The following is a 56,977-nucleotide window of genomic DNA, read 5'->3' on the forward strand; positions in this document are numbered from 1 at the left end:
ATCCGCCAGTGATTTGGGGGGCCGCCGCCACGCGCCATCCATGGCGCGGGGCGGCTAAACCGGCATCCCTGCCGGTTTACCCCCCAAATCCCTGTCGAATTCCGGCCAGCGTGGTTTGACGGGGCGCCTGAGATCCAGATCAAAAGCAGATCAAGATCAAGAGCGGCTCGCTTCGCATCGTGGTTACTGTCGATCGTGGACTACCCCTGCCGCTCCTGCTCCAACGCCTCTGCCAACTCAACGGCCTTTTGCCCCTTGGTCTTCAACTCGCTCACAATCACCGCCACCACAATCAACACCGCGCCCAGCATCGCAATCGGTGGGAACCGCTCCCCGGCGATTCGCCCAACAACGCCTGCCCACACGGGCTCACCGGCATAAATCAACGTTGCCCGGGTTGGCGACACACTTTGCTGGGCCCAGTTCATCGCCACTTGGATCACCGCACTGGTCAAGCCCAGGCCCACGGCACTGAACAGCAGCAGCCAGGAAAAGCCCGGCAACGCCTCGCCCATGGGCACCACCATCATGAATGACAGCACCGAAGCGGTGGCCAGTTGCACCACGGTCACCCGGCGAATATCCACCTGGCCGGCAAATGCGCTGATCAAGATGATCTCGGCCGCTATTGCCACTGCACCGACCAGCGTGGCGATTTCACCTGGGCTGAAGTTCAACGAAGCCCCCGCCGGGCCGGTCAACAGCATCAACCCGGCAAACGCCAGCATGATGCCGATGCTGGGCATCAACCCGGGGCGACGGCCCAATACCAACCACTGCAACAGCGGCACGAAGGGTACATACAAGGCGGTGATAAACGCCGACTGGCTGCTCAAGATGGTTTGCAGGCCGATGGTCTGCAAGCCATAGCCGAACATGATTGCCACACCGATAAACACCCCGGCCTTTAGTTCGAACAGGGTCAGGTCGCGCAGGGTGCGCAAGGAAAAGAGCCCCACCACAATCGTCGCCGCCGCGAAGCGCAGGCCGACAAAGAACATTGGCCCGCTGACGGCCATGGCGTGCTGCACCAGCAAAAAGGTGCCGCCCCAGATCATGGTGATCACCACCAGGATGCATTCGGCTTTACTGAAACGGTTGAAACGCGACGGGGAGTTGGGGGCGGTCATGGCGGCTCGGTCTTGCAAGGGGAAAGCACGGACCGCACAATGCGCCGCACGCTGGGCAGTATACTGCGCACACCCACCTATTGAGCAATATAGTGCACAAAGAAAATCCGCAACGGGCCTCGGTCCTGCAGCACGTCAGCCAGAACGTTCGTCGCCTGCGCCATGCCGCCGACCTGAGCCAGACCGCGCTCTCGGAAAAGTCCGGTGTCAGCCGGCGCATGCTGGTGGCGATTGAGGCAGGGGAGAAGAACGTCAGCTTGTCGACCCTGGACCGTGTCGCCGAAGCGTTGGATGTGGCATTCAGTGACCTGATCCAGGCGCCGGATGTGCGCGATCATAGCCGTATCAACGAGTTGGCCTGGGCGGGCGAAATTGCCGGTAGTAAGGCGGTGTTGCTGGCCAAGGCCACGGCACGGCGTGAGGTCGAATTATGGGAGTGGCGGCTTGAGCCCGGTGATCGCTATTGCCCGGACCCTGACTTGGAAGGGTGGAGCGAACAGCTGTTTGTGTTCGAGGGCAGACTGACGCTGGTGATAGGTGATCAGGAAAATGTGATCGAAGCTGGAGAGTTCTTTATGTTCGCCAGCCACCAGCCCCATGCTTATCGCAATGATGGGGACGCGGCTGTGCGATTTGTTCGAAATGTGGTGATTTGAACAACACTCAGGGGTGAGCCAGCATGAGTCAATCAACCCGCAATGCTGATGTACTGATCATCGGCGGCGGCCTGAGCGGTACGATGCTGGCCGTGCAACTGCTGCGCCTACCGGGCACGCGGCGCATCCTGATAGTCGAACCTCGCGCTGAACTGGGGCGTGGTGAAGCCTACAGCGCAGTCGAATTGGGCCATACGCTGAACGGCAATGCCGCCCGCATGAGCGTTGACCCGGACAATACCGACGACCTCACTCAGTGGCTCACCGACTACATCAGCGCCGGGGGATGGCCCGAGTCGTATCAACAGCATGTGCCCATCAGCGAACTGTTCCCGCCGCGGGGGATTTTTGGACTGTATGCCCAGCAGCGCTTGGCTGAAGCCAAGGCGCGGTCCACCTCGACCGTCGAGCACATCCGTGCCGAAACGGTGGACCTGCAAGTCGATGCAACCTCGGCGCTGTTGACGCTCGATAATGGCGAGCAACTGCGGGGCGCCTTTGCGGTAGTGGCCACCGGCATGTTCCCGGCGGCGCGTACCCCGCAAACCGAATCCACAGGTTTGAACGCCGCTGCGCTGGATCCTTGGGATGTACGCGCAATGACCCAATTGGACCCCCAATCGACGGTACTGGTCATCGGCTCCGGCCTGACCATGGTCGATGCCGTGGTCTCCCTGGAACAGGCCGGGCATCGCGGGCCTATCGAGGTTTTTTCGCGCCACGGCTTGTTGCCCCATGTACGCCGGCAACCGCCGAGCTGGAACGACTTCCTCGCCGCCGACCACAGCCTGAGCAGCCCCCGACAGTTGCTGCGTGAGGTGCGACGCCAATGCCAGCTCGCCTTGGGGCAAGGCACAGACTGGCAGGCGCCGTTGGACACGGTGCGCGGGCATATCGCGCGGCTGTGGAGCCAGGCCAGTGAGGCTCAGAAACGCCAGTTCGTGCGGCATGTGCGGCCTTGGTGGGAAAGCCATCATCACCGTTCGCCGCCAATGAGTGCGCAACTGGTGGAGCGCTTGCAGGGGGAAGGGCGGTTGCGGATCCGTGCGGCGTCGTTCAAGGGTTTGATGCCGTCGCAAGAGGGGGTCGCCATTGCGGTGCGCTACCGTGGCGAGGATGTGATCACCCAGGTGTGGGGCGCTGCGCTGATCAATTCCAGCGGCATCGAATACGACTGGCGCCGGGTGGCCCGGCCTTTGCCGCAGCAATTGCTCAAGCGCGGGTTGGTCCAGCCTGGGCCATTGGCGCTGGGGATTGCGGCGGATGCGTGCGGCGCAGTGCTGGATGCTCGCGGCCAGGTCAGCCCGCGACTGTTCGCCATGGGGCCGCCGTTGCGGGGCATGTGGTGGGAGAGCACGGCGGTGACCGATGTGGCCCTGCAGGCCAAGGCACTGGCCGCCAGGCTGGCACAGGCTTGAATGTGGGAGCTGGCTTGCCTGCGAAAGCGGTAGTGCAGTAACGGATGCAATGGCTGACACACCGCCTTCGCGAGCAAGCCCGCTCCCATCTTGATCTCCTTTTATCGTGAGATTTTCACAAACCCGGATTTCAGCCCAAACACCTCAACCCCCTGGGGCGTCGATTGCCCAGTGGTCACTTTTACCCGCTGCACCGGCTGATCCATCGCCGCCCGATACGCCACGGTCATGTCCGCCTGGATCGCCTGGCTGGGAATCACGATCGCCTGGTCATTGTTATAAGTGACGATGGTCAACCGCGCACTCATGCCCAGGCGCACCCGCTGCAACTGTTGGGGCGTCAGCTTGGGGATCGACAAGGTCACCGGAAACTGCGCGCTGCCCTGGCTGTCGCTGGCGATGGCCAAGCCGCTGACCACGCTGACCGAACCCGTCAGCCGTTCGCCGTCAAAGCCATCGCCCATCACTTCCACGGCCTGGCCCTGACGCAACTGGTTAATATCCAGCTCTGAGACCTTGGCGACGATTTTCAACTGTTCGATATTGGCCAGGCCGAACAGCACCTGGCCCTGGCTGACCTTGCTGCCGGCCTGCACCGGCGCGCTGTTATTGCCGCCAGCTTGAGCCGTGTTGTTGCTGCCGGGGGCCGGTACCACGATGCCGGAGAAGGGCGCCTTGACCTCCTTGCCTTCGAGCAGTGTTTGCAAGGCTTCGTACTTCACCGTGGCATTGGTCAGCTCCATCTCGGCGATCTGCCGGTATTCGCCCTGGCCTTGATTCAGGGCTTGTTGCAGCTCACTGCGCGCCGCCGCCAGGTCCAGTTGCTGCTGCTGAGTCTGCTGCTTGAGGTCATCCAGTTCGTTGCGCGGGATGATGCCGCGCTTGAACAGGTTTTCGCTCTCGGTGAGTTTGCGCTGGGTGTTGCCCGCGGTCATTTCCGCGGTGCGTAAACTGCGACGGGCACGGCTGACGGTGGGGCTGCTGCCCCAGTCCTGCATTTCCTGCACGGTGCGCCGGGCCTTGAGTTGCGCGGAGAGGGCGTCGCGCAGTTGCACTTCCAGCGTCGCCGGGTCCATGCGCAACAGGACCTGGCCGGCCTCGACGCGTTGGCCTTGTTCGACCAGGTTAGCCAGCACATTGCCGTCGAACGGTGCCGTCAGGGTGACGGTGGTCTGCGGCTCGATCTTGCCCACCAGGCCGATTTGGTGCACCAGTGGGTCGGGCTTTACGGCCAGCCACTGTTCGCCTGTACCCGCCTGCTCAGCCCCGCTGCGTTGACTGAGCAGGCCGGCGGCCGCGCCGGCCAACAGCAGGATCAAGGCAACGGCCAGCAGCGATTTTTTATTAATAGTCATTGAGGGCAATTTCCCAACTTTCCAGCGTCATGCCCAGGGTCAGATCGAGCTGGGTCTGGGCGTTCAAATAAGCGATCAGCGCATTGAGCTGGGCATTTTCGGCGTTGCGCAGGTCGGTTTCAAAGCTCAGCACCTGGAAGTTGGTGGAGCGCCCGGCACTGAGTTTTTCCCGCTCGATCTCGATCTTGCGCCGCGACAACTCCACGGCGCGCTTGGAGATTTCATATTGGCGCCAGCGGGTGCCGAGGTCACGCACCACATTGTTGACGTTGCGCTCCAGTTCCTGGCGAGCGTCGGTAATGCGGATTTCCTGGTCTTCTACATTCACCCGCGCACGCACTTCGGCCTGGCGCGTGCTGATATCGCCAATAGGGATCTGCACTTGCACCCCGGCGTAACTGTCCCAGGTGCGGTTATTGTTATGGCCGTCGTCGTTATCGGTGGCGGCGCGTATCTGGTTGGCGCCGGCCACCAGGTCCACCTGCCAGCGCCCGGAATCCTTGGCAATGACCAGGTTAAGATCGGCCTGCTGGCTGCCGAGCAGGGCGGCGAGGTATTCCGGTTGCTGGTTTTGCGCGAGGTTGAAGGCCTGGCGTTTGTCGATCTCCATGGGGCTGGCTTCCAGGGCCTCGGTGGCGCGCACCGGTGTCGACAGGTCCAGGGCCAGCAGGCGCAGCAAGGCCAGGCGGCTGGTGTCGAGTTGGTTGCGGGCTTCTTCCACGCCTAGTTGTTGGGTGGCGATATCGGCCTCGGTCTGCACGATCTCGAATTCGGCCATGCGCCCGGCGCTGATCAGCGCCTTGTTCACCTCCAGCAAGGTCGTGGAGCGCTTGAGGGCTTCCTGCACGATCACCAGTTGTTCCTGGGCGCGCAGCAACTCGCGGTAGGTGGCGATGATCTGGCTGATGGTCTGCGCCACGGTGGCCTTGAGGTTCAGGCGGTTGGCCTGCTCGGCCAGGCGCGACAGGCGCAGCGGTGCGGTGGTGGCATCCCAGCCGGCGCCACGCATCAGCGGTTGGATGAGCGCCAGGTCCAGGCCGTCGCTGCGGTAGCGACCGGCGCGGTTGGCGTTGTTCAACTGCTGGGTCCAGGCCATGCTCAAGCGCGTGCCGTATTCACCCAACAGGCTGCTGGTGGGCGCGACGTTGGCGTTGCGCGCGTTGTCCTGGGAGCCGCGGGTGCTGCGGTAATAGCTGTTGAGGGTGAGTTTGGGGTTGAACACGTCTTCGGCCACGCGCAGGTCGAACTTCTGCGCCACCCGTTGCAGGTAAGCGCTGCGGATCGCCGGGTTATTGCGCAGGCCCAGGTACACCGCGTCGCCCAGTGTCATGGTGGTTGCCTGGGCATTGAGCGAGACGCTGCGCTCGTAGCCGCTGCGGGTGGTGCTCGGTGCCTGGGGGTTGATGACCACGTCGGCGGCCATGCCCGGCAGGCTGATCAGCATCAGCACTAGCAGGTACTTATTCATCGCGCAGGGCCTCGACCGGCTGCAAGCGTGAGGCCGACACCGCCGGGTAAATGCCAAAGAACAAACCCACCAGCAACGTGCTGCCCACGCCCAGGGGCAGGGCGGCCACTGCCAAGGCAAAGGCCCAGCCCGACAGCCACGCATACAGCCAGGCAGCGGTCATGCCCAGCACCGCGCCGCACAGCGCACCCACGGCGGTGAGGGTGACCGCTTCGAGCAAAAACAGATTACGGATGTCTCGCTGGCGCGCGCCCAGGGCCATACGGATGCCGATCTCGCGGCGGCGTTCCGAGACGTTCATCAGCATCACGTTCATCACCCCCACACCGCCGCCCACCAGGGAGATCGCGCCGAGGGCCAGCAGCAGGTAGGCGAAGGTGCGGCTTTGGCGGGTCATGCCATCGATCATTTGCTGGGGCACCGTGATGTCGACGTCATGATCAGTGAGCTGGGGTTGCAGCGCGGCGGCAGTGTCCCTGGCGATACGTTCCATGTCTTGCCCCGGCGCCGCGCGGATGATCAGGTTGTTGATCTGTGGGGTAGCGTAGATGCGGCGCATGCCCTCGGCGGGGATAAACAACGATTCGTTGGCCTGCACCGGCATCAGCATGGCCCGGGGCTGGTTGTGCAGGATGCCCACCACCAGAAACAGGTAGTCGTTGATACGTACATGGTCGCCCAGTTGCAGCGGGTCACCCGGCGCGCCGAGGGCCTGGGCGAGTTGGTCGCCGATCACCCCGTAGGTTTCGTTGGCATCGAAGGGTGACAGGAAGCGCCCCTCACGCAGCGCCAGGCGCATGGCGTCCTGGATACCGGCAGTACTGCCGACAAAGCTGGCATTGGTGGTACGGCCATGAAACACGATGGGGCCGCTGAACAGGCTGAGCGCGCCAATATGGGCAATGCCTGGCACTGCCTGGCGCACCGCGTCGAGGTCCAGCTGTGTGCGCATCGGCACGTTGCTGCTGCCCTTGGGCGGGAACTGGGCGATGAGGGTGTCGGTGCCCATGTCCTTGAAAATCATCGCCGCATCTACCGCCGCGTTGTGGCCGATATTGATCAACGCCACCACGGAGGAGCTGCCGATGACGATCCCCAGGAGCGCCAGGATCGAACGCTTGCCCAGGGTACGCAGGCTGATAAAGGCTTCGTGCAGCAACTGGCTGAGGCTCTGCTCGACCCGCAGGCTCATGGGCGCCCGGCCTCATGCACCACACCATTGCGCACCAGGATCTTGCGCTCCAGGCGCTCGGCAATGTGGGGGTCGTGGGTGACGATGATCAGCGTCACCTGTTGTTCACGGTTGAGGTTCAACAGCAGGTCCATGATCTCTTGGGCGGTGGTGCTGTCGAGGTTGCCGGTGGGTTCGTCGGCCAGAATCACCGAGGGGTTGCCAACCAGGGCGCGGGCAATGGCCACGCGCTGGCGCTGGCCGCCGGAGAGGTCAGCAGGGCGGTGGTGGGCGCGCTCGGCGAGGCCGACCTGTGCGAGCATGCGCTGGGCATGTTCCACCGATTCATGCCGCGACACGCCGCGATAACTCAAGGGCAGCGCGACGTTGTCCAGGGCACTCAGGCGGGGCAGCAGGTTGAAGCTCTGGAACACGAAACCGATCTGCTGGTTGCGGATCACCGCCAGCTCATCGGGGGTGGCGTTGAAAATATCGTGGCCGGCAAAGTGGTATTGGCCGCAGTTGGGCAGGTCCAGCAGGCCGAGGATGTTGAGCAGGGTGCTTTTGCCGGATCCAGAGGCACCGAGAATGCCGCAGCTGTCACCGCTGGCGATGGACAGGCACACGTCATTGAGAATGCTCAATTCTTGCCCGGCGAGCTGATAGCGCTTGCCGATGCCTTGCAGGGAAATCAAGCCGGATTGCGCGGGGGTCTGTGTCATCATGACTACGCCTGCAGTCTCGACGGTGCCGCCTTGCTCCCGGAAATCCCTTGTAACAAGTTCGGAAGCTGCCTGTACGCGCCACGGACTGGTTTTATTTCTTGTTTTTAAAATATTGTTTGAATAGTAACTGCCTTCCTGACGCTTCGCCAGCCATGGAGGTAGAGCGGTTTTACCGGTTGAAACGATTTTCTCGCTGGGTGTGAGAGGCAGTTAAAAAACCTTCGATTTGCCTCAAAAGCCCGAATATACGGGCTTTGCAAGATATGGCGGAGTGTCACTACTTGCTTTCGACGGGCCGCCCCGGTATAAAAAATCAAATTATTTTTTAAAACAATATTTCCGCCGTGGAACCCATATGGTCGCGAAGAAACTCAGCGCTCCAAACGTTACCAAGACTCGACTGCTGGATGCGACAGAGGCTCTCTTCATCAAGTACGGCTATGACGCCGTGTTGTTACGGCAGATCACCGAACGTGCCCAGGTCAACCTGGCGGCGGTGAACTACCACTTCGGGGACAAGGACTCCCTGATGAAAACCCTGCTGATGCAACGCCTGGAGCCGCTCAACGAGCAGCGCCTGGAACTGCTGGCCCGCTGTGAAGCCGAATCCGACGGCCCGCTGGATTGCGACACGCTCCTGGGCGTGCTGTTTGCCCCGGCCATGGGCCTGGAGCGCAGCGACCCCGCCAGCGGGGAAGGGCGCTCGTTCATTCGATTCCTTGGCCGGGTCTACAGCGACACCTCGCCGTTCATCCAGGAATACCTCAAGGTGCATTACCAGCCGGTGTTCCAGCGTTTCTTCGAAGCCTTCGCCCTGGCCCTGCCGGATTTGCCGCGCAATGAACTGGGGGTGCGCCTGCAGTTTGCCCTCAAGGCCATTTCCGGGGTCATGGCCGGCACCGAACTGCGCCTGCTGATGAACTCCATGAGCCTGGGCCGCCCGGCCACGGATGCCGAGGTAATGGCCAAGCTGATCACGCTGGTGTCGGCAGCGATTCGCGTGCCGCAGCAGAGTGCCGAGGCTGAAACGGCGCTGGCCAAGGTGCTGGAAACCCAGCGCGCCATTCGCGAACAGGCCACACGCTGAAACCCATCCCCAACCCCCTGTAGGAGCGAGCTTGCTCGCGAAAAACGCAATGACACCGCGGTTAACCAGAATGCCCGCGTTATCGTTGACGTTCTTCGCGAGCAAGCTCGCTCCTACAGGGGGAGGCCGTTTCTTGACCAAAACCCCAGGCAAAAAAAAGCCCGCTGGGGCGGCGGGCTTGATATGCAACGTTTGTAACGGATGAGGCTTCACACTACGTCTCGGCTTGTGAATAAAACGTGAAAAATATGTAAGAAAAGGTGTGAATGTGCGGGCATTGTATTAACGGCACTTTCACTCGACCCACTATACCATTTGTCGCCACTGTCAATTCTCACAGCTAGACGCGGCTTCCCTCACCACTGTTTGATCTTCCTGGCCCCCACGCATAATTTCCTGTGCGTGTCCTTCAGCCAGGAGAACACTTCATGTCTGGTTACCCTCTTGATTCCGATAGTGATCGCGCGCCCTCTGCCTCTGACGACACTTCGTTGCCCATCGCCTGCCTGCCTCTCCAGAGGGAGTCTATTGCCGCCGGCCCACAGCGCGTGGAAGACCTGGACCATCCTTATTCCGCCTATCCGGATATACCTCTTCGGCATGTGCCCGGTGAGGTTGCGGTCTATGGCTTGGGCATCCGGCATGTGCGCCCTTACGCGCTCTATTCCTTTGAGAAGTGGGCCACTTTTAGTGCCAATGACTACTTCGCCATCTACTTTGACGATTTGGTTTACGCGGCCGCTGACGATCTCGTTGAGGATACCACCCTGGTGCGCCAGAACCTGGCCATTCCCGAGGAGCGTATGCCCGAGGGTGAGGTGGTGACCTATGGTCGAGTACGGCGGGCAGGCAGCGGCAACGAAAGCACATCCCCCCGCAGATTATTCTGATCAAGACTACCCGGCCGGGTGGCAACGATACCGACCCTGGCAGCACATGGCATACCGGGCTGGAGATGGACGTCGAAGGGTTCCCCGAAGGCGCTACCCTGCAGTGGAAAGATGTCGGGCTAGGCCTCGATTGCCTGATTTACCCGTACGAACACATCCGCAAGAACGATGTGATCGAATTGTCCTGGGATGGCATTGTTGTTGAGCATACCGTGACTCCCGATGAAGCGGCCGGAGCAGGGCCGATCCGCGTGTTTGTGGATAAATCGATCATCGCGCAGGGCGGGCAACGGGGCACATTGACCCTGCGTTTTCGTGTGCGGGATGTGGTGGAGAATTTTTCCGGCGAAAAATATCAGTACTCCAAACCCTATTTCCTCAAAGCCGAACTGGACCCCAACCTGTTGGAAGCGCCGATTTTTATCGTGGATGACGAAGAGCTTGATCCCATCACGAAACAGATCGACTTCGACACCCAGAGCGGCTCGACCTTCGAACTCCTCGTCTTGACCTATCGGCAGTTCCCGGCGCCTAACCCCAAGTATGAGATCACCGTTACCTTGCTCTGCACCCGCGACGACGGCACCAGTCAGACCATCACGTTAGGGCCTGTGCCAGATTCCAATTGGGGGTTTACCTATATTCCCATCGAGAAAGACATCATTGAGCTAGTCGTCGGTGGCTCACTTCGGGCGTCATTTACCTGGAAAACCGATGCGCCGCAACCGCGCGAGTCCGGTAGCATCACGATTACCGTGGTCGGCACCAAGGTTTCAATGCCCGTGCCCAGCGTCAGCCCTATCGAGTTGGGTTTGATTCCCGTAGGTGAGGACATCACGGTCACCATCCCGACTTACGAGCCGCATAACCGCGACTGGCTGGAAACGTTGTACATCACCCATGTACCGCCGGGAGGGGGTAATGCGCTTATTGTTAGTCAACAACAATTTGCAGGTTCGCAAGGTGGTACCTACACGGTCAAGGCCGCTGAGTTGGAGCAATTCAACGGGCGGGGTCCAATCCAGATCTATTACACCACCAATGACGGCGTTGCCCATACCCTGGGAGGCGGCGCGCTGGCGATTCGTCCATCGGCGGTGCTCGGGGCGCAAGTCGGTGAGCGCACCGCCGACATGCCGGCGCCACGCTTGCAAGGCGCTATGGGTAACAACGTGGACCCGGCTGACGTGCCTGGCAAAGATGTGCTGGTGACCTTCACCTACTTGGGAACACAAAACGGCGACACGCTTCACTGGTCGTGCATTGGCTCGAGTCTTGACGGTTCGGCCGATGGCACTATCGAGATCAATAACGCAACCGCCGGCAAAGAGCTGCCCTATCCGGTCAGCCGCGACATTCTTGATAAAAACCTTAACGGTAGCCTGCGCATTTCCTACAGCCTGGAGCGCGCTGGCCCGCCGAAAGTCGTGCTGCGGTCAGAAGTACTGATGCTCACCGTGGGCAAAGGTGTGGAGTTGGACCGGCCGATCATCGAGGGCGCCTCCACCTCTCCCGATGAACTCAACCCGTTGGCGGCAATAAGCGGCACACGGGTAATCGTGAAATTCCGGCCGATGTTGGCCAGTGACTTTATTACCGTGGACTGGATCACTGCCGATCATCACGGTAGCTTCGCAGATAATGTCGCGGGCGACCCAAGTACTCATGAAGTCAGCGTGTGGATCGACGCTCGCACCATTGCCCGCGGGATCCGTGAGGGCGGCAACACCATCAATGTGCAATATCACTTCCATCGCGGCACGTTACCGTACGAGTCCGTGATCGTGCCCCTGCGGCTGCAGCCGCTGACAGGGTTGCCGACGCCGACTATCGAAGGTATCAGCGGGCCAATTCTGGACTTTTCACAACTGAGCCCCACCGCGCGGACCTACATCCCAGTGTGGAGCTTCATCCATGCCGAGCAATTGATGTGGATGACGTACGAAAGCAAAGGCGTTGTATTTGAAGACACCTACACCGCCAACGAGGTCACGGAGGACGGCGTGTTAAAGGGTATCAACCCGCCCACCCCCGTGGATAAGATCAAGCTGCTGGAGGACGGTGCGGATTTGACGATCAAGTTCTGGGTCAACCTGGCAGAACGCCCTAACAAGAACACCGCCGTGCTATTCGGTGTGCGCCATTACACCATTCAGGCCTTGCCGGGAGTATTGCCTCATCCGTTTATCAATGGCATCACCGATACCGGACCAAGTGTGACGGTGGACCCGCTGCTGATTGAACACAATACGACGGTGACCGTCCGCTACACCGGTATGAGTGGTCAAGACCGCATCACGCTGGAATGGATTTTTGCCGACGGAACTAACCATACGGCGGTCGAGAATGGATTGGATGGAGGCACGGTGGCATTCAACCTGACTGAGAGTAAAGTCTTGCATCGCAGTGTGAACAGTACGGTGTGCTTGAAGTATTCGGTGGCGCGGCCGGGTGTGGCGGATCCGATTCCGTCGAATGTGCAGACGGTGACGGTCACTACCATTCCTGCTGCCAGTTTGCCGCAGCCGCGGATCAATGATGTTCCACCCGGTGGCACGCTGAACCTGAACAGCTTCGCAGGCAATGCCCTGGCATCAGTCATCAAATGGCCTTTTAGTTCAGAGTGGAATCGTGTGTGGCTCACCTGCAGCAGTTCGGGAGTGGCGCCCTTTCATGTACTCACGGCTAACGGGGCGTTGATCACCTCAACAGAGGCTGCCAATGGCCTTGTGAACAAAGCGGTACTACGGAGTTGGCTGGAGGCATTACCCAACAACAGGCAGATAACGATAACCTGTGAAGTGGAGTATGGCGGTAATACGGATAAAGCACGTGCCGTCGTATTTCCTACTACGTCATACACCGCTGCCTATCCAGCCTTGTATATCAATACAGCCACGATGACGTTAAGTGGAACCGCCTATATCGTAGCCGGCTGGCCAAAGAGAGCAGAATACCCCGGCAATACGCAAACCCGAGCGGCAACAGGTGGTCGGCCTCCTTATACCTACACCTCCCAAAACCCGTCCGTGGCGACGGTCACATCTACAGGGTTTGTGTCAGGGATGCGTAATGGCAGTACGAACATTGTTGTCACTGACAGGGCATATAACCAAGTGTTCTATACCGTCAGCGTCAGTAATGTATGGCAGGTACGTGAAGACCGTCGCGGAATGGATTGGGGCGCGGCAGTCAATTGGAGAAAGTCCCTGCCAGGCGCTATCGGCCATTACGGCGAGGCTATTCGCTTCATGGGCAACGCTTATGGTTGGCCACTCCCGGTGCCTTACGACTCTTGGTACTGGGTATGCACAGAGCCTGAGTGTGACGCCCTTACCGGAGTACTTTGGGACTCCATCGATCCAGAAGTAACCTGGTGTAATCGAAAGTGGGCGGTTGGATGGGCTTGGTGCTTGCAACCCTGAATACCGAAGTTCTGTAGAAAAAGGTGACGCAGGTTCATCGGGTTGTTGGACCTGCCTCCTACCAGCAGCTACTAAATTTTCCAATGTACCGAGCTTTTCAAAAGCCGCTCGCGCATCCCGTCGACATTCGCGGTCAGTTGCAGCGTCAACAGTCGGTAGCCGTCCAGCCCGTTGTGCACGGGGACCTCCAGCAACGTGACGTTCGCAGCGACACTGCCCGGCCGCTCCAACCGCTCCGTCACCCCCGACTTCAACGCCCGCGCCATCCCCACCAGTTGCACCCGAATCTGCCGATGCTCGGCCTTCAACATCAACCGCATCCTTGCCGTGGCCTGCTCATCGCGCGGGTCTGGCCGGGTATTGCCCAGAATCTCCAAAGTGCTGATGCACAGGCGCAGGTGCCGCTGGATCGCATCCAGTTCAGTCATGGAAATCCGCACTTCCTTGGACACCGACGGCATCAACGAACGTAGCTGCACCATTGCCCCGTTCAAGCGGTTGAGCAGCTTGAGGTGTTCGTCGTCGGTTACCGATTGGCCATTGATGATCCGGCTATAAATCTGCGCGCAGTCACGCAGGGCGCTGGCCAGGTTGTAGCGCCACGAATACACGGCGTACAACGGCAAGGCAAAGGAAAACGCCAGGGCCAGCACGATGCCAATGAGGATATCGACGGTGCGCCACAGGCCATCGGAGATCGGGTTGTCGCCGTGGCCGGCGACGATAAATACCGTGATCGCCGACAGCAGCGCGATGTAACCGCCTTTGCCGATGGCGTGATAGGAAAAGAACCCGCACACCACTGACATCAGCAGGTAGGTGAGCAATGGCAGGCCGAAGTATGCCTGTTGCACCACCAGCAGCAAGCCGACGCTGGCACCGATCAAGGTGCCGTAGGCGCGCTCGACGGCTTTCTTGCCGATATTGCCGTGGTGCTGCAACCCACCGATCACGATCAGCATGGTCACCGACGCCCATTCACCGTGGGGCAGGTTGAGGCCGGTGGTCAGCAGGATGGTTGCCAGCAAACCCACTGATACGCGCGCGGCATGGATCAGCTTGGCATGGCGAAAGCGGCGGTAGGGGTCAAGCAAGGGGCGCAGCAGGCGCCGGGCAAAGAAGGGCAGGTTCATCAGTATTAAAGTGGCCTCAGTAAGTAGGGCAGGCTCGGTCTGAATGGTGGGAGCGGGCTTGCTCGCGAAAGCGATGTATCAGTTAAAAGTTTGTTGACTGACACTCCGCTTTCGCGAGCAAGCCCGCTCCCACATTTTGTTCCGCGGCGCTCTTAAAAAATGTAGTCGGTAGTCAGGAAACTCGAATCGCGGTTGCGCAAAATGTCGCTGACCAACGCCTTGTTACTGTCCTGGAACTTGGTCGCCACCAAGGTGCGGATCGAGAACACGCGCAAGGCGTCATGTACCGACAGCGTGCCCTCGGCCGAGTTCTTGCGCCCGTTGAAGGGGAAGGTGTCCGGCCCACGCTGGCATTGGGCATTGATGTTGATGCGGCCCACCTGGTTGGCGAAGGTGTCCACCAGGCGTCCGACTTCCACAGGATCGGTGCCGAAGAGGCTCAACTGCTGGCCGAAATCCGAGTCCAGCACGTAGTCGATCACGGTGTCCAGGTCACGGTAGGGCACGATCGGCACCACCGGGCCGAATTGCTCTTCGTGGTAGACGCGCATCTGCGGGTTCACCGGGTACAGCACCGCCGGGTAGAAGAACGAACCACGGCTGCTGCCGCCCTCGGCATTCATCATCTGGGCGCCATGCCGGGCGGCGTCGGCCACCAGTTCGTTGAGGTAGTCGACCTTGCCCACTTCTGGCAATGGGGTCAGCGCCACGCCATCCTCCCAGGGCATGCCGGGCTTGAGCGTCGCCAGCTTGGCGTTGAATTTCTCGATAAAACGTTCCACCACGTCTTCATGCACGAACAGGATTTTCAACGCGGTGCAACGCTGGCCGTTGAACGACAGCGAGCCGGTGACGGCTTCGTTCACCGCATTGTCCAGGTCCACTTCGGGCAGCACGATACCCGGGTTTTTGGCATCCAGCCCCAGCGCAGCGCGCAAACGGTGCGGCTTGGGGTGCAGCTTTTTCAAATCACTGGCGGCCTTGTTGGTGCCGATGAACGCAAAGATGTCGATCTTGCCGCTGGCCATCAGCGCGCTCACGGTCTCGCGGCCGCTGCCGTAGATCACGTTGATCACCCCGGCCGGGAAGCTGTCGCGGAAGGCTTCCAGCAAGGGGCGGATCAACAGCACACCCAGCTTGGCCGGCTTGAACACCACGGTATTGCCCATGATCAGCGCCGGGATCAGCGTGGTGAAGGTCTCGTTCAACGGGTAGTTGTAAGGCCCCATGCACAACGCCACGCCCAGGGGCACGCGGCGGATCTGGCCGAGGGTGTCCTGCTCCAGCTCAAAGCGGCTGCTGCGGCGGTCGAGTTCCTTGAGGGCATTGATGGTGTCGGTGATGTAGTCGCAGGTGCGGTCGAATTCTTTCTGCGAGTCTTTGAGGTTTTTGCCGATCTCCCACATCAGCAGCTTGACCACCGCATCGCGCTGTTCGCGCATGCGCCGCAGGAACGCCTCGACGTGCTGGATACGCTCAACCACCCGCATCGTCGGCCATGCACCTTGGCCACGGTCGTAGGCGCGCACGGCAGCATCCAGGGCGGTGAGGGCGGTGTCGGCATCCAGCAACGGCGTGCTGCCGATGTGCACGCGCTCATCACCCAGTTGCACCGGGCTTTGCACGCGGGCAAGCGGGCCGTTCCACACCTGCAACTGGCCATCGACCAGGTATTCACGTTGTTCAATGGGCGCCGCCAGGCGAAATTGCTCGGGAATCTGCGCGGTGGAGGTGGGAAACAGCTGGGCGAGCAGGTTGCTGGTGGTCATGTCGCTACCCCTGGAATAGTTGCAAAACATGACTAGAGAGTCACCCAACAAGCGGCTCTAACGCAAGGCTTGCGCGCATTCTTGTTCGCAGCGCGGTGTCCGCCGGGTAAACTGCGCGGCTTTTCAGAAGGAGTTCACATGAGTCAGTACCAGCCGGGCATTCTTGCCGCACCGGTGCCTTTGCAGGCCCGCCATCTGTTTTTCGCCCTCGACTCGCTGCAAGCCGTGCCCGCTGCGCTGGACGCACTGGTGCAGTTGACGGATGCGGCGGCTGTGGTGGGGTTCGGTGAGCCGCTGGTCAAGGCGCTGGGTGCCCAGATCCCAGGGCTGCGCTCATTCCCGGCCGTTAGCGGCCCTGGCGCTCACAACCCCTCGACTCAACAGGCGCTGTGGGTATGGCTGCATGGGGTGGATCGCGGTGAGTTGCTGCTGCGCAGCCGTGCCGTGGAAAAAGCGCTGGCTCCGGCGTTTCGCCGGGTGCAATCGACTGAAGGCTTCCGCTACAAGACCGGCTTTGACCTGACCGACTACGAAGACGGCACCGAAAACCCCCACGACGATGCCGCCGTGGAAGCCGCGCTGACCGACAGCGGCGCCAGCTTCGCTGCTATCCAGCAATGGCAGCACGACCTTGACGGTTTCGCCGCGTTGCCTGCCCAGGAGCGTGACCACATCATTGGCCGCCGCCATGGCGATAACGAAGAGCTCGACGATGCCCCCGAGTCGGCCCATACCAAGCGTACCGCCCAGGAAAGCTTCACACCGGAAGCCTTCGTGGTGCGCCGCTCCATGCCCTGGGCCGAAAATGGCCACGCGGGGCTGATGTTCCTCGCGTTTGGTCATTCTTTCGATGCGTTCGAAGCGCAGTTGCGACGCATGAGTGGGTTGGAAGATGGGATTGTCGATGGCCTGTATCGCATCAGCAAGCCGTTGACGGGGGGCTATTACTGGTGCCCGCCGCTGAAGGACGGGCGCCTGGACCTGGGCGTGGTTTTTGAGACGCCGCTTCCTTGAGCGATTATTGCCCCCTGTAGGAGCGAGCTTGCTCGCGAAAAACGCGAAGGCGCCGCGTTGATTCTGGCGGCGCGCGTTATCGTTGACGCTTTTCGCGAGCAAGCTCGCTCCTACAGAAAGCTTAACCGAGCATTTTCACCTTGCCGCTGTGCAGCTTGTACACGCCGCCCACTATCAGCAGTTTTCCCGCCGCGACCGCATCGGCCAACAAGCTTGATTCAGCCATGAGCCGCGCCATGGTGTCGGCGACATTTTGTGCAATGGCGTTTTCCAGCAGGTCGCCGGGCGCTTTCAATACCTTGTTCACCGAGGGTTTGAAAGTATCGGCCAAGCCCTGGATCTTGCCGGGGAAGCGGGCGTTATCCTTGACCACCTTGACCCCTGCTGCGACGGCGCCGCACTGGTCGTGCCCCAATACCATGATCAACGGCGTACCCAATACGGCCACGGCATATTCGAGGCTGGCAAGCCCGTTATCGGTGACGAAATTGCCCGCGACCCGTACCGCGAAGAGGTCGCCCCGGGCGGTGTCGAAGGCGTACTCCGGAGCGATCCGCGAATCGGCGCAGCTCAACACCGCGACAAACGGATTTTGCCCGCCCACCAACGCTTCGCGTTCGCTCATAAAATCATGACGCTTGGTCACGCCATCGGCGTAACGCCGGTTGCCTTCCATCAGCCGCTGCAGGGCAAGCTGTGGGCTGAGGTCGTTGGTGGGCTTGGGCAAACTCGCGGGTGTCGGGGCTGCGTGCACCAGGGAGGGCATTGCGGCGGCAAGCAGGCTTGCACCTGCGCTGACGGCAGCCAGCTGCAGGAAGTGTCGTCGGTCTTTCATAGAGGGGTGGCGATCGCACATAGGCAAGGTTCTCAAACGGGTTTAGAGAGGGAGGTGCCTAGAGTGGGAATGGCCGCCTTGAAAGGATGTAAGAATTGTCTTGTTTTTTAGTCCAGGCGCTGACCGGCCTTATGCATTTTTCAGACTGTTCAGCCAGGCTGGGTCCAGCCGGGTTTGCGCAATATCGATGCCCAGCGCCTGCGTCTTTGCCTTGTGGGCCTCGATCTCGCCCACCAGTTGCGCCTGGGCGCTGGAGTTGGCGTCCAGCTCGTGCATCTGCGTCAGCCCCAGGTGATAGAAGCGCAACAGCTTGATGGCTGCCGGGTCGTTGGCCTGCACCCGCTCGCTGACCTTGTGCATCACATTGGTCACGCTCATCAGGCTGCGCTTGAGCTGCCAGCCATACACCGCCGACGCCATCCAGGGTTGGGTCCAGAACGGGCCACGCACCAGCGCGACCGTGATCAGCACGCCGGCGAATACGCCGCCGACGTTGAAGCGAAAATTATCACCGCCAGGCTCACCGAACAGCATCACTGCCAGGCTCGATAACAGCATGGCCAAGGCCAGGAACAGCACGGCAATGACCAGTGTGCTGCGGCGGGTCTGTTGGCGATAGGTGGCGGGGTCGCAGGGTTTGAGCTCAAACATCCGGGGCAGGTCTCCAGAAAGGGCGCTCATCTTCTCATGCTTGCAGCAATGAAGTTGAACGATGGCCGAGGGCGATTTCTCTAAAACGGTGAACCCTTCATGAGGTCAGCCGTCATGCCCGACTATAAACAGCCACCGCCTGGTACACCCGACCCGCACCGCACTCCCGGTGAAGAGGAGCGCGACAACGATGCGTTGCGCCCCAATGACCCGAAAGAACGAGGCCCGGAAGACGATGTGCAGCGCGTCGAAGAAGACCTGGAAAACCTCCACGACAAAGCCCGCCCGCTTTAACAGGAGAACCTGATGAACAAGCGTACCGATGGCCCCCATTCCAACGAACATGCCAGTGGCAAGGATGAACTGGGCTTCGACCCGGATTCGCCGGACGTCGCCGACCCGCAGGTCGATCCGATCGGCCCGGCCATTGCGCCGCTGGACAAAAAGGACGACGAGACCGCGAAAAAAAAGCCGCCCTACGATCCGTTGGGCGACTTGAAGCAGTGAACCGAGCCCCGCCTGTGTGCGGGGCTTTGTTTATCTGGGCGGGGACCAGCTGACGTCGCTGATGCCGTATTTTTCCGCCCAGGGCCGGGTGGTCTTTTTCACCTGCTCGTGACCCACGCGGCCGATGCGGCTGACATGGGCAATGTCGGCATCGACGGCCGCCCAATGCCAGGCCTCGGCGTTGTTCATCACCTCGGCGCGCACCACGAAAGACTTGGGTTTACCGTGTAGCTGATAGTGGACGGTGTAGATTTTTGCGGTACTCATGTTGCCTCCCAATCTTGTTATAGATGGATAGGCTGGCGCTCCAAAAGGTTCATTCAAAATGACAACGCACACAGAGGCGCGGCATAGTGACGCTCTCGCCCTGCGCCCAAGGATCGCGCCATGTACACACTCGCCAATAGCCGCCTGTACCTGCAACGCCTGGGCTATGCCTCGCCACCGCCGCCCACCCTGCAAACCCTGCGGGACCTGCAACTGCGCCATGTGTGCACCTTCGCCTTTGAAAGCCTGTCGACCCTGATGCATGCACCGGTGCCGATCGACCTGCCCAGCGTCGAGCGTAAGGTGCTGCATGAGGGGCGTGGCGGCTATTGCTACGAGTTGAACCAGCTGTTCCTGGCGCTGTTGCTGGAACTGGGCTTTGAGGCCCGTGGCATCACCGGGCGCGTTGTGATCGGCGGCCCACCGGACGCCCACACCGGGCGAACCCATCGCTTGAGCCTGGTGACCCTCGACGGCGTGCGCTATATCACCGATGTCGGTTTTGGCGGCATGGTGCCCAGCAGTCCGTTGCAACTGGACACCGACGCGCCCCAGGCCACCGCTCATGAGCCTTATCGACTGACGCTCAATCAAGGCAGCTACACGCTATGGGCCCAGGTGGGCGAGGAGTGGCGCGGCCTGTACGTGTTCGACCTGCAAACCCAGGCCGACATCGATTATGAAATCGGCAACTGGTACGTCTCCACGCACCCTGGCTCACCGTTTGTAGGGCAGTTGAAAGCCGCGCTGCTTGCGCCCGGTAAACGTCATACCTTGGCCAACGCCCGCTATGCCCTTCATTATCTGGATCGACCCAGCGAAAAGCGCACGCTCAAGAGTGCCGATGAGTTACTGGGACTGTTGCGCGACACCTTCGGCATTCGGCTGCCGGAGCAGCCTCAACTTCGCGAAGCCGTTGAACACCTGATTCGCATGAATCCTGAAGAGTCTTGAGATAGAGCCTTCGCTGAACCGTTTTTTCTCCATTTTGGTGCAAATCAGTTCGAACTTTTCGCAAACGCCAGGGTTCGAACCGATTCCTGAATACTTTGCCCACCTTAAAATGGAGATGTAAAACGATGTCCAAACTATTCGGAAAACTCCTCAAGAACACCTCGTTGCTGGCCCTGGTGGCTGCGCCTGGCGTGGTGTTCGCAGCACCTTCCACCGACCCGATTTCCACGTTCGGGATCATGGGCAGCTACAACGACTTCAAACTTGAAGGCGGTAGCGAAAGCGACAAAGACCACATGCCTGAAGCCGGCCTGTTCTACAACTTCGGCAACAAGCTCACTGCCGAGTCGGGCTTTATCTACCAGGCCGGTATCGAAGCCAAGTACGGCGAAAAAAGCGATAACAAACTCAAGGAAGGCCAGGCCGACCTAGACCTCGGCTGGCGTGCCGCGCTGGATGCGCGCAATTTTGTCGACGTGATCGTGGGTGGTGGCTACAGCTGGACCCGCTACGAGCCGGACACCAATGGCTACGACATGAAGCTCACCAACAAGTCGCCGTTTGCCAAGGCCGCTTTGGGCTACAACCACCAGTTCGATGACATGACCCTGCGCGTTGAAGCCGGCGCCCGTCACACCATCGACGGCCGCGCCAAGCTCAAGGTCGACGGCGTCGGCAGCGACACTGTGGACCTCAAGGACCGCACCAACCCTTACGCCGAAGTCAGCCTGCTGATGAACCAGAAGGGCGACCTGCCAGTGATGGCGGGCCTGTACTACACCCGCACCGAGTACAAGCTCGATAACGACTCCTATGTGGCCGACAACACCAAGCTCAAGCGTGATGAGTATGGTTTCAAGGTGGGTATCGCGTTCTGACGCTGTTTGCGCTGCCAAAACGCCCCGAATGCTCGGGGCGTTTTTTTTCGGCTATTACAGGTCAGCCCAATGCGGCAAGTTGCGCCACGGTTTCCGGAAAGCGCGCCACCAGTCGTATCAACGTGACAGCCTGCGCATTCGGCTTGGCCCGGCCTTGCTCCCAGTTCTCCAAGGTGCGGGTGTTGGTGCGCAGGTACATGGCGAATACCGAGCGGGACAGGTTGAGTTGCTGGCGTACGGCGATTACCTCGTCAGCGCGCAGTGGCGCCAGCTTGTTGAGGTGCGCTTTGTGGGTGCGCAGGGTGATTTTGCCCTGGCGTTCATCAGCCAGGGCGTCGAAGCCTTCGACCAGCTCGGAAAAGATTTCACGTTTCATGGTGTGTTCTCGCTTTGATTTCCCTGTTTAGCATGTGTTTAAGGGCTTTCTTGTGTTGGGGTATCAGGTCGTTCTGTTCGTGTTTGCCGTACAAAGTGAATAACCAGAATTGCGTACCGCCTGACCACCAGTAGTAAATGACCCGCAGGCCACCGCGCTTGCCTTTGTTTCGTCGCTCATCGACGAAGCGAATCTTTCTCAACCCGCCCGTTCCTTCGATCACGTCTCCCGCTTCCGGGTTTTTCATCAACTCCTGCTGAAAACCGTGAAAAAGCTCATCACTCAGATAGTCCCTGCGATGCCGTTCGAATGCCGGCAGTTCGATAAATAGAGCATCCATGTTCTGTACGTAGCCTGCGTATAGTTTGGTGGCCCACTCGCGACGGGTCAAGTGCCCGAGCTGTGGGAACTTTCTTAAAACGCAAACACCTTAAGGCCGCATCCAGCGGGGAAGATGCCGGATGAGGAGGCAGATTGAAGAGGAAATTTCAGCGAGTAGAGAAGGGAAAAAGCCAGGCTACAGAAACGCAAAACGGCGCCCAAAGGCGCCGTTCTGTTTACTGCATCAACCTAAGCGATCAAACGCCCAGCACCGCGTGCTGCACCAGGGTGAGCAACGGTTGTGGGTACACGCCCAGGAAGAATGCGAGCAGGGCGATAGCCAGCAGCATCACGCCACCGGCTTTCTGTTCCCAGTGCAGCTCGGCATCCACCCGGCGCAGGTTTGGCTCGATCAGGTACAGGGTGACCATCACGCGCAGGTAGTAGAACACGCCGATGGCGCTGCCCAATACCAACGAGGCTACCAGCCACCATTCGTGGGCTTCGACACCGGTCGCGACGATGTAGAACTTGCCGATAAAGCCCGCGGTCAGCGGAATACCGGCCAGGGACAGCATCATCACGGTGAGCACGGCGGTCAGGTACGGACGGCGCCAGAACAGGCCGCGGTATTCGTACAGGGCGTCGGCGTCACGGCCTTTGTACGGTGACGACATCAGGGTGATGACGCCGAACGCACCCAGGCTTGTGATCACGTAGGTGACCAGGTACACGCCGATGGCTTCCACGGCCAGGCCTTTGCTCGCCACCAGGGCGATCAGCAGGTAGCCGAAGTGGGCGATGGACGAATAACCCAGCAGACGCTTGAGGTTGTTCTGGGTCAGGGCCAGCAGGTTACCGAACAGGATCGACGCGATGGCGATCACGGTCAGCACGTTGCTCAGCACGCCGGTGTTGGCGGCGGGGGAGATCTGGAACAGACGCACCATCACCGCAAACACCGCGACCTTGGACGCAGTGGCCAGGAACGCCGCCACCGGCGCCGGGGCGCCTTCGTACACGTCCGGGGTCCACAGGTGGAACGGCACCAGCGACAGCTTGAACGCCAGGCCGATCAGCATCATCGCCAGGCCCAGTTGGGCAATCGGCGCTGGGCTGTTGGTGGCGGCCAGGGCGTGGCCGATACCGGTGAAGCTCAGGCTGCCGGCTTCGGCGTAGAGCAGGGCCATACCGAACAACAGGAACGCGGAACCGGCAGCCGACAGCACCATGTACTTGATGCCGGCTTCCAGGGAGCGCTTGTTGAAGAAGGCGTAGGCCACCAGGCCGTAGGTCGGGATCGACAGCAGTTCCAGGCCGATGAACAGGCCCGCCAGGTGCTGCGCGCTGACCAGCACGATACCGCCGGCCGCAGCCAGCAGGATCAGCAGGTACAGCTCTTCCTTGTTGCCCGGGTAGCCGGTGCCGCCTTCGCCGAGGTAGGCGTGGGCGAGGGTGACGCAGGCCAGGGTCGCCACCAGGATCAGGGCGATGTACAGCAACGCGAAGTCATCGACCATCATCAATGGCGTGACCGCCAGTGGCGCGACCTTGAGGGCCGGGATGATCGACAGCAGGGCCAGGTTCAACCCGGCGCAGGACAGCAGGAACGTTTGCGAGTGATTGCGGCGCCAGGCGATTGCCAGCATCACCACCACGATGGTGAGGCTGGTAATCAGCAGCGGCGCAAGCGCGATAAAGTGTTGGATCGTGAATTCCATAGCGCTCTTACCGGGCCGAAGCGAGTTGGGAGAAGGCGGTGCCGAACCACTGCTGCACGCCATGCATCGTTGCGGCAGAAGTGTCCAGGAACGGTTGCGGGTACACGCCGATGAAGATCAGCAATACCGCAAGGCCGAGCACCATGATCAGTTCGCGCGCATCCATCCCTTGCAGGACGGTGTCGGACTTGGCCGGGCCGAAATAGGCGCGGTGGATCATGATCAGCGAGTAGACCGAACCGAACACCAGGCCGGAGGTGGCGATGGCGCTGATCCACGGCGTCTGCACAAAGGCACCCATCAGGATCAGGAACTCGCCGATGAAGTTACCGGTACCCGGCAAGCCCAGCGACGCGGCGGCAAAGAACAGGCTGATAGCCGGCAGGTACGCGATGCGCGACCACACGCCACCCATTTCCCGCATGTCACGGGTATGCAGACGCTCGTACAACTGGCCACTCAGGATAAAGAGGGCAGCGGCCGAAACACCGTGGGCCAACATCTGGATCACCGCGCCTTGCAGCGCCAGTTGGCTGCCGGAGTAGATGCCGATCAGTACGAAACCCATGTGGGAAACGGACGAGAAGGCAATCAGACGCTTGATGTCGGTTTGCGCGAAGGCCAGGAACGCACCATAGAAGATCCCGATCAGACCCAGGGTCATGGCGATCGGCGCGAATTCGGCCGAAGCATTCGGGAACAGCGGCAGGGCGAAACGCAGCAGGCCGTAGGCAGCGGTCTTCAACAGGATACCGGCCAGGTCCACGGAACCGGCAGTCGGCGCTTGGGCGTGGGCGTCAGGCAACCAAGAGTGGAACGGCACCACCGGCAGCTTCACCGCGAAGGCGATGAAGAAGCCCAGCATCAGCACGTACTCGGTGGTCAGCGACATCTTGGTTTTCAACAGGTCGGCGTAGTTGAAGGTAATCACGCCGGTGTTGTTGAAGTTGACCAGTACCAGGCCCAGGATCGCCACCAACATGATCAGGCCGGAAGCCTGGGTGAAGATGAAGAACTTGGTCGCCGCGTAGATTCGGGTTTTCTTGCCGTCCGAAGAACTGTGACCCCAGAGCGCGATGAGGAAGTACATCGGCACCAGCATCATTTCCCAGAAGAAGAAGAACATGAACAGGTCCAGCGCCAGGAACACGCCGACAACACCGCCCAGGATCCACATCAGGTTCAGGTGGAAGAAGCCCACGTGACGCTGGATCTCTTTCCAGGAGCAGAGTACCGAGAGGATACCCAGCAGGCCGGTCAGCAGGATCATCAACAGCGACAGGCCGTCGAGGGCCAAGTGCACGTTGATGCCGAAGCGCTGGATCCACACGTGCTTGAATTCAAGCGCGAAGGTGGGGTCGACACCCGGTGCCGGAGCGAATGAATAGTCACCATGGGCCCACAGCCAGAGGCCGAGCGCGAGTTCCAGGGACATGGTCAGCAACGCAATCCAGCGGGGGAGGGTGGCGCCGAAGCGTTCACCCATCCAGCAGAGCAGGCCGCCGATAAAGGGGATCAGGATTAGCCAGGGCAGAATCATGACGGGCTCGTTTCCTTTCGCAAGTTCGCAAAGTACGCAGTGCACTTAAACATAGTCAGACCGCTACCACGACGATGGCGCCGATCACCAGAACGGCACCCGCTGCCATGGACGCTGCATACCAACGCAATTGGCCGGTCTCGCTGCGGCTCAGGGCGGTGTGACCGGCCTTGGCGGCACGCGGGATCAAACCGATGGTCTGGTCGAGCGGGTCTTTGCGCAGCACGTGGCTGATCGCAAGGTAAGGTTTGACGAACAGTTTGTCGTAGATCCAATCGAAGCCCCAGGCGGCGAACCACCAGGCCGACAGGAAGCGACCAATGCCACTGTTGGCCACGGCGGTCACGAAGCGACGCTTGCCGAGGAATAGCAGGGCCGCCAGCAGGATACCGGCGATGGCGATGGCGCCCGAGGCGATTTCCAGGCTGTGCTGGGCTTCGCCGCCGGCATGGCCGACGCTTTGTGGCAACACACCGTGCAGCGGCGGGGTGATCATCGCGCCGACGAAGGTCGACAGTACGATCAGCACCGACAGCGGCAACCAGTGGGAGATGCCGTGGCCTGCGTGCGCTTCGGTCTTGGCTTCACCGTGGAAGGTGATGAAGATCAGGCGGAAGGTGTACAGCGAGGTCATGAACGCACCCACCAGGCCTGCGTACAGCAGGTTCTGGTTACCGCTGGCAAAGGCTTCCCAGAGGATCTCGTCCTTGGAGTAGAAACCGGCGGTCACCAACGGCAGGGCGGCCAGGGCGGCACCACCGACGATGAAGCTGGCGTAGGCCAGTGGCAGTTTCTTCCACAGGCCGCCCATCTTGAAGATGTTCTGCTCGTGGTGGCAGGCCACGATCACCGCACCGGAGGCGAGGAACAGCAGGGCCTTGAAGAACGCGTGGGTCATCAGGTGGAAGATCGCCGCGTCCCAGGCGCCAACGCCCAGGGCCAGGAACATGTAGCCGATCTGGCTCATGGTCGAGTAGGCGAGGATACGCTTGATGTCGGTCTGCACCAGCGCGGCGAAGCCGGCCAGTACCAGGGTTACGCCGCCGACGATGCCCACCAGGTGCAGGATGTCCGGCGCCAGGGTGAACAGGCCGTGGGTACGGGCGATCAGGTAGACACCGGCGGTTACCATGGTGGCGGCGTGGATCAATGCCGATACCGGGGTAGGGCCGGCCATCGCATCCGCCAGCCAGGTTTGCAGCGGCAGTTGCGCAGATTTACCCACGGCGCCGCCCAGCAACATCAGGGTCGCCAGGGTGATCCAGAAGTCACCGACCTGGAATTTCTGCGGAGCCAGCACCAGCAGTTCCTGGATGTTCAGCGTGCCCACCTGTTGGAACAGGATGAACAGGCCGATGGCCATGAACACGTCGCCGATGCGGGTGACGATAAATGCCTTGAGTGCCGCGTTACCGTTGTTGCGGTTGCTGTAGTAGAAACCGATCAACAGGTACGAGCACAAGCCCACGCCTTCCCAGCCGAAGTACAGGAACAACAGGTTATCGCCCAGCACCAGGAACAGCATGCTGGCGATAAACAGGTTGGTGTACGAGAAGAAGCGCGAGTAACCCGCTTCACCGCGCATGTACCAGGACGCGAACAGGTGGATCAGGAAGCCCACACCCACCACCACGCCGAGCATGGTGATCGACAGGCCGTCGATGTAGAGGGCGAAGTTGGGCTTGAAGCCCTCAACCGCCATCCACTGCCACAGCACCAGGGTGTAGTGACCGCCTTCAGGCGGGGCCACGTTGAATTGCCAGATGACGTAGGCGGCCACGATGGCCGACAGGCCGATGGAGCCCACGCCGATCAGGGCCGAGAGGTTTTCCGACCAGCGCCCGCGAGAGAACGACAGCAGCAGGAAACCGATCAGGGGGAATACGAAAGTCAGAAAGATCATGTTCATCCGCGCATCTCACTGGCAGCGTCGATATCAAGCGTGTGGAAGCGACGATACAGCTGCAGCAGGATCGCCAGGCCAATACTGGCTTCGGCGGCTGCCAGGCTGATCACCAGGATGAACATCACTTGCCCATCCGGCTGGCCCCAACGCGCGCCTGCCACGATGAATGCCAGTGCCGCGGCGTTCATCATGATTTCCAGGCTCATCAACACGAACAGAATGTTACGGCGAACCATCAGGCCGACCAGGCCAAGGCAGAACAGGATGCCGGCGACCGCCAGACCATGCTCCAAAGGGATAGCAGGCATCGTCATTGCTCCTTGGCTTCGTTGCGGCCCAAGTGGAAGGCAGTGATGGCTGCGGCGAGCAGCAGCATCGAAGCCAGTTCGACCACCAGCAGGTACGGGCCGAACAGGCTGATGCCCACGGCTTTCGCGTCTACGGTGGTGTGGCCGATGGCCTGGCCGCTCTGGTGAGCGAACAGCACATACAGCAGTTCACCCAGCAGCAGGGCTGCGAGGACAACCGGGCCGAGCCAGATGCCGGGCTTGAGCCAGACGCGCTCCTGGGCGACCGAAGCCGGCCCCAGGTTGAGCATCATCACCACAAACACGAACAGCACCATGATGGCGCCGGCGTAGGCGATCACTTCCAGCACACCGGCGAACGGTGCGCCGAGGCTGAAGAAGGTCATGGCCACGGCGATCAGCGAAATGATCAGGTAGAGCAGGGCGTGCACGGGGTTAGTGTTGGTGATCACGCGAAGCGTGGACACCACTGCAATACCCGATGCGAAATAGAAAGCGAATTCCATCTTTCTTCCTTAAGGCAGCAAGCTCTTCACGTTGATCGGCTCGGCTTCGTTTTGTGCGGCGCCTTTTGGCTTACCGGCAACGGCCATACCTGCAACACGATAGAAGTTGTAATCAGGGTTTTTACCGGGACCAGAGATCAAAAGATCTTCTTTCTCGTACACCAGGTCCTGACGTTTGAACTCGGCCATCTCGAAATCCGGGGTGAGCTGGATCGCGGTGGTCGGGCAAGCTTCCTCGCAGAGGCCACAGAAAATGCAGCGCGAGAAGTTGATGCGGAAGAAGTCCGGGTACCAGCGACCGTCTTCGGTTTCAGCTTTCTGCAGGGAAATGCAACCCACCGGGCACGCCACGGCGCACAGGTTGCAGGCTACGCAACGCTCTTCGCCGTCGGGGTCGCGGGTCAGTACGATGCGGCCGCGATAGCGCGGCGGCAGGTACACCGCTTCTTCGGGGTATTGCAGGGTGTCGCGTTTGCGAAAGCCGTGACCGAACACCATCACCAGGCTTCGCAACTGGGTACCGGTACCCTTAACGATGTCGCCAATATATTTGAACATGGGTCAAATCCTCACTGAACCGCGGCAGCGGGCGTGTTCAACAACACGACGGCAGCCGTCACCAGCAAATTGATCAGGGTCAGCGGCAGGCAGAATCTCCAGCTGAAATCCATCACCTGGTCATAACGCGGGCGCGGAATCGAGGCGCGCAGCAGGATGAACAGCATGATGAAGAACGCGGTCTTCAGGAAGAACCAGAAGAAGGCCAACTGCGGCAGGATGCCAAACGGACCGTGCCAGCCGCCGAAGAACAGCGTGACCAGCAGGGCCGAGATCAAGATGATGCCGATGTACTCACCGACGAAGAACATGCCCCACTTCATGCCGGCATATTCAATGTGGTAACCGTCGGCCAGTTCCTGTTCCGCTTCCGGCTGGTCGAAGGGGTGACGGTGAGTCACGGCCACGCCAGCGATGAAGAAGGTGCAGAAGCCGAAGAACTGCGGAATGATGAACCACAGGTTCTGTGCCTGGTACTCGACGATGTCGCGCATGTTGAACGAGCCAACCTGCACCACGATGCCCATCAGTGCCAACCCCATGAACACTTCATAGGATACGGTTTGCGCCGAGGCACGCAAGCTGCCCAGCAGGGCGAACTTGTTGTTGCTTGACCAACCGGCGAATAGCACCGCGTATACCGACAAACCGGCCATGGCGAAGAAGAACAGCAAGCCGATGTTCAGGTCCGCCACGCCCCAGGTCGGGGTGATCGGGATGATCGCGAACGCAATCAGCAAGGCGCTCATGGCCACCACCGGTGCCAAGGTGAAGATCACCTTGTCGGCAAACGGCGGAGTCCAGTCTTCCTTGAAGAACATTTTCAGCATGTCGGCAGCGATCTGGAACATACCGAACGGGCCAACGCGGTTCGGACCGTAACGGTCCTGCCACCAGCCCAGCAGGCGACGTTCGACGAAGCTGAGCAGGGCGCCCGCGACGACCACGGCCAACAGGATCACGATGGCCTTGACCACCGAGATGATCACGTCAATTACTTCCGGCGTGAACCAAGTCATTGCGCTGCCTCCTGCAGACCGTCAACGGTTTTGCCGAAAATGGCAGGCGGAATACCGGCGATGCCTTTAGGCAGTGCAACCAGGCCGGCACCCAGCTCGTCATTGATACGCAGCGGCAGACGCAGGGTCTGGCCGGCCACGTTGAGGCTGAGCAGGGCACCGTCGTTGACGCCCAGGCGGTCGGCTTCGGACTTGGCCACGGACACGTAGGCGGCAGGAATGCGCTCTTGCACCGGCGCGGCTTTGGAAGAAGTTTCTTCGCTGCCGAACAGGTGGAAGAACGGCACGACTTGCCAGGTGCCCGGCGCCGGGTTGAACGGACGCGGTACCGCAGCGAACCAGTTCAGCGAGTCACCGCTGGTTTCGATCAGGCGAGTGCCCGGGTCGCCAGCGCGGATGTGACCACCGACTTCGTCCTGGAACTTGTTCCAGGCCTGCGGCGAGTTCCAGCCCGGCGACCAGGCAAATGGCACCTGCTGACGCGGTTCGGCCGAACCCGAATAACCTTCCATGGAGAAGGCAAACGCTGTGTCGTTGTCCTGCGGGGTGCGCGGTTCGTGCACGCTGATGTCAGCACGCATGGCGGTGCGGCCGGAGTAACGCAGCGGCTCACGGGCCAGTTTCAGGCCCTTGATGCGGAACGCTGCGGACGGCGCGGCATCGACGATGCGGGCAAGCTGCGGCGCGCTGGCGGCGGTGGCAGCCGTCACGTGGTCGAGCTGGGTCCAGTCGATCGGCTGGTTCAGCAGGGTGGCGCGCAGGGCATGCAGCCAGCGCCAGCCTTCGTGCACCAGGATGCTGGCGTCCATGTACTTCGGATCGAACACCTGGAAGAAGCGCTGGGCGCGGCCTTCCTGGCTGACCAGAGTACCGTCGCCTTCGGCGAAGGTGGCGGCTGGCAGTACCAGGTCGGCGCGGTCGCTGGTGGCGGTCTTCTGGTGGTCGGCGACGATCAGCACCTTGGCAGCGTTGAGCGCAGCGTCAACCTTGGCCGCAGCGGTGCGGGTGTACAGGTCGTTTTCCAGTACCACGATGGCGTCGGCGTTGCCGTCGATCACCGCTTGCAGCGCAGCGTCCACGGACTCGCCACCGAGCATGGCCAGGCCCAGACTGTTGGCTTCCGGCACTACCAGGCTGATGGAACCGTTTTTGTCGCGCAGCTTCAGGGCCTTGGCGATGTTGGCGGCGGCTTCGATCAGCGCCTTGGAACCCAACGAGGTACCGGCAATGATCAACGGACGCTTGGCCGCCAGCAGGGCGTCGGCGATGCGCTGGGCCAGTTCGACGGCTTCAGCGTCCAGGCCTTCAACCGCAGGTGCGCTGGCGTCGAGGGCGTGGGCCACGGCGAAACCGAGGCGGGCCAGGTCGTCCGGCGCAGCGTGCACGCATTCTTCGGCGATGTCGTCGAGCTTGGTTTCAGCCAGAGAAGCGATAAACAGCGGGTTCAGCGCGTGCTGGCCGATGTTTTTCACGGCCGCGTCGAGCCACGGCTGTACGCGCATGGCGTCGGCCATTTCCTCGGCCTTGCCTTTGACCGATTGACGCAGGGACAGCGCGATACGCGCGGCGGTCTGGGTCAGGTCTTCACCGAGCACGAAGATCGCATCGTGGTCTTCGATGTCGCGCATGTTCGGCACGGGCAGCGGGCTGTCGTTCAGTACTTGCAGGACCAGGCGAATGCGCTCCAGCTCGCCGGCTTCGATACCGCAGTAGAAGTGCTCGGCACCTACCAGCTCGCGCAAGGCGAAGTTGCTTTCGAGGCTGGCACGCGGCGAACCGATACCCACGATAGTGCGGCCGCGCAACAGGTCGGCGGCTTTATCCAGCGCGGCGTCCAGGCTCAGCTTGGCGCCATCGGCCAGCAGGGGCTGGCGTGGGCGGTCTTCGCGGTTGACGTAGCCATAGCCGAAACGGCCACGGTCGCACAGGAAGTACTGGTTGACCGAACCGTTGAAGCGGTTTTCGATACGACGCAGTTCACCGTAACGCTCGCCAGGGGAGATGTTGCAACCGCTGGAGCAGCCATGGCAGATGCTCGGTGCGAATTGCATGTCCCACTTACGGTTGTAGCGCTCGGAGTGGGTCTTGTCGGTGAACACACCGGTGGGGCAGACCTCGGTGAGGTTGCCGGAGAACTCGCTCTCGAGCACGCCGTCTTCAACGCGACCGAAGTACACGTTGTCGTGGGCGCCGAACACGCCCAGGTCGGTGCCGCCGGCGTAGTCTTTATAAAAGCGCACGCAGCGGTAGCAGGCGATGCAGCGGTTCATTTCGTGGGAAATGAACGGGCCGAGGTCCTGGTTCTGGTGGGTACGCTTGGTGAAGCGATAACGGCGCTCGTTGTGGCCGGTCATCACCGTCATGTCTTGCAGGTGGCAGTGACCGCCTTCCTCACAGACCGGGCAGTCGTGGGGGTGGTTGGTCATCAGCCACTCGACAACGCTGGCGCGGAACGCCTTGGATTCTTCATCGTCGATGGAGATCCAGGTGTTGTCGGTGGCTGGGGTCATGCAGGACATGACGATACGACCACGGGTGTCGTTCTCGTCGGTGTATTGCTTGACCGCACACTGGCGACAGGCACCGACGCTACCAAGTGCGGGGTGCCAGCAGAAATACGGGATGTCGAGGCCGAGTGACAGACACGCCTGTAACAGGTTGTCCGCCCCATCGACTTCGAGCGCTTTGCCGTCTACGTGGATAGTGGCCATGGTTCAAAGTTCTTCGTTGGCCCGTTGTCAGCGGGCGTGGCTAATGGAATCTTGTTATTCATGTGCATCTACACAGCCTTGAAGGCGTCAGCACATGAGCAGGCGAAGGGCACGGACCCTTCGCCTGTTTAAGCGTTACGCGCCGACTACGATCGGCTTCGCCAGAGGCGGGACGGCGGCGCTGGTGGGCGCGATGCCGGCTTCGAACTCCGAGCGGAAGTATTTGATTGCGCTGCCCAATGGCTCCACGGCGCCCGGTGCGTGAGCACAGAAAGTCTTGCCTGGGCCGAGGAAGCCGACCAGGCCGAGCAGGGTTTCGATGTCACCCTCGCGGCCTTCGCCATTTTCCAGGGCCATCAGCAGCTTGACGCTCCACGGCAGACCGTCGCGGCATGGGGTGCAGAAACCGCACGATTCACGGGCAAAGAACTGCTCCATGTTGCGCAGCAACGAGACCATGTTCACCGTGTTGTCGACTGCCATCGCCAGGCCAGTACCCATCCGGGTACCCACCTTGCCAATGCCGCCGGCATACATCTGTGCATCGAGGTGCTCAGGGAGCAGGAAGCCGGTACCGGCGCCGCCTGGCTGCCAGGCTTTCAAGGTGTAGCCGTCACGCATGCCGCCGGCGTAGTCCTCGAACAGCTCGCGCGCGGTCACGCCGAACGGCAGCTCCCACAGGCCAGGGTTCTTGACCTTGCCGGAGAAGCCCATGAGCTTGGTGCCCATGTCTTCGCTGCCTTCGCGCGCCAAGGATTTGTACCAGTCCACGCCGTCGGCGATGATCGCCGGCACGTTGCACAGGGTCTCGACGTTGTTCACGCAGGTCGGCTTGCCCCACACGCCCACGGCGGCAGGGAAGGGCGGCTTGGAGCGCGGGTTGGCGCGGCGGCCTTCGAGGGAGTTGATCAGTGCGGTTTCTTCACCGCAGATATAACGCCCCGCGCCGGTGTGCACGAACAGTTCGAAGTCGAAACCGGAACCGAGGATGTTCTTGCCCAGCAAGCCTGCGGCCTTGGCTTCTTCCACGGCGCGGTTCAGGTGCTTGGCGGCGGTGGTGTACTCGCCACGCAGGAAGATGTAGCCGCGGTAGGTCTTGAGCGCACGGGCACTGATCAGCATGCCTTCGATCAGCAGATGGGGCAGTTGCTCCATCAGCATGCGGTCTTTCCAGGTGTTGGGCTCCATTTCATCCGCGTTGCACAGCAGGTAACGGATGTTGATGGATTCGTCTTTGGGCATCAGGCCCCACTTCACGCCGGTGGGGAAGCCCGCACCGCCGCGGCCCTTGAGGCCGGCGTCCTTCACGGTCTGGACGATATCGTCCTGGGCCATGTCGGCGAAGGCTTTGCGCGCCGCCGCGTAACCGTTCTTGGCCTGGTACTCGTCGAGCCATACCGGCTCGCCGTCGTCGCGCAGGCGCCAGGTGAGGGGGTGGGTCTCGGCCGAACGCTTGATCAGGTTGGCCGGGCCGAAGGAGGTCAGGGTCATGGGTAGCCCTCGAGCAATTGGGTGACGCCAGCGGGCTGTACGTCACCGAATGTGTCGTCGTCGATCATCAACGCCGGCGCCTTGTCACAGTTGCCCAGGCAGCACACCGGCAGCAGCGTGAAGCGGCCGTCCGGGGTGGTCTGGCCGAGGCCGATGCCCAGCTTGTTCTGGATCTCGCTGACCACGGACTCATGGCCGCCGATGTAGCAGACCATGCTGTCGCACACACGAATGATGTGGCGACCCACCGGCTGGCGGAAGATCTGGCTGTAGAACGTGGCCACGCCTTCAACGTCGCTGGCGGGGATGCCGAGGATCTCGCCGATGGCGTAGAGGGCGCCGTCGGGCACCCAGCCACGTTCCTTCTGGACGATCTTCAGGGCTTCGATAGACGCCGCGCGCGGGTCTTCGTAGTGATGCAGCTCGTGCTCGATGGCCGAGCGCTCGGTTTCACTCAAGGTGAAACGGTCTGTCTGGATAAGCGTGCTGTTCATGCTTAGCGGTCCACGTCGGCCATAACGAAATCGATACTACCCAGGTACGCAATCAAGTCCGCGACCATCTCGCCTTTGATCACCGAAGGGATCTGCTGCAAGTGGGCAAAGCTTGGGGTACGAATCCGGGTGCGGTAGCTCATGGTGCCGCCATCGCTCGTCAGGTAATAACTGTTGATACCCTTGGTCGCTTCGATCATCTGGAAGGATTCGTTGGTCGGCATCACCGGGCCCCACGAAACCTGCAGGAAGTGCGTGATCAGGGTTTCGATGTGCTGCAGCGTGCGCTCTTTGGGCGGCGGCGTGGTCAGCGGGTGATCCGCCTTGTACGGGCCGGCCGGCATGTTGCGCATGCACTGCTCGATGATCTTCAGGCTCTGGCGCATTTCTTCGACGCGCACGATGCAACGGTCGTAGGCATCGCCATTGGCCGCCAGCGGTACTTCGAACTCGAAGTTCTCGTAGCCGGAGTATGGGCGCGCCTTACGCAGGTCGAAGTCGCAACCGGTGGAACGCAGGCCGGCACCGGTGACGCCCCATTCCAGGGCCTCTTTGGTGTTGTACTGCGCGACGCCGATGGTGCGGCCTTTGAGGATGCTGTTGTCCAGGGCGGCTTTCTGGTACTCGTCCAGACGCTTGGGCATCCAGTCGATGAATTCCTTGACCAGGCGCTCCCAGCCGTTCGGCAGGTCGTGGGCTACGCCACCGATGCGGTACCAGGCCGGGTGCAGGCGGAAACCGGTGATGGCTTCGATAACCTTGTAGGCACGCTGACGGTCGGTGAAGGTGAAGAACACCGGGGTCATGGCGCCGACGTCCTGGATATAGGTGCCCAGGAACAGCAGGTGGCTGGTGATCCGGAAGAACTCGGCCATCATGATGCGGATGGTGTCGACGCGGTCCGGTACCTTGATGCCGGCGAGCTTCTCGACCGAGAGCACGTACGGCAGGTTGTTCATCACGCCGCCGAGGTAGTCGATACGGTCGGTGTACGGGATGAAGCTGTGCCAGGACTGGCGCTCGGCCATCTTCTCGGCGCCACGGTGGTGGTAGCCGATGTCCGGGACGCAGTCGACGATTTCTTCGCCGTCCAGTTGCAGGATGATCCGGAAGGCACCGTGGGCCGAAGGGTGGTTCGGGCCCAGGTTGAGGAACATGTAGTCCTCGTTGGTGCCGGAGCGCTTCATGCCCCAGTCTTCGGGGCGGAAGCGCGCGGCTTCTTCTTCCAGTTGCTGCTTGGCCAGGTTGAGGCTGAACGGGTCGAATTCGGTGGCGCGGGCAGGGAAGTCCTTGCGCAGCGGGTGACCTTCCCAGGTCGGCGGCATCATGATGCGCGTCAGGTGCGGGTGGCCGGGGAAGTCGATACCGAACATGTCCCAGACTTCACGCTCGTACCAGCTGGCGTTCGGCCAGATACCGGTCACGGTCGGGATGCTCAGGTCGCTCTCGCTCAGGGCAACCTTGATCATCACGTCGCTGTTACGTTCCAGCGACATCAGGTGGTAGAACACGGTGAAATCGGCGCCGCTCGGCAGCCCCTGGCGCTTGGTGCGCAGACGCTCGTCCACGCCATGCAGGTCATAGAGCATGACGTACGGCTTGGGCAGGTTGCGCAGGAAGGTCAGGACTTCGACGAGCCTGGCACGCGCCACCCACAGCACCGGCATACCGGTGCGTGTGGCCTGGGCGGTGAAGGCGTCAGGGCCAAAACGGTTATTGAGTTCGACAACCACATCCTGGTCGTCTGCCTTATAAGGCGGGATGTACAGAGCACTGCCTGTAGTCATGGTTTTTTATCGCTTTCGGTCAACGTAAAGAATGAAGCCAGGTTTTCGTTCTATAGAAAGAAGCGGGCTGGATCAGACTTCGTCGGGGCTGCGCAGGTTGGTGACTGCGATTCGCTGTTCGCGGCGCTGTTCCTTTTGAGACGGCATCTCGGCGCGATAAACGCCTTGATCACCGACCACCCAGGACAGTGGGCGACGCTCCTTGCCAATCGATTCCTGCAACAGCATCAAGCCTTGCAGGAACGCTTCGGGACGGGGCGGGCAGCCAGGCACGTAGACGTCCACGGGCAGGAACTTGTCCACCCCTTGAACGACCGAGTAGATGTCGTACATGCCACCGGAGTTGGCGCACGAACCCATGGAGATAACCCATTTTGGTTCGAGCATTTGCTCATAGAGACGCTGGATGATCGGCGCCATCTTGATGAAGCAGGTACCGGCGATAACCATGAAATCCGCCTGGCGCGGCGAGGCCCGGATCACTTCGGCGCCAAAGCGCGCGATGTCGTGGGGCGCCGTGAAGGCGGTGGTCATTTCCACGTAGCAGCACGAAAGGCCGAAGTTGTACGGCCACAGGGAGTTTTTACGCCCCCAGTTGACCGCGCCACTCAGCACGTCTTCCAGCTTGCCCATGTAGATGTTTTTGTGGACTTGGTCTTCTAACGGGTCGGAAACGGTTTCCCGTTCGCCGATGGGGTACTGCTCGTTAGGAGCATCCGGGTCGATCCTGGTGAGATTGTATTGCATTGCCAAAGCCTCATTGTTTCAGCTTCGCCTGCCGCTTGCGACGAGCTTCCGGAGCCCAGTCAAGGGCGCCCACTCGGAACAGGTAGACAAGACCTGCCAACAGAATTGCTATGAAAACGAGAGCTTCGACGAATCCGGTCCAGCCGCTTTCGCGGACGGACACAGACCATGCAAAGAGAAAGAGGGCTTCGATATCGAAGATCACGAACAACATCGCGACCAGATAGAATTTGGCTGAGAGCCGCAAGCGGGCGCCACCTGTAGGCAGCATGCCGGATTCAAACGGTTCGTTTTTGCTGCGGCCCCAGGCTTTTGACCCGAGGAGGCTGGACACGCCGAGCATGAAGGCGCAAAGGCCTACAACACCGAGAAGGAAAATGGCAAAGCCCCAGTTGTGGGCCATGAGTCCTGTCGCGTCGGTCATGCTGGAAATCCTTAACAGAGAGCAAAGGTCTCTGAGCTCGAAAAAGTAACGATGCAGTGACGATATGTCGCACTGCAATCAATCGCGGTGATTTTATGGCTAAACACCGGGCAAGTAAAATTCCCAGGGCGAAATTATTCGGTGGAATAAGCACATAGTGCACCTTCTTGGGGCTGTAGCCCTTGTGGTGTGGGCATTAGCGGGCTTTTCATCAATTATGTTTTGTTTAAGCTGTAACGAAGTTTTCAGGTGCCAAATGATAATGAATATTGTTTGCGCGGGGTTTAAGCGAGTGTTTCTCATGTGGCGCGGGAAGTTAGCGTTACTTGCTTGAGTGTCGCTTAGTTGTCGCAACGGCTCTTTTACCCGATTGGGCTTGTGCGGATACCGCTCTGGATCAATGTTTTTAGCAAAAAACTATGGATAGGGTGCGGTCAATGTGGGAGCTGGCTTGCCTGCGATGGCGGCGGATCAGCTGAAACACCTGCCTCTGACCCACCGCCATCGCAGGCAAGCCAGCTCCCACCATTGATTTTCGGTGATTCCCAGGCAAAAAAACGCCCCGAACCAGTCGGGGCGTGATTGTTGCGCGGCACTGCGGTTAGGTCTTCCGTGGGGCCGCAGTGGCCGTGTACGCGGTACTTAGTGGAACTGTTCTTCTTCGGTCGAACCGGTCAGCGCAGTCACGGACGAGGTGCCGCCCTGGATCACGGTGGTCATGTCGTCGAAGTAGCCGGTGCCCACTTCCTGCTGGTGCGCCACAAAGGTGTAGCCTTTGGCGGCGTCAGCGAATTCCTGCTCCTGCAGCTTCACGTAGGCCGTCATGTCGTTGCGGGCGTAGTCGTGCGCCAGGTTGAACATGCTGTGCCACATGTTGTGGATACCCGCCAGGGTAATGAACTGGTGCTTGTAGCCCATGGCCGACAGTTCGCGCTGGAACTTGGCGATGGTCGCGTCATCCAGGTTCTTCTTCCAGTTGAAGGAAGGCGAGCAGTTGTAGGACAGCAGTTGGTCCGGGTATTCCTTCTTGATCGCTTCGGCAAAGCGGCGTGCTTCGTCCAGGTCCGGCTTGGCGGTTTCGCACCAGATCAGGTCGGCGTACGGGGCGTAGGCCAGGCCGCGGGCGATGGCCTGGTCGAGACCGGCGCGCACTTTATAGAAGCCTTCCTGGGTGCGTTCGCCGGTGACGAACGGCTGGTCGTACGGGTCGCAGTCCGAGGTCAGCAGGTCTGCTGCGTTAGCGTCGGTACGCGCCAGGATGATGGTCGGCGTACCGGCCACGTCAGCAGCCAGGCGAGCAGCGGTCAGCTTCTGTACGGCTTCCTGGGTCGGTACCAGTACCTTGCCGCCCATGTGGCCGCATTTTTTCACCGAAGCCAACTGGTCTTCGAAGTGCACGCCGGCAGCGCCTGCCTCGATCATGCTCTTCATCAGCTCGTAGGCGTTGAGTACGCCGCCGAAACCGGCTTCGGCGTCGGCCACGATTGGCGCGAAGTAGTCGATGTAGCCTTCATCGCCCGGGTTCTTGCCGGCTTTCCATTGGATCTGGTCGGCACGACGGAACGAATTGTTGATGCGCTTGACCACGGTTGGCACCGAGTCCACCGGGTACAGCGATTGGTCGGGGTACATGGATTCAGCGGAGTTGTTGTCCGCTGCCACTTGCCAGCCGGACAGGTAGATCGCCTGGATACCGGCTTTTACCTGCTGGACTGCCTGGCCGCCAGTGAGGGCGCCCATGCAGTTGACGAAATCTTTGTCGGGACGGAAGGACGGCTTGGCGCCTTGGGTGACCAGGTTCCACAGCTTCTCGGCGCCGAGTTTTGCAAAGGTGTGCTCAGGTTGAACCGAGCCACGCAGGCGGACGACGTCAGCAGCGGAATAAGCGCGGGTTACGCCTTTCCAGCGTGGGTTTTCAGCCCAGTCTTTTTCAAGGGCTGCAATTTGCTGTTCGCGTGTCAGTGCCATGGGGAAAAACCTCGTCGCGTCTTGTTTGAAGTATCCGTTTGCCAGCCCGGCATTCGTTGCCTGGGTAGGGTTGCTCGCTGACCAGAAGCTTTGGTGTTCAAGTCAAATCTGACGGAGGGAGGCGACGGGATGAACGATGGGGCTCAAAGGGGGAGTTGAGCAGGTAAGGGCAAACTGCGAACGGTCTTCGGGCGTCGTGGGCCTTTGTACGATCCATCAGTGTGTAGCCGGGTTACCTGGTTAGCTTCCGTCCCTCGGGACAACTTCGTTCCAGTCGCAACCAACGTCAAACACACCTTGTGGGCGGTACAGACACGAATCGGCTCAGGTGGGTAGCTTAGAGCGACGATCCGAAGGCCCTTGCCAGGGCCTCTGATTAGCGGGAGCGAGGCCATCATGCCCATGCTTTTTTGGCTCGTCAAATGTTTTGTAGTGCTTTTTTTCAAGCACTACATCTTTAGTCTAATGCGACTTGCCAGTCAGTTTTCGGTGCTTCAGTTCAGGGTGTCGACCTTGACCCGTAAAGTCAGGTCGTCGCGGCCCTGAGTAGAGTAGCTGCGGGTTGTAGAGGATTTGTCCGCCTGTGTTTCACGATTGATGCCGGCCAGGGGGATCCACTCGCCCAGGCGGCCGCTGACCGTTGTGTCGGTGCTTTGCACGTTCACTACATCGGGACGTTCCTGGCTCATCCGGTCACGGTTGGTACTGATGGCCAGGTGCACGGTTTCGCCAGTGACGCTGGCGGTCACGTAAAAGCCTTGGGTGACGTTGCGATACTGGGTCTGGTTTTGCAGGCGGCCATAGCTGTCCTGCTGCGTGGTGGTCAGCGGCACGCTCTGGCCGACCTGTATGAGCGCGGGCACGCCTTCGCTGGCCTGAATCTGCTGCACGCCACCGTCGCGGCTGGCAGTGCCGTAGCTGATGATGCGGGTCTGGCCGTCGTCGCTGTTCTGCTGGTTGTTCTCGTTGGTGTCGACGGTGATCAGCAAGCGTTTGGCCGGGGTGTCCAATTGGCCGAGCAGTGCGCGCAAGCCCTCGATCTTGGCGGGCTCGGCGTTAACGATAAGCTGGTTGCCGTAGGCGCTGACGGTGCCGTCCTTGCCGATGAAGTTTTGCGCGACCGGCAACAGGTCGGCACTGGTACGGTTGTTCAGGTTGACGACTTCGGTGGCGGCCATGGCGCAAGCGCTGACGGTCATCAGGAGGGCGGTGAGCAGGGTGCGTAGGGACATGTCCGTTATCTCTGCGAGTCATTTGCTTGATAGTGCCAGTTTGTCGGCCTGGCAGGGTGCAAGTTGAATCGTAGACGGCAAAATGCCCTGGCAGGCAGGGCATTTTGTGGTGTTACTAATGACGCCTTCGCGAGCAAGCCCGCTCCCACATTTGACCGAGTACATCCTTTGGAATGCGGTTGAATGTGGGAGCGGGCTTGCTCGCGAAGGGCGCGACTGGGTCTCGAATCAGCCCCCGCGCACCATATCCACATGCGGAATCCCGACTTCAAGAAACTCATCGCTGACAATCTTGAAACCCAGCCGCTCATAGAACGGCGCCGCATACACCTGCGCACTCAGGAACTGCCGGGTCTGGCCACGTTGCTCGGCCACACCAATCACCGTTTCCATCAGCTTGTCGCCGACTTTCAGCCCGCGCCAGTCCTTGAGCACCGATACACGGCCAATCTCGCCGCTGGGCAGCAGTCGAGCAGTGCCAATCGGGAAATCGCCTTCGAATGCCAGAAAATGCACCGCATCGGCATCGTCCGCGTCCCACTCCAGTTCAGGCGGGACCGATTGTTCGGCGATAAATACCGCTTCACGAATGCGCCGAATCTCGTCGATATCCTTTCGCCAGTCCGCGACACTTACGTGAATTTTATTCATCCGCGAACCCCAGGCTGCCTTGCTTGACCAGTTCGCACAGCAGGTCGCGACCGTCTTCGTCGGCCAGCCACTCGCCCAGGTTTTCGCTGTGCAGTGCATCGGCCGAGCACACCAGCTTCAACAGTTCACGCAGTTTGCCCGGCAGGTAACGGCTCTGGCCGCTGGCGAACAGCAGTACGTCGTCGTCCACTTCGGACCAGGCCAGGCGCGCGCTCGGGTTGCGCACCAGGATCGCGCCGTCTTGCAGGCTGTTGATGAAGTCTTCTTCGCCCAACTCTTCGCCGGCTACCAGTTCCGGGTAGCGTGGTTCGGTCATGAACTGGCCGAACCAGGTCAGCAGCATGCGCTCATCGCTCATGTGCTCGGCGAGCAGGCCCTTGAGGCGGTCCAGTGCGTCGCCCTGGATCTGGTGCGGGTCGCTGACTGGCTGGGCGTCCGCGTCGGTGTAGCGCTCTTCGTCGGTCAGGTACTGGCTGAGGAAGTCGGTGAAGTGGGTCAGCACTTCAGCGGCGCTCGGTGCACGGAAACCTACGGAATAGGTCATGCAGTCGTCTTCAGCAATACCGAAATGCGCTAGGCGCGGCGGCAGGTAGAGCATGTCGCCCGGTTCCAGCACCCATTCGGCGCTTTCTTCGAATTCGGCGAGGATGCGCAGGTCTGCGTGTTGCAGCAATGGGCTTTCGGAATTGCACATCTGGCCGATCTTCCAGTTGCGCTTGCCTTGGGCTTGCAGCAGGAACACATCGTAGTTATCGAAATGCGGACCGACGCTGCCACCCGGTGCGGCGAAGCTGATCATCACATCATCGATACGCCAGCTCGGCAGGAAGCGGAAGTGCTCCAGCAGCTCAGCCACTTCCGGCACGAACTGGTCGACCGCCTGCACCAGCAGGGTCCACTCGCGCTCGGGCAGGGTGCTGAAAGCGTCTTCGGCGAACGGGCCGCGGCGCAGTTCCCACGGGCGCTCGCCGTGTTCGATCACCAGGCGCGACTCGACTTCTTCTTCCAGGGCCAGGCCTGCCAGTTCGTCGGCGTCGATCGGGCTTTCGAAGTCAGGGATGGCCTGGCGGATCAGCAGCGGTTTTTTCTGCCAGTAGTCGCGCAGGAATTCCCGTGCCGTGATGCCGCCCAGAAGTTGAAGAGGGATATCAGGATTCATGTGTAACCTATTGAAAAAAAGCACTTTTAAGACAGGAATAAAAACGCCCGGCGCGGCCGGGCGTCTCAAAGGAGCTTGCTTGGATCAGATGCGCTTGGCTTGCTCTACAGCGTTGCCGATGTAGTTGGCCGGGGTGAGCAGCTTCAGCTCGGCCTTGGCCGCGGCTGGCATGTCCAGGCCGTCGATGAAAGTTTGCAGCGCCTCAGGGCTGATACCCTTGCCGCGCGTCAATTCTTTCAGCTTCTCGTAGGGGTTTTCGATGTTGTAGCGGCGCATCACGGTCTGGATCGGCTCGGCCAATACTTCCCAGCACGCGTCCAGGTCAGCGGCAATTTTCTGCTCGTTGAGCTCCAGCTTGCTGATGCCTTTGAGGCTGGCTTCGTACGCGATCACGCTGTGGGCAAAGCCGACACCGAGGTTGCGCAGTACGGTGGAGTCGGTCAGGTCGCGCTGCCAGCGGGAGATCGGCAACTTGCTGGCCAGGTGCTGGAACAGGGCGTTGGCGATACCCAGGTTGCCTTCGGAGTTTTCGAAGTCGATCGGGTTGACCTTGTGCGGCATGGTCGACGAACCGATTTCGCCGGCAATGGTGCGCTGCTTGAAGTAGCCCAGGGAGATGTAGCCCCAGATATCGCGATCGAAATCGATCAGGATGGTGTTGAAGCGTGCAATCGCGTCGAACAGCTCGGCGATGTAGTCGTGGGGTTCGATCTGCGTGGTGTAGGGGTTGAAGCCCAGGCCCAGCTCGTCTTCGATGAAGGCGCGGGCGTTGGCTTCCCAGTCGATCTCAGGGTAGGCCGACAGGTGGGCGTTGTAGTTGCCTACGGCGCCGTTGATCTTGCCCAGCAATGGCACGGCGGCGACTTGGGCGATCTGGCGCTCCAGGCGGTACACCACGTTGGCCAGTTCTTTGCCCAGGGTCGTCGGCGAGGCCGGCTGGCCGTGGGTGCGCGACAGCATCGGCACGGCAGCGAAACGGATCGCCAGCTCGCGGATGGCTTCGGCGGTCTGGCGCATCAGCGGCAGCATCACGTCATCACGGCCTTCACGCAGCATCAGGGCGTGGGACAGGTTGTTGATGTCCTCGCTGGTGCAGGCAAAGTGGATGAACTCGCTGACCTGAGCCAGTTCCGGCAGTTGGGCTGCTTGCTCTTTGAGCAGGTACTCGATGGCTTTTACATCGTGGTTGGTGGTGCGCTCGATCTCTTTCACACGCTCGGCGTGCTCCAGGGAGAAGTTTTCCGCCAGGGTGTTCAATACAGCGTTGGCCTCGGCGGAAAACGCCGGCACTTCGCTGATGGCGCGGTGACTGGCCAGGCGCTGGAGCCAGCGCACTTCAACCAAGACACGGGCACGGATCAGGCCGTACTCGCTGAAAATAGGGCGCAGGGCCTGGGTTTTGCCGGCGTAGCGGCCGTCAACAGGGGAAACCGCAGTGAGCGAAGAGAGCTGCATGGGGTGTTCTCGGACAGTCGGGCAACGAAATGGGGCGCGTATCATACATGAAAAAATCCGCCGGTCCGTCGCCAACTGACCGGCGTATTACGCGTAATGGCTTGAAAACAGCCTGTTGGTGCGACTTATTCGTTGCGCATCAACGGGTAAAGCTCTTTGAGCAATTTGCGCCGGCTGATCACCAACTGCCAGCGATGACCGCCCAGCTGGCGCCATAGGCGTGCCGAACGAATACCGGCCAGGAGCAGGGCACGGATTTTTGACGCGTTGTTGGGTTGCTGCAGGTTGCGCATGTCGCCGTGCACCTGGATGCGCTGGCGCAGGGTGCTCAAGGTGTCCTGGTACAGCGCACCACAGGCTGCGATCACGTTTTCGTGAGCCGGGCCGAAGTGTTCTACCTGGGACTGGATCTGTGGCAGGCGCTTGCCGATGGTGTCCAGCAGGTCGTCGCGCTTGGCCAACTGGCGCTCAAGGCCAAGCATCGACAGGGCGTAGCGCAACGGTTCACGCTGCAAGGTGCTAGGGTCGCGCTCCAGGGCGCCGATCAGGGCGCGATAGCCTTCGCGCAGGGCCAGGTCGTCGCCGCCATAAACCTCAAGGGTGTCCTTGGGGTCGCGGATCAGCAGGCTGCCGAGCATGCAGGTCAGGCCGGCTTCCGTGACCTGGCCGGTCTTGGCGATCTTGTCCACCAGTACTGCAGCGAGAAAGACACCGCCAAGGGCCGTCAATTGCTCCTGGGTCGGGCTCATGCCGGGTGGCTCCAGGCTTGCGCGACTTCAATCACGCCGCCGCCCAGGCAAATTTCGCCGTCATAGAACACCACGGACTGGCCTGGGGTGACCGCGCGTTGCGGATCATCGAAGGTGGCGCGGTAGCCGGTGGCGGTCTTTTCCAGGGTGCAGGGCTGGTCGCTCTGGCGATAACGCACTTTGGCGGTCAGGCGGCGCGGGCTGCTCAAGTCGATAGGGTTGACCCAATAAATTTCGGAAGCGAGCAGGGCGCCGGAGAACAGCAGCGGGTGCTCGTTACCCTGGCCGACCACCAGCACGTTGTTCTCCAGGTCTTTGACCAGTACGTACCATGGCTCTTCACCGGCGTCCTTCAAGCCGCCGATGCCCAAGCCCTGGCGTTGACCGATGGTGTGGTACATCAGGCCGTGGTGGCGGCCGATCACTTCACCGTCGGTGGTCTTGATCTCGCCCGGTTGCGCCGGTAGGTATTGCTTGAGGAAATCGCTGAAGCGCCGCTCGCCGATAAAGCAAATGCCGGTGGAGTCTTTCTTCTTGGCGGTGGCAAGGCCGTGTTTCTCGGCGATCCTGCGTACTTCGGGCTTTTCCAGTTCGCCGACCGGGAATAGAGTCTTGGCGATCTGTTCGCCGCCCACGGCGTGCAGGAAGTAGCTCTGGTCCTTGTTCGGGTCCAGGCCCTTGAGTAGTTCGGTGCGGCCATCGATATCGCGACGGCGCACGTAGTGGCCGGTAGCTATCAGGTCGGCGCCGAGCATCATGGCGTAGTCGAGGAAGGCCTTGAACTTGATTTCGCGGTTACACAGGATGTCCGGGTTCGGCGTGCGGCCGGCCTTGTATTCGGCCAGGAAGTGCTCGAACACGTTGTCCCAGTACTCGGCGGCGAAGTTGGCGGTGTGCAGCTTGATACCGATCTTGTCGCACACGGCCTGGGCGTCCGCCAGGTCGTCCATGGCGGTGCAGTATTCGGTTCCATCGTCTTCTTCCCAGTTCTTCATGAACAGGCCTTCCACCTCATAACCCTGCTCCATGAGCAGAACGGCGGAAACGGAAGAGTCCACGCCGCCGGACATGCCGACGATGACGCGCTTCTTTTGTGTGTCAGAAGGGGCTGTATCACGCATAGGGTTTCAACGGGTGTCTTGAAAAAGGACGCGATTCTAGCAGGCCTGGGCCCGCAAGGCTAAAGAGAAGGGCGGATCAATTCGAGACTGTGGCGCTGGCCGGCCAGGTAATCATCGATGCAGCGGATAATCAGCTCGCTGCGCCAGTCGTCGCGCACCGCCATTAGCTCGTCACGGGTCAACCAGCGGGCGCGCAGGATGCCTTCGTCGAGCTGATACTCCGGGTGGTGTCTCAGGGCTTTGGCGATAAAGCAGACGCGTTGATAGGTCACGCCATTGCTCGGTGCGGTATACAGGTAGATGCCGACGATGCCGGTGGCTTCCACGTCCCAGCCGGTTTCTTCCAGCGTTTCGCGCACGGCGGCTTCGGTCAGGGTTTCGTTCGGGTCCAGATGGCCGGCGGGCTGGTTGAGCACGGCGCGGCCGCCCTTGAGTTCCTCAACCATCAGGAACTTGCCGTTGTCTTCGACGATGGTGGCGACGGTGATGTGGGGGAGCCAGGTCATTGCAAGCCTCGGTATCAGGAAGGTGACTCGGTCAATGTGGGAGCTGGCTTGCCTTAATGCCAGTCAATTAAGGCTTTTTTGTAGGAGCGAGCTTGCTCGCGAAAAACGTCAACGATAACGCGTGCTTGCTGAATGAACGCGGCGCCTTTGAGTTTTTCGCGAGCAAGCTCGCTCCTACAGGCTGTAATCGCAGGCAAGCCAGCTCCCACATTTGATTGGGTTTCTTCAATGAAGTCCCTACAAACAGAAACCCCGGCACTTGGCCGGGGCTTCTTTGCATCCTTACAACCTTACTTCAACTTGGCAATCGCCGCATTGAGGGTGTTGCTTGGGCGCATGGCTTTGCTGGTCAGCTCTGGGTTCGGCGCGTAGTAGCCGCCGATGTCCACTGGCTTGCCCTGTACGGCGTTGAGCTCGGCAACGATGGTTGCTTCGTTCTCGGCCAGGGTTTTGGCCAGTTCGCCAAATTGCGCTTGCAGTGCAGTGTCTTCGGTCTGGGCGGCCAGGGCTTGTGCCCAGTACAGCGCCAGGTAGAAGTGGCTGCCGCGGTTGTCGATGTTGCCGACTTTGCGCGATGGCGACTTGTTGTTGTCCAGGAACTGGCCGGTGGCCTGGTCCAGGGTCTTGGACAGTACCAGGGCTTTCGGGTTGTTGTATGTCACACCCAAATGCTCAAGGGACGCGGCCAGGGCCAGGAACTCGCCCAGGGAATCCCAGCGCAGGAAGTTTTCTTCCAGCAGTTGCTGCACGTGCTTTGGAGCCGAACCGCCAGCGCCGGTTTCGAACAGGCCACCGCCATTCATCAGCGGCACGATCGACAGCATCTTGGCGCTGGTGCCCAGTTCCATGATCGGGAACAGGTCGGTCAGGTAGTCGCGCAGTACGTTGCCGGTCACCGAGATGGTGTCCAGGCCCTTGCGGGTGCGCTCCAGGGTGAACTTCATCGCATCGACCGGGGCCATGATGCGGATGTCCAGGCCTTCGGTGTTGTGGTCTTTCAGGTAAGCCTGAACTTTCTCGACCACTACGCCATCGTGGGCGCGCTTAGGGTCCAGCCAGAAGATGGCCGGGGTGTTGCTGGCGCGGGCACGGTTGACGGCGAGCTTGACCCAGTCCTGGATCGGCGCGTCTTTGGTCTGGCACATACGGAAGATGTCGCCAGCTTCGACGTTCTGTTCCATCAGCAGGTTGCCCTGGCTGTCGGTGACGCGGACAACGCCGTCAGCCTTGATCTGGAAGGTCTTGTCGTGGGAGCCGTACTCTTCGGCTTTCTTGGCCATCAGGCCAACGTTTGGCACGCTGCCCATGGTGGTTGGGTCGAAGGCGCCATGGGCCTTGCAGTCTTCGATGACCGCCTGGTAGATGGTGGCGTAGCAGCGATCCGGGATCACAGCCTTGGTGTCGTGCAGTTGGCCGTCGGTGCCCCACATTTTGCCGGAGTCACGGATCATCGCTGGCATCGAGGCGTCGACGATCACGTCGCTCGGCACGTGCAGGTTGGTGATGCCTTTGTCGGAGTTGACCATCGCCAGGGCAGGGCGAGCGGCGTAGACCGCCTGGATGTCGGCTTCGATCTGCGCCTGCTGGTCGGCCGGCAGGGCCTTGATGCGGGCGTACAGGTCGCCGATGCCGTTGTTCAGGTTGAAGCCGATCTGTTCCAGCACGGTGGCGTGCTTGGCCAGGGCGTCTTTATAGAACTCGGCAACGATCTGGCCGAACATGATCGGGTCGGAGACCTTCATCATGGTGGCTTTCAAGTGAACCGACAGCAGCACGCCTTGCTTCTTGGCGTCTTCGATTTCAGCGGCGATGAAGCTGCGCAGGGCTTTCTTGCTCAGCACGGCGGTGTCGATGATTTCGCCGGCTTGTACGTTGGTCTTTTCCTTCAGAACGGTGGTGGTGCCGTCCTTTGCAACCAGCGCAATTTTGACAGCGTCAGCGGCTTCGATCTGCACGGCTTTTTCGCTGCCGTAGAAGTCGCCGTTGTTCATGTGGGCAATGTGCGACTTGGAGTCGGCAGCCCAGGCGCCCATCTTGTGCGGGTGCTTGCGTGCGTAGTTCTTGACCGACAGCGGTGCGCGACGGTCGGAGTTGCCTTCGCGCAGGACCGGGTTCACGGCGCTGCCCTTGACCTTGTCGTAACGTGCACGGGTTTCTTTTTCCGCGTCGGTGGTTACGGTTTCAGGGTAGTCCGGCAGGGCGTAGCCCTGGGCCTGCAGTTCCTTGATTGCGGCTTGCAGCTGCGGGGTCGAGGCGCTGATGTTGGGAAGCTTGATGATGTTGGCTTCAGGCGTAACGGCCAGGTCGCCCAGTTCGGCGAGGTGGTCCGGGATGGCCTTGGTGCCCAGTTGCTCGGGGAAGCTTGCGAGGATGCGCCCGGCGAGGGAAATGTCGCGGGTTTCCACGGCAATATCAGCGGAAGCGGTGAAGGCCTCTACGATAGGCAGCAGTGAATAGGTGGCGAGGGCTGGGGCTTCGTCGGTGAAGGTGTAGATGATCTTCGAGCGGGTGGGCATATTCGGATTAACTCTCTTCTTTGCTGAAAGCGTGCGCAGAAACGCGAGATGCGCCGGGTAGAGCGCGTTCGTTCAAAGTCATCCATGAGCGAAATGTCGAGGTTTCTTCGCGGTGATGTTGGTTTGCATCAGTCGAGCGTCAAGCGGGTGGGCTATGGTAATAGTCCGGCTTTCTGGCGAAAGGCTACGTTCTAGAGCGGTCCGCCGTCGTGACTCTTTGGTCAGCGGCGGCATTATACATAGGTCGCTATGCTTACGCTGAGCCTTCATGAAAAAGGAGGCTCGTCCATTGGTCTAAAGGTCGCAGGCGCACAGGGTAGTGGGATGTGCTCAAGATTGGCGCTTTTCCCTTTGCTTTCAGGCTTGTAGGCCACCAAATATGCTGTTTTCGATGCAAATGAGCATGGCGTGAGGTTTCAGTCGCCATTTATCTGGAGTAGGCTCGAACGCAGCCAGATGTTCAATCCATAGATGGAGTTCAGCATGGGATACAAGAAGATTCAGGTTCCGGCAGTCGGCGACAAAATCACCGTCAATGCAGACCATTCTCTCAATGTTCCTGACCAACCGATCATCCCCTACATCGAAGGTGACGGTATTGGCGTCGACATCAGCCCGGTGATGATCAAGGTGGTCGACGCCGCTGTTGAAAAGGCTTACGGCGGCAAGCGCAAAATCTCCTGGATGGAGGTGTACGCTGGCGAAAAGGCCACTCAAGTCTACGACCAGGATACGTGGCTGCCCCAGGAAACCCTGGATGCGGTCAAGGATTACGTGGTGTCCATCAAGGGCCCGCTGACCACGCCGGTGGGTGGCGGTATCCGCTCGCTGAACGTGGCCCTGCGTCAGCAGCTCGACCTGTATGTGTGCCTGCGCCCGGTGCGCTGGTTTGAAGGCGTGCCCAGCCCGGTGAAAAAGCCTGGCGACGTGGACATGACCATCTTCCGTGAGAACTCCGAGGATATTTACGCAGGCATCGAGTGGAAGGCCGGTTCGCCGGAAGCGATCAAGGTGATCAAGTTTCTCAAGGAAGAAATGGGCGTTACCAAGATCCGTTTCGACCAGGATTGCGGGATTGGCGTCAAGCCGGTCTCCAAAGAGGGCACCAAGCGCCTGGCGCGCAAGGCCTTGCAGTATGTGGTGGATAACGACCGCGACTCGCTGACCATCGTGCACAAAGGCAACATCATGAAGTTTACTGAAGGGGCCTTCAAGGAGTGGGCCTACGAGGTGGCGGCTGAAGAGTTCGGCGCGACCCTGCTCGACGGCGGGCCGTGGATGCAGTTCAAGAACCCCAAGACCGGCAAGAATGTAGTGGTCAAGGATGCCATTGCCGACGCCATGCTCCAGCAGATCCTGCTGCGCCCGGCTGAATATGACGTGATCGCCACCCTCAACCTCAATGGTGATTACCTGTCCGACGCCTTGGCGGCGGAAGTGGGCGGCATCGGTATTGCCCCAGGGGCCAACTTGTCTGACACCGTGGCAATGTTCGAAGCCACCCACGGTACTGCGCCTAAATATGCGGGCAAGGATCAGGTCAACCCTGGGTCATTGATCCTGTCGGCGGAAATGATGCTGCGGCATATGGGCTGGGTCGAGGCGGCTGATCTGATCATCAAGGGCACCAACGGCGCGATTTCGGCCAAGACCGTGACCTATGACTTCGAGCGTCTGATGGATGGCGCTACGCTGGTGTCGTCGTCGGGCTTTGGTGATGCGTTGATCAAGCATATGTAAACAGGCATAGAAAACCGGCCGCCCTGATGATTCGGGGCGGCCGGTTTGCTTTCAATGCTTTGTTCAGTGATTGGTGATGCCTGTTTCTTCTTTTGACTTTTGACCGGCTGTTGCGACTTTTTCTGTGGCCGAAGGGGTTGTGACTAACTTGATATCCACCGCATGCAAGCCCTTTGGGCCCTGTTTGATATCAAAGGACACCGGTTGACCCGCCTTCAGCGTTTTGTACCCATCCATATCGATCGCTGAAAAGTGCGCAAAAAGGTCTTCATCCTTGCCGTCTTCAATAATGAATCCGTAACCCTTGGCATTGTTGAACCACTTGACCTTACCACTTAGCATCGCCATATCCCTCTGCACCAGACTCCATCACTGGAGTATCATCCTGTCTATCCGTCCTAACCCGAATAAATAAGGTTGACTGCGCGGACCTTTTTTACCCACTGTGGGCTCTATTCGTTGTAACACCGTTTCGCCGATAGTCAAGGTGACCAAAGGGTCAGAGTTGAAATTCTGACAGGTCGCCCCCACCACTGTAATTGAACCACTGACGAACCTTTCTTTCCCATGCATGCAAACAGCCAGATTCGACTAACATTCAATCAGGATCGCCCGGATCAGGAACATGACGACGACGGTTCTGCAGGCATTGCTGTTCAGGAGGCGAAGCCTGCTTTACAGGCGCCGCCGATGTACAAGGTGGTTTTGTTTAATGATGACTACACACCGATGGATTTCGTCGTCGAAGTGCTCGAGGTGTTTTTCAACCTGAACCGCGAGTTGGCGACCAAGGTAATGCTGGCCGTTCACACAGAAGGACGGGCAGTATGTGGAGTGTTTACCCGCGACATCGCCGAGACAAAGGCCATGCAGGTCAACCAGTACGCCAGGGAAAGCCAGCATCCGCTACTCTGTGAAATCGAGAAGGACGGTTAACGCCGACCACTTGGGTATGAGGTGAAGCTATGTTAAACCGCGAGCTCGAAGTCACCCTCAATCTTGCCTTCAAGGAGGCTCGTTCGAAGCGTCATGAATTCATGACCGTCGAACACCTTTTGCTGGCACTTTTGGATAACGAAGCTGCCGCCACCGTTCTACGTGCGTGCGGCGCCAACCTTGACAAGCTCAAGCATGACCTGCAGGAGTTTATCGATTCCACCACGCCACTGATCCCCGTGCATGACGAGGACCGCGAAACCCAGCCAACCCTGGGCTTCCAGCGGGTATTGCAACGTGCTGTGTTCCACGTACAGAGCTCCGGTAAGCGTGAGGTCACAGGCGCGAACGTGCTGGTGGCGATTTTCAGCGAACAGGAAAGCCAGGCCGTGTTCCTGCTCAAGCAGCAGAGCGTTGCCCGTATTGATGTGGTCAATTACATCGCCCACGGTATCTCCAAGGTGCCTGGGCACGGCGATCATTCCGAGGGTGAGCAGGACATGCAGGACGAGGAGGGCGGTGAGTCTTCTTCTTCCAGCAACCCGCTGGATGCCTATGCCAGTAACCTCAATGAAATGGCGCGCCAGGGGCGGATCGATCCGCTGGTGGGGCGTGAGCATGAGGTTGAGCGTGTAGCGCAGATCCTGGCGCGTCGTCGCAAGAACAACCCCTTGCTGGTGGGCGAGGCGGGCGTGGGTAAAACCGCGATTGCCGAAGGCCTGGCCAAGCGCATTGTCGACAACCAGGTGCCAGACCTGCTGGCCAGCAGTGTCGTCTACTCCCTTGACCTGGGCGCGTTGCTCGCCGGGACCAAGTACCGGGGCGATTTCGAGAAGCGCTTCAAGGCGTTGCTCGGCGAGCTGAAAAAACGCCCTCAGGCCATCCTGTTCATCGACGAGATCCACACTATCATTGGCGCCGGTGCGGCTTCCGGTGGGGTGATGGACGCTTCCAATCTGCTCAAGCCGCTGCTGTCCTCCGGTGATATCCGCTGCATTGGCTCGACCACGTTCCAGGAATTTCGCGGCATCTTCGAAAAAGACCGTGCCCTGGCGCGTCGCTTCCAGAAAGTCGACGTGTCCGAGCCCTCGGTTGAAGACACCATCGGCATCCTGCGCGGGCTCAAGGGGCGTTTTGAAGCGCACCATGGCATCGAGTACACCGATGAAGCCTTGCGTGCGGCGGCTGAGCTGGCGTCGCGCTATATCAACGACCGGCACATGCCAGACAAAGCCATCGATGTGATCGACGAGGCGGGTGCCTACCAGCGCCTGCAGCCAGTCGAGAAGCGCGTGAAGCGCATCGACGTGCCTCAGGTCGAGGATATCGTGGCCAAGATCGCGCGGATTCCGCCAAAACACGTCACCAGTTCCGACAAAGAGCTGCTGCGTAACCTGGAGCGCGACCTCAAGCTCACCGTGTTTGGTCAGGATGCGGCCATCGACTCGTTGTCCACGGCGATCAAGTTGTCCCGTGCGGGCCTCAAGTCGCCGGACAAGCCAGTCGGTTCGTTCCTGTTCGCAGGCCCGACCGGCGTCGGCAAGACCGAGGCGGCTCGCCAGTTGGCCAAGGCCATGGGTATCGAGCTGGTCCGTTTCGACATGTCCGAGTACATGGAGCGCCACACAGTGTCGCGCTTGATCGGCGCGCCTCCGGGCTATGTCGGCTTCGACCAGGGCGGCCTGTTGACTGAGGCGATCACCAAGCAGCCACATTGCGTATTGTTGCTCGATGAAATCGAAAAGGCGCATCCGGAAGTCTTCAACCTGCTATTGCAGGTCATGGACCACGGCACCCTGACCGACAACAACGGGCGCAAGGCGGATTTCCGCAACGTCATCGTGATCATGACCACCAACGCCGGTGCTGAAACCGCGGCGCGGGCTTCGATCGGCTTTACGCATCAGGATCACTCGTCTGATGCCATGGAAGTGATCAAGAAGAGCTTCACGCCGGAGTTCCGCAACCGCCTGGACACCATTATCCAGTTTGGTCGCCTCAGCCATGAGGTCATCAAAAGCGTGGTGGACAAGTTCCTCACCGAGCTTCAAGCGCAGTTGGAAGACAAGCGCGTGCAGCTGGATGTGACGGAAGCGGCCCGCAGTTGGATCGCAGAGGGCGGCTACGATGCGGCAATGGGTGCACGCCCAATGGCGCGTCTGATCCAGGACAAGATCAAACGGCCATTGGCCGAAGAGATCCTGTTCGGCGAACTCTCCGACCATGGCGGCGTGGTGCACATCGACCTCAAGGACGGCGAGCTGACCTTCGAGTTCGAGACCACAGCGGAAATGGCCTGATAGCAGGCTGCAACACACCAAAAAGGCGCCGAAAGGCGCCTTTTTGCTGCCTGCAATACGATTTGCGAGACAATGACGGTCAACTGTGGCTTGCCTGCGATAGCGGTGGTTCAGTTAACGATGCAGTGACTGACGCACCGCTTTCGCGGGCAAGCCCGCTCCCACAGGGGACCTGTGCCAGGCGCTGATTCTTTGGGCAATACATAACCAGTGTGGGAGCTGGCTTGCCTGCGATGACAATCCTTCAATAGCACATCTTTAGCTGGCCCGCCGCTATCGCAGTATCTGTATTTACACAGCTTTGTGGGTTGTAACCGTCAACGGTAACCACGATGCGAAGCGAGTCGCTCTTGCCCTTGCTTTTGATCTTAGGCGCCCCGTTAAACCACGCTGGCCGTAATTCGACAGGGATTTGGGGGGTAAACCGGCAGGGATGCCGGTTTAGCCGCCCCGCGCCATGGATGGCGCGTGGCGGCGGCCCCCCAAATCACTGGCGAATTACGGGCACACCGAGCCTAGGCGAGGTGCCGAGTGGTGGGGCAAGAGCGTTTTGCTTACTTTTGCGCTGTTCAAAAGTGAGCCGCCGTCAGGGCGGAACCCTAAGCGGCCGTTACCGCAGCAATGGATATGTACACCATCCAACTGTGTTGACTGCCAGGCCGCCTTCGCGAGCAAGCCCGCTCCCACAGTTGGGTCGTGGGGTGTCAGATAGATATGGGCCGGCTGTCAGGCGGCCATCGCAGGCAAGCCCGCTCCCACAGAGTCAAGTGGTGACTGTTAAATCCTGCGCACACAAAAACGCCCGGCATAACCGGGCGTTTTGTATTGACTTGCTTAGCGAGCGCGGTAAGTGATGCGCCCTTTGCTCAAGTCATAGGGCGTCAGCTCGACGCGCACTTTGTCACCGGTAAGAATACGAATGTAGTTCTTGCGCATCTTGCCGGAGATATGCGCGGTTACGACGTGCCCATTTTCCAACTCCACACGAAACATGGTGTTGGGCAGGGTGTCGACGACAGTGCCTTCCATTTCGAAGCTGTCTTCTTTCGACATGCAGTAAAGCCCTCGGTATCCAGTGAATGGCCCGGTGCAACTGCGCCAGGCAAAAGCGGCGTGCATTGTGCCCGAAAAAGGGTGTTCAAGCCAAGGGGTTCTAGTTAAGCGTGACCCATCTTTGATTAATCAGCAGCTCAATGGGCCGATATTGGGTCTTGTAGTTCATCTTTTTGCAGTTCTTGATCCAGTATCCGAGGTACACCGCTTCCAGTTCCAGGCGCAGCGCTTCGCCTATTTGCCACAGGATGGCGAAGCGCCCGAGGCTGCGGCGTTCTTCGGTCGGTTCATAGAAGGTGTACACCGCCGAGAGGCCGTTGGGCAGCAGGTCGGTGACCGCCACGGCCAGCAGGCGGCCGTCGAGGCGGAACTCGTAGAAGCGCGAGAAGGGCAGGTCACGCACCAGGAACGTGGAAAACTGGTCGCGGCTGGGCGGAAACATATCGCCGTCGGCGTGTCGCTGTTCGATATAACGTTGGTAGAGATCGAAATATTCTTCGCTGTATTGGGGTTTAGTGGCGTGTACGGTCAAGTCGGCGTTGCGCTTGAGAATGCGTTTCTGGTTACGGTCGGGCGAAAACTGCGCCACCGGGATGCGCGCAGGCACACACGCATTACAGTTCTGGCAATGGGGGCGGTACAGGTGGTCGCCGCTGCGCCGAAAGCCCATCTCGGACAGGTCGGCATACACATGCACGTCCATGGGCTGGCTGGGATCGAGGAACAGCGTGGTGGCCTGCTCGTCGGGCAGATAGCTGCATGAGTGGGCTTGAGTGGCATAGAACTTCAAGCGCGCCAGCTCGGTCATGATCAACCCTCGGGATAAGCTTTGAAATAAGTGTAAGCCACGTGCGCGAAAGTCGCCTAGGAAACCCACGGCCCGGCGTTGGGCTGGTCCAGATGTTTGTGCAGGAATTCAGCGAAGACGCTGCGCGGTATGCCGCGGGCACCCAGGCTGTGCAGGTGATCGTTGGGCATCTGGCAGTCGATCAGCACAAACCCCCAGGCTTGCAGTTGCCGGGTCAACGTGGCGAAACCGAATTTGGAGGCGTTGTCGGCGCGGCTGAACATGGACTCGCCAAAAAACAACTGGCCCATCGCCAGGCCGTACAGGCCGCCCACCAGTTCGCCCTGGTCCCAGACCTCGACGGAGTGCGCATAGCCGCGTTGGTGCAGCTCCAGGTAGGCCTGCTGGATGCCTTCGGTGATCCAGGTGCCATCGGCGTAGGCGCGGGGCGCCGCGCAGGCTTGGATGACGGCGGCGAAATCCTGGTCGAAGGTCACGGTATAGCGCTGCTGGCGCAGTAATTTGCCCAGGCTGCGGGAAACATGCAGCTCGTCGGGGAATATCACTGTGCGCGGGTCGGGTGACCACCAGAGGATAGGCTGGCCTTCGGAGAACCAGGGGAAGCAGCCATGGCGGTAGGCCTGGATCAATCGTTCGGCCGACAGGTCGCCACCGGCGGCGAGCAGGCCGTTGGGTTCGCGCATGGCCTTGGCCAAGGGAGGGAATGTCAGGGTGTCGCGTTGTAACCAGGTCAGCATGGCATCCAGGCTTAGGGAAGGGGAGGGGAGTGGCAGGTCATTCGCCTGCGCCGCAAGCGTTGATTATTGACGACCCGGCGCCATGGGGCCAGCCCGAATAGGCTATTGGACAGGATTAGCATAAGCGGGTGTTTCTGCAACTCTGCACACAGGGTGTGGTCGTAATCGGGTCTGGCGCATGCCGGCCCTTTGCCAAGCTTGCCTGGATTGCTAAATACAGCTCATAAGCCTTTGTCAGCAAAGGCAATGCATGCTCAAATTGTGCCTGCAGTCAGGTGAGCGGCAAGTGTGTGGCATCGCGCACGCAAACCCGTACAATGCGGCCATTGTGGCGTTATCGCCATTTCACCTATCCGTCACCGGGTGTTAAAAGTAGATTCAGCAACATTCGTTCATTTTTCAGCTGCTCCGGATAGAGCAGTCGTGTGTAGTCATTCAACAGATGGACGCGCTAAAGGCGCAGGAATAGACCCGTTTTGAAGAAATCCGCCGCAGCACCTAAAGCAGCAGTCGTACCGGCCTGGCGCCAGCACCTGCATTACCGACTCAAGGAAGGCGCACTGATTGCCATCGGTGCGCTGTGCCTGTTCCTGATGATGGCCTTGCTCACCTATGGCAAGGACGATCCGGGCTGGAGCCATAACAGCAAGATCGATGATGTGCAGAATTTCGGCGGCCCGGTGGGTTCCTACAGCGCCGATATCCTGTTCATGATCCTGGGTTACTTCGCCTACATTTTCCCGCTGTTGCTGGCGATCAAGACCTGGCAGATCTTCCGCCAGCGTCACGAGCCGTGGCAGTGGA

Annotated in this window: 52 protein-coding genes (1 of these 52 cut by a window edge); 14 read left to right on the forward strand and 38 right to left on the reverse strand. The window is 60.2% G+C overall.

All coding sequences use genetic code 11. The annotated features are described in order from the left end of the window. Positions 1–200 precede the first annotated feature (200 nt). Positions 201–1,130: a DMT family transporter gene (locus MF6394_RS26190; protein ID WP_044274620.1), complete on the reverse strand. Its 930-nt coding sequence runs from the start codon at positions 1,128–1,130 to the stop codon at positions 201–203. A gap of 92 nt (positions 1,131–1,222) precedes the next feature. Between MF6394_RS26190 and MF6394_RS26195 the strand changes: the two genes are divergently transcribed. Both MF6394_RS26195 and MF6394_RS26200 read left to right on the forward strand, forming a co-directional pair. Further along, positions 1,223–1,786, forward strand: a complete 564-nt coding sequence (locus MF6394_RS26195) for a helix-turn-helix domain-containing protein (protein ID WP_047711165.1) — start codon at positions 1,223–1,225, stop codon at positions 1,784–1,786. Between the two features lie 23 nt (positions 1,787–1,809). Then, a complete protein-coding gene (locus tag MF6394_RS26200; RefSeq protein WP_078467851.1) occupies positions 1,810–3,204 on the forward strand; it encodes an FAD/NAD(P)-binding protein in 1,395 nt (464 codons plus the stop codon). A gap of 101 nt (positions 3,205–3,305) precedes the next feature. Here MF6394_RS26200 and MF6394_RS26205 read toward each other — a convergent pair whose 3' ends face one another. From MF6394_RS26205 to MF6394_RS26220, 4 genes are read right to left on the reverse strand one after another with little or no spacing between them, the layout of a single operon-like run. Continuing rightward, on the reverse strand, positions 3,306–4,559 hold the full coding sequence (locus MF6394_RS26205; protein ID WP_078467852.1) for an efflux RND transporter periplasmic adaptor subunit: 1,254 nt from the start codon (positions 4,557–4,559) through the stop codon (positions 3,306–3,308). Continuing rightward, complete coding sequence (locus tag MF6394_RS26210) at positions 4,549–6,027, reverse strand: TolC family protein (protein WP_078467853.1); 1,479 nt, start codon at positions 6,025–6,027, stop codon at positions 4,549–4,551. Before MF6394_RS26210 ends, MF6394_RS26205 begins: the two co-directional genes overlap by 11 nt. Then, positions 6,020–7,219: an ABC transporter permease gene (locus tag MF6394_RS26215; RefSeq protein ID WP_078467854.1), complete on the reverse strand. Its 1,200-nt coding sequence runs from the start codon at positions 7,217–7,219 to the stop codon at positions 6,020–6,022. The genes MF6394_RS26210 and MF6394_RS26215 overlap by 8 nt, the downstream gene beginning before the upstream one ends. Beyond that, entirely contained in the window at positions 7,216–7,923 is a 708-nt protein-coding gene (locus tag MF6394_RS26220; protein WP_078467855.1) for an ABC transporter ATP-binding protein, read from the reverse strand. The genes MF6394_RS26215 and MF6394_RS26220 overlap by 4 nt, the downstream gene beginning before the upstream one ends. Before the next feature lie 355 nt (positions 7,924–8,278). On the opposite strand from MF6394_RS26220, the gene MF6394_RS26225 reads away from it, so the two are divergent. From MF6394_RS26225 to MF6394_RS26240, 3 genes are all read left to right on the forward strand, one after another. After that, positions 8,279–9,010: a TetR/AcrR family transcriptional regulator gene (locus tag MF6394_RS26225; protein ID WP_032880606.1), complete on the forward strand. Its 732-nt coding sequence runs from the start codon at positions 8,279–8,281 to the stop codon at positions 9,008–9,010. Positions 9,011–9,438: 428 nt separating this feature from the next. Then, complete coding sequence (locus MF6394_RS33970) at positions 9,439–9,900, forward strand: hypothetical protein (protein WP_125970324.1); 462 nt, start codon at positions 9,439–9,441, stop codon at positions 9,898–9,900. A 65-nt stretch (positions 9,901–9,965) separates the two neighbouring features. Beyond that, positions 9,966–13,325 (forward strand): Ig-like domain-containing protein, encoded by a 3,360-nt coding sequence (locus tag MF6394_RS26240; protein ID WP_078467856.1) that lies wholly within the window; start codon positions 9,966–9,968, stop codon positions 13,323–13,325. Positions 13,326–13,396: 71 nt separating this feature from the next. On the opposite strand, the gene MF6394_RS26245 is transcribed toward MF6394_RS26240, so the two are convergent. Beyond that, the gene (locus MF6394_RS26245; protein ID WP_047711160.1) at positions 13,397–14,458 is read right to left on the reverse strand and encodes an FUSC family protein; all 1,062 of its coding nucleotides are present in this window, start codon (positions 14,456–14,458) and stop codon (positions 13,397–13,399) included. A gap of 152 nt (positions 14,459–14,610) precedes the next feature. Then, positions 14,611–16,227 carry an NADP-dependent glyceraldehyde-3-phosphate dehydrogenase gene (locus MF6394_RS26250; protein ID WP_069557700.1) on the reverse strand — a complete coding sequence of 539 codons (1,617 nt, stop codon included), beginning with the start codon at positions 16,225–16,227 and terminating at the stop codon, positions 14,611–14,613. A 138-nt stretch (positions 16,228–16,365) separates the two neighbouring features. On the opposite strand from MF6394_RS26250, the gene MF6394_RS26255 reads away from it, so the two are divergent. Then, positions 16,366–17,241, forward strand: coding sequence for a Dyp-type peroxidase (locus MF6394_RS26255; RefSeq protein ID WP_047711158.1), 876 nt, complete (start codon positions 16,366–16,368; stop codon positions 17,239–17,241). A 121-nt stretch (positions 17,242–17,362) separates the two neighbouring features. Here the strand turns inward: MF6394_RS26255 and MF6394_RS26260 are convergent, their stop codons facing one another. Further along, a complete protein-coding gene (locus MF6394_RS26260; protein WP_228391104.1) occupies positions 17,363–18,076 on the reverse strand; it encodes a carbonic anhydrase in 714 nt (237 codons plus the stop codon). 129 nt (positions 18,077–18,205) lie between these two features. Then, positions 18,206–18,727, reverse strand: coding sequence for a DUF3087 family protein (locus tag MF6394_RS26265; RefSeq protein ID WP_078467857.1), 522 nt, complete (start codon positions 18,725–18,727; stop codon positions 18,206–18,208). A gap of 114 nt (positions 18,728–18,841) precedes the next feature. Here MF6394_RS26265 and MF6394_RS26270 point away from each other — a divergent pair, with 114 nt between their 5' ends. Both MF6394_RS26270 and MF6394_RS26275 read left to right on the forward strand, forming a co-directional pair. Then, entirely contained in the window at positions 18,842–19,021 is a 180-nt protein-coding gene (locus MF6394_RS26270) for a hypothetical protein (protein ID WP_044274608.1), read from the forward strand. A 12-nt stretch (positions 19,022–19,033) separates the two neighbouring features. Further along, the gene (locus MF6394_RS26275; protein WP_078467858.1) at positions 19,034–19,234 is read left to right on the forward strand and encodes a DUF6021 family protein; all 201 of its coding nucleotides are present in this window, start codon (positions 19,034–19,036) and stop codon (positions 19,232–19,234) included. Positions 19,235–19,264: 30 nt separating this feature from the next. Here MF6394_RS26275 and MF6394_RS26280 read toward each other — a convergent pair whose 3' ends face one another. After that, the gene (locus MF6394_RS26280) at positions 19,265–19,501 is read right to left on the reverse strand and encodes a DUF6555 family protein (RefSeq protein WP_003192128.1); all 237 of its coding nucleotides are present in this window, start codon (positions 19,499–19,501) and stop codon (positions 19,265–19,267) included. A gap of 120 nt (positions 19,502–19,621) precedes the next feature. Here MF6394_RS26280 and MF6394_RS26285 point away from each other — a divergent pair, with 120 nt between their 5' ends. Next, positions 19,622–20,455, forward strand: coding sequence for an arylamine N-acetyltransferase family protein (locus MF6394_RS26285; protein ID WP_078467859.1), 834 nt, complete (start codon positions 19,622–19,624; stop codon positions 20,453–20,455). 125 nt (positions 20,456–20,580) lie between these two features. Beyond that, positions 20,581–21,333 carry an outer membrane beta-barrel protein gene (locus tag MF6394_RS26290; RefSeq protein ID WP_044274605.1) on the forward strand — a complete coding sequence of 251 codons (753 nt, stop codon included), beginning with the start codon at positions 20,581–20,583 and terminating at the stop codon, positions 21,331–21,333. 61 nt (positions 21,334–21,394) lie between these two features. Here the strand turns inward: MF6394_RS26290 and MF6394_RS26295 are convergent, their stop codons facing one another. The 24 genes from MF6394_RS26295 to MF6394_RS26415 all read right to left on the reverse strand — a co-directional run bounded on the left by MF6394_RS26295 (position 21,395) and on the right by MF6394_RS26415 (position 48,599). Beyond that, a complete protein-coding gene (locus tag MF6394_RS26295; RefSeq protein ID WP_044274604.1) occupies positions 21,395–21,709 on the reverse strand; it encodes a helix-turn-helix domain-containing protein in 315 nt (104 codons plus the stop codon). After that, entirely contained in the window at positions 21,699–22,049 is a 351-nt protein-coding gene (locus MF6394_RS26300) for a toxin (RefSeq protein WP_078467860.1), read from the reverse strand. The genes MF6394_RS26295 and MF6394_RS26300 overlap by 11 nt, the downstream gene beginning before the upstream one ends. Positions 22,050–22,287: 238 nt before the next feature. Continuing rightward, the gene (gene nuoN / locus MF6394_RS26305; RefSeq protein WP_003192122.1) at positions 22,288–23,751 is read right to left on the reverse strand and encodes an NADH-quinone oxidoreductase subunit NuoN; all 1,464 of its coding nucleotides are present in this window, start codon (positions 23,749–23,751) and stop codon (positions 22,288–22,290) included. 7 nt (positions 23,752–23,758) lie between these two features. Next, entirely contained in the window at positions 23,759–25,291 is a 1,533-nt protein-coding gene (gene nuoM, locus MF6394_RS26310) for an NADH-quinone oxidoreductase subunit M (RefSeq protein WP_014718913.1), read from the reverse strand. A gap of 55 nt (positions 25,292–25,346) precedes the next feature. Beyond that, positions 25,347–27,200 carry an NADH-quinone oxidoreductase subunit L gene (nuoL, locus tag MF6394_RS26315; RefSeq protein WP_044274602.1) on the reverse strand — a complete coding sequence of 618 codons (1,854 nt, stop codon included), beginning with the start codon at positions 27,198–27,200 and terminating at the stop codon, positions 25,347–25,349. Beyond that, on the reverse strand, positions 27,197–27,505 hold the full coding sequence (gene nuoK, locus MF6394_RS26320; protein WP_003174727.1) for an NADH-quinone oxidoreductase subunit NuoK: 309 nt from the start codon (positions 27,503–27,505) through the stop codon (positions 27,197–27,199). The genes nuoL and nuoK overlap by 4 nt, the downstream gene beginning before the upstream one ends. A 2-nt stretch (positions 27,506–27,507) precedes the next feature. After that, a complete protein-coding gene (nuoJ, locus tag MF6394_RS26325; protein ID WP_003174726.1) occupies positions 27,508–28,011 on the reverse strand; it encodes an NADH-quinone oxidoreductase subunit J in 504 nt (167 codons plus the stop codon). Positions 28,012–28,020: 9 nt separating this feature from the next. Then, positions 28,021–28,569, reverse strand: a complete 549-nt coding sequence (gene nuoI, locus MF6394_RS26330; protein WP_003174725.1) for an NADH-quinone oxidoreductase subunit NuoI — start codon at positions 28,567–28,569, stop codon at positions 28,021–28,023. An 11-nt stretch (positions 28,570–28,580) separates the two neighbouring features. After that, on the reverse strand, positions 28,581–29,588 hold the full coding sequence (gene nuoH / locus MF6394_RS26335) for an NADH-quinone oxidoreductase subunit NuoH (protein ID WP_003174724.1): 1,008 nt from the start codon (positions 29,586–29,588) through the stop codon (positions 28,581–28,583). After that, a complete protein-coding gene (nuoG, locus tag MF6394_RS26340) occupies positions 29,585–32,299 on the reverse strand; it encodes an NADH-quinone oxidoreductase subunit NuoG (protein WP_078467861.1) in 2,715 nt (904 codons plus the stop codon). Before nuoG ends, nuoH begins: the two co-directional genes overlap by 4 nt. Before the next feature lie 135 nt (positions 32,300–32,434). Next, positions 32,435–33,790 (reverse strand): NADH-quinone oxidoreductase subunit NuoF, encoded by a 1,356-nt coding sequence (gene nuoF / locus MF6394_RS26345; protein WP_032896666.1) that lies wholly within the window; start codon positions 33,788–33,790, stop codon positions 32,435–32,437. Then, on the reverse strand, positions 33,787–34,284 hold the full coding sequence (gene nuoE / locus MF6394_RS26350; RefSeq protein WP_003174721.1) for an NADH-quinone oxidoreductase subunit NuoE: 498 nt from the start codon (positions 34,282–34,284) through the stop codon (positions 33,787–33,789). Before nuoE ends, nuoF begins: the two co-directional genes overlap by 4 nt. 2 nt (positions 34,285–34,286) lie before the next feature. Further along, a complete protein-coding gene (nuoC, locus tag MF6394_RS26355) occupies positions 34,287–36,071 on the reverse strand; it encodes an NADH-quinone oxidoreductase subunit C/D (protein WP_078467862.1) in 1,785 nt (594 codons plus the stop codon). Positions 36,072–36,143: 72 nt separating this feature from the next. Beyond that, entirely contained in the window at positions 36,144–36,818 is a 675-nt protein-coding gene (locus tag MF6394_RS26360; RefSeq protein WP_003174719.1) for a NuoB/complex I 20 kDa subunit family protein, read from the reverse strand. A 10-nt stretch (positions 36,819–36,828) separates the two neighbouring features. Beyond that, on the reverse strand, positions 36,829–37,242 hold the full coding sequence (locus tag MF6394_RS26365; protein WP_003192109.1) for an NADH-quinone oxidoreductase subunit A: 414 nt from the start codon (positions 37,240–37,242) through the stop codon (positions 36,829–36,831). A gap of 642 nt (positions 37,243–37,884) precedes the next feature. Further along, positions 37,885–39,210, reverse strand: a complete 1,326-nt coding sequence (aceA, locus tag MF6394_RS26370; protein WP_003174717.1) for an isocitrate lyase — start codon at positions 39,208–39,210, stop codon at positions 37,885–37,887. 494 nt (positions 39,211–39,704) lie between these two features. Then, entirely contained in the window at positions 39,705–40,442 is a 738-nt protein-coding gene (locus MF6394_RS26375; protein ID WP_078467863.1) for a secretin N-terminal domain-containing protein, read from the reverse strand. A 228-nt stretch (positions 40,443–40,670) separates the two neighbouring features. Next, the gene (locus MF6394_RS26380; protein WP_044274599.1) at positions 40,671–41,093 is read right to left on the reverse strand and encodes a GNAT family N-acetyltransferase; all 423 of its coding nucleotides are present in this window, start codon (positions 41,091–41,093) and stop codon (positions 40,671–40,673) included. Further along, the gene (locus MF6394_RS26385) at positions 41,086–42,252 is read right to left on the reverse strand and encodes a ribosomal protein uL16 3-hydroxylase (RefSeq protein WP_014718907.1); all 1,167 of its coding nucleotides are present in this window, start codon (positions 42,250–42,252) and stop codon (positions 41,086–41,088) included. Before MF6394_RS26385 ends, MF6394_RS26380 begins: the two co-directional genes overlap by 8 nt. A gap of 84 nt (positions 42,253–42,336) precedes the next feature. Then, positions 42,337–43,707 (reverse strand): adenylosuccinate lyase, encoded by a 1,371-nt coding sequence (gene purB, locus MF6394_RS26390; protein ID WP_047711152.1) that lies wholly within the window; start codon positions 43,705–43,707, stop codon positions 42,337–42,339. A 125-nt stretch (positions 43,708–43,832) separates the two neighbouring features. After that, a complete protein-coding gene (gene hflD / locus MF6394_RS26395) occupies positions 43,833–44,456 on the reverse strand; it encodes a high frequency lysogenization protein HflD (protein ID WP_003192101.1) in 624 nt (207 codons plus the stop codon). Next, on the reverse strand, positions 44,453–45,577 hold the full coding sequence (mnmA, locus tag MF6394_RS26400) for a tRNA 2-thiouridine(34) synthase MnmA (RefSeq protein WP_078467864.1): 1,125 nt from the start codon (positions 45,575–45,577) through the stop codon (positions 44,453–44,455). Before mnmA ends, hflD begins: the two co-directional genes overlap by 4 nt. A 59-nt stretch (positions 45,578–45,636) precedes the next feature. Beyond that, positions 45,637–46,083 carry an NUDIX hydrolase gene (locus tag MF6394_RS26405; protein ID WP_032896672.1) on the reverse strand — a complete coding sequence of 149 codons (447 nt, stop codon included), beginning with the start codon at positions 46,081–46,083 and terminating at the stop codon, positions 45,637–45,639. Between the two features lie 290 nt (positions 46,084–46,373). Further along, positions 46,374–48,599 carry an NADP-dependent isocitrate dehydrogenase gene (locus MF6394_RS26415; RefSeq protein ID WP_078467866.1) on the reverse strand — a complete coding sequence of 742 codons (2,226 nt, stop codon included), beginning with the start codon at positions 48,597–48,599 and terminating at the stop codon, positions 46,374–46,376. Between the two features lie 483 nt (positions 48,600–49,082). On the opposite strand from MF6394_RS26415, the gene icd reads away from it, so the two are divergent. Further along, complete coding sequence (gene icd / locus MF6394_RS26420) at positions 49,083–50,339, forward strand: NADP-dependent isocitrate dehydrogenase (protein WP_005789095.1); 1,257 nt, start codon at positions 49,083–49,085, stop codon at positions 50,337–50,339. 63 nt (positions 50,340–50,402) lie between these two features. Here the strand turns inward: icd and cspD are convergent, their stop codons facing one another. After that, positions 50,403–50,681 carry a cold shock domain-containing protein CspD gene (gene cspD / locus MF6394_RS26425; protein WP_078467881.1) on the reverse strand — a complete coding sequence of 93 codons (279 nt, stop codon included), beginning with the start codon at positions 50,679–50,681 and terminating at the stop codon, positions 50,403–50,405. Between the two features lie 225 nt (positions 50,682–50,906). Here cspD and clpS point away from each other — a divergent pair, with 225 nt between their 5' ends. Together clpS and clpA are read left to right on the forward strand one after the other, a co-directional pair. Further along, the gene (clpS, locus tag MF6394_RS26430) at positions 50,907–51,275 is read left to right on the forward strand and encodes an ATP-dependent Clp protease adapter ClpS (RefSeq protein ID WP_005789091.1); all 369 of its coding nucleotides are present in this window, start codon (positions 50,907–50,909) and stop codon (positions 51,273–51,275) included. 29 nt (positions 51,276–51,304) lie between these two features. Further along, positions 51,305–53,575 carry an ATP-dependent Clp protease ATP-binding subunit ClpA gene (clpA, locus tag MF6394_RS26435; RefSeq protein WP_003192090.1) on the forward strand — a complete coding sequence of 757 codons (2,271 nt, stop codon included), beginning with the start codon at positions 51,305–51,307 and terminating at the stop codon, positions 53,573–53,575. Between the two features lie 834 nt (positions 53,576–54,409). Here the strand turns inward: clpA and infA are convergent. The 3 genes from infA to aat form a co-directional block, all read right to left on the reverse strand. Then, positions 54,410–54,628: a translation initiation factor IF-1 gene (gene infA / locus MF6394_RS26445; protein ID WP_002553999.1), complete on the reverse strand. Its 219-nt coding sequence runs from the start codon at positions 54,626–54,628 to the stop codon at positions 54,410–54,412. 100 nt (positions 54,629–54,728) lie between these two features. Further along, positions 54,729–55,436 (reverse strand): arginyltransferase, encoded by a 708-nt coding sequence (locus MF6394_RS26450; RefSeq protein ID WP_044274593.1) that lies wholly within the window; start codon positions 55,434–55,436, stop codon positions 54,729–54,731. Positions 55,437–55,492: 56 nt separating this feature from the next. Then, positions 55,493–56,173: a leucyl/phenylalanyl-tRNA--protein transferase gene (aat, locus tag MF6394_RS26455; protein ID WP_078467868.1), complete on the reverse strand. Its 681-nt coding sequence runs from the start codon at positions 56,171–56,173 to the stop codon at positions 55,493–55,495. Between the two features lie 476 nt (positions 56,174–56,649). Here aat and ftsK point away from each other — a divergent pair, with 476 nt between their 5' ends. Beyond that, positions 56,650–56,977 carry the 5' portion of a DNA translocase FtsK gene (gene ftsK, locus MF6394_RS26460; protein ID WP_003192084.1) on the forward strand. The gene runs 2,081 nt beyond the window's last position, so the window shows 328 of its 2,409 coding nt (coding positions 1–328); the start codon lies at positions 56,650–56,652; the stop codon falls past the right edge of the window.

The sequence above is a fragment of the Pseudomonas sp. MF6394 genome (genome assembly GCF_002018845.1).
Lineage (GTDB): Bacteria > Pseudomonadota > Gammaproteobacteria > Pseudomonadales > Pseudomonadaceae > Aquipseudomonas > Aquipseudomonas lactis.

Coding starts and splice junctions, on each gene's coding strand:
- MF6394_RS26190 (WP_044274620.1), bottom strand. CDS start 1,130: ATGACCGCCCCCAACTCCCCGTCGCGTTTCAACCGTTTCAGTAAAGCC.
- MF6394_RS26200 (WP_078467851.1), top strand. CDS start 1,810: ATGAGTCAATCAACCCGCAATGCTGATGTACTGATCATCGGCGGCGGC.
- MF6394_RS26205 (WP_078467852.1), bottom strand. CDS start 4,559: ATGACTATTAATAAAAAATCGCTGCTGGCCGTTGCCTTGATCCTGCTG.
- MF6394_RS26210 (WP_078467853.1), bottom strand. CDS start 6,027: ATGAATAAGTACCTGCTAGTGCTGATGCTGATCAGCCTGCCGGGCATG.
- MF6394_RS26215 (WP_078467854.1), bottom strand. CDS start 7,219: ATGAGCCTGCGGGTCGAGCAGAGCCTCAGCCAGTTGCTGCACGAAGCC.
- MF6394_RS26220 (WP_078467855.1), bottom strand. CDS start 7,923: ATGATGACACAGACCCCCGCGCAATCCGGCTTGATTTCCCTGCAAGGC.
- MF6394_RS26225 (WP_032880606.1), top strand. CDS start 8,279: ATGGTCGCGAAGAAACTCAGCGCTCCAAACGTTACCAAGACTCGACTG.
- MF6394_RS33970 (WP_125970324.1), top strand. CDS start 9,439: ATGTCTGGTTACCCTCTTGATTCCGATAGTGATCGCGCGCCCTCTGCC.
- MF6394_RS26240 (WP_078467856.1), top strand. CDS start 9,966: ATGGACGTCGAAGGGTTCCCCGAAGGCGCTACCCTGCAGTGGAAAGAT.
- MF6394_RS26245 (WP_047711160.1), bottom strand. CDS start 14,458: ATGAACCTGCCCTTCTTTGCCCGGCGCCTGCTGCGCCCCTTGCTTGAC.
- MF6394_RS26250 (WP_069557700.1), bottom strand. CDS start 16,227: ATGACCACCAGCAACCTGCTCGCCCAGCTGTTTCCCACCTCCACCGCG.
- MF6394_RS26255 (WP_047711158.1), top strand. CDS start 16,366: ATGAGTCAGTACCAGCCGGGCATTCTTGCCGCACCGGTGCCTTTGCAG.
- MF6394_RS26260 (WP_228391104.1), bottom strand. CDS start 18,076: ATGAAAGACCGACGACACTTCCTGCAGCTGGCTGCCGTCAGCGCAGGT.
- MF6394_RS26265 (WP_078467857.1), bottom strand. CDS start 18,727: ATGTTTGAGCTCAAACCCTGCGACCCCGCCACCTATCGCCAACAGACC.
- MF6394_RS26270 (WP_044274608.1), top strand. CDS start 18,842: ATGCCCGACTATAAACAGCCACCGCCTGGTACACCCGACCCGCACCGC.
- MF6394_RS26275 (WP_078467858.1), top strand. CDS start 19,034: ATGAACAAGCGTACCGATGGCCCCCATTCCAACGAACATGCCAGTGGC.
- MF6394_RS26280 (WP_003192128.1), bottom strand. CDS start 19,501: ATGAGTACCGCAAAAATCTACACCGTCCACTATCAGCTACACGGTAAA.
- MF6394_RS26285 (WP_078467859.1), top strand. CDS start 19,622: ATGTACACACTCGCCAATAGCCGCCTGTACCTGCAACGCCTGGGCTAT.
- MF6394_RS26290 (WP_044274605.1), top strand. CDS start 20,581: ATGTCCAAACTATTCGGAAAACTCCTCAAGAACACCTCGTTGCTGGCC.
- MF6394_RS26295 (WP_044274604.1), bottom strand. CDS start 21,709: ATGAAACGTGAAATCTTTTCCGAGCTGGTCGAAGGCTTCGACGCCCTG.
- MF6394_RS26300 (WP_078467860.1), bottom strand. CDS start 22,049: ATGGATGCTCTATTTATCGAACTGCCGGCATTCGAACGGCATCGCAGG.
- nuoN (WP_003192122.1), bottom strand. CDS start 23,751: ATGGAATTCACGATCCAACACTTTATCGCGCTTGCGCCGCTGCTGATT.
- nuoM (WP_014718913.1), bottom strand. CDS start 25,291: ATGATTCTGCCCTGGCTAATCCTGATCCCCTTTATCGGCGGCCTGCTC.
- nuoL (WP_044274602.1), bottom strand. CDS start 27,200: ATGAACATGATCTTTCTGACTTTCGTATTCCCCCTGATCGGTTTCCTG.
- nuoK (WP_003174727.1), bottom strand. CDS start 27,505: ATGCCTGCTATCCCTTTGGAGCATGGTCTGGCGGTCGCCGGCATCCTG.
- nuoJ (WP_003174726.1), bottom strand. CDS start 28,011: ATGGAATTCGCTTTCTATTTCGCATCGGGTATTGCAGTGGTGTCCACG.
- nuoI (WP_003174725.1), bottom strand. CDS start 28,569: ATGTTCAAATATATTGGCGACATCGTTAAGGGTACCGGTACCCAGTTG.
- nuoH (WP_003174724.1), bottom strand. CDS start 29,588: ATGACTTGGTTCACGCCGGAAGTAATTGACGTGATCATCTCGGTGGTC.
- nuoG (WP_078467861.1), bottom strand. CDS start 32,299: ATGGCCACTATCCACGTAGACGGCAAAGCGCTCGAAGTCGATGGGGCG.
- nuoF (WP_032896666.1), bottom strand. CDS start 33,790: ATGACCCTGACCTCCTTCGGCCCGGCCAACCTGATCAAGCGTTCGGCC.
- nuoE (WP_003174721.1), bottom strand. CDS start 34,284: ATGAACAGCACGCTTATCCAGACAGACCGTTTCACCTTGAGTGAAACC.
- nuoC (WP_078467862.1), bottom strand. CDS start 36,071: ATGACTACAGGCAGTGCTCTGTACATCCCGCCTTATAAGGCAGACGAC.
- MF6394_RS26360 (WP_003174719.1), bottom strand. CDS start 36,818: ATGCAATACAATCTCACCAGGATCGACCCGGATGCTCCTAACGAGCAG.
- MF6394_RS26365 (WP_003192109.1), bottom strand. CDS start 37,242: ATGACCGACGCGACAGGACTCATGGCCCACAACTGGGGCTTTGCCATT.
- aceA (WP_003174717.1), bottom strand. CDS start 39,210: ATGGCACTGACACGCGAACAGCAAATTGCAGCCCTTGAAAAAGACTGG.
- MF6394_RS26375 (WP_078467863.1), bottom strand. CDS start 40,442: ATGTCCCTACGCACCCTGCTCACCGCCCTCCTGATGACCGTCAGCGCT.
- MF6394_RS26380 (WP_044274599.1), bottom strand. CDS start 41,093: ATGAATAAAATTCACGTAAGTGTCGCGGACTGGCGAAAGGATATCGAC.
- MF6394_RS26385 (WP_014718907.1), bottom strand. CDS start 42,252: ATGAATCCTGATATCCCTCTTCAACTTCTGGGCGGCATCACGGCACGG.
- purB (WP_047711152.1), bottom strand. CDS start 43,707: ATGCAGCTCTCTTCGCTCACTGCGGTTTCCCCTGTTGACGGCCGCTAC.
- hflD (WP_003192101.1), bottom strand. CDS start 44,456: ATGAGCCCGACCCAGGAGCAATTGACGGCCCTTGGCGGTGTCTTTCTC.
- mnmA (WP_078467864.1), bottom strand. CDS start 45,577: ATGCGTGATACAGCCCCTTCTGACACACAAAAGAAGCGCGTCATCGTC.
- MF6394_RS26405 (WP_032896672.1), bottom strand. CDS start 46,083: ATGACCTGGCTCCCCCACATCACCGTCGCCACCATCGTCGAAGACAAC.
- MF6394_RS26415 (WP_078467866.1), bottom strand. CDS start 48,599: ATGCCCACCCGCTCGAAGATCATCTACACCTTCACCGACGAAGCCCCA.
- icd (WP_005789095.1), top strand. CDS start 49,083: ATGGGATACAAGAAGATTCAGGTTCCGGCAGTCGGCGACAAAATCACC.
- cspD (WP_078467881.1), bottom strand. CDS start 50,681: ATGCTAAGTGGTAAGGTCAAGTGGTTCAACAATGCCAAGGGTTACGGA.
- clpS (WP_005789091.1), top strand. CDS start 50,907: ATGCATGCAAACAGCCAGATTCGACTAACATTCAATCAGGATCGCCCG.
- clpA (WP_003192090.1), top strand. CDS start 51,305: ATGTTAAACCGCGAGCTCGAAGTCACCCTCAATCTTGCCTTCAAGGAG.
- infA (WP_002553999.1), bottom strand. CDS start 54,628: ATGTCGAAAGAAGACAGCTTCGAAATGGAAGGCACTGTCGTCGACACC.
- MF6394_RS26450 (WP_044274593.1), bottom strand. CDS start 55,436: ATGACCGAGCTGGCGCGCTTGAAGTTCTATGCCACTCAAGCCCACTCA.
- aat (WP_078467868.1), bottom strand. CDS start 56,173: ATGCTGACCTGGTTACAACGCGACACCCTGACATTCCCTCCCTTGGCC.